This window comes from Cryptosporangium phraense (assembly GCF_006912135.1).
Classification (GTDB): Bacteria; Actinomycetota; Actinomycetes; order Mycobacteriales; family Cryptosporangiaceae; genus Cryptosporangium; species Cryptosporangium phraense.
The window spans coordinates 57672-114806 of the sequence record NZ_VIRS01000016.1; the positions used below are offsets into that span (position 1 = coordinate 57672).

59 protein-coding genes and 1 pseudogene (1 of these 60 cut by a window edge) are annotated in these 57135 nt (G+C 70.4%); 49 read left to right on the plus strand and 11 right to left on the minus strand.

Annotation, left to right across the window (positions count from 1 at the left end; genetic code table 11):
* Positions 1-10: 10 nt before the first annotated feature.
* The 7 genes from FL583_RS22205 to FL583_RS41055 all read left to right on the plus strand — a co-directional run bounded on the left by FL583_RS22205 (position 11) and on the right by FL583_RS41055 (position 5866).
* A complete protein-coding gene (locus tag FL583_RS22205) occupies positions 11-1111 on the plus strand; it encodes a sensor histidine kinase (RefSeq protein WP_142706649.1) in 1101 nt (366 codons plus the stop codon).
* Positions 1112-1271: 160 nt separating this feature from the next.
* A complete protein-coding gene (locus FL583_RS22210) occupies positions 1272-1724 on the plus strand; it encodes a hypothetical protein (protein ID WP_142706650.1) in 453 nt (150 codons plus the stop codon).
* Positions 1715-3289, plus strand: a complete 1575-nt coding sequence (locus FL583_RS42490; protein ID WP_142706651.1) for a C40 family peptidase — start codon at positions 1715-1717, stop codon at positions 3287-3289. Before FL583_RS22210 ends, FL583_RS42490 begins: the two co-directional genes overlap by 10 nt.
* A gap of 125 nt (positions 3290-3414) precedes the next feature.
* A complete protein-coding gene (locus FL583_RS22220; RefSeq protein ID WP_142706652.1) occupies positions 3415-4290 on the plus strand; it encodes a hypothetical protein in 876 nt (291 codons plus the stop codon).
* 39 nt (positions 4291-4329) lie between these two features.
* Positions 4330-4848 (plus strand): hypothetical protein, encoded by a 519-nt coding sequence (locus FL583_RS22225; RefSeq protein WP_142706653.1) that lies wholly within the window; start codon positions 4330-4332, stop codon positions 4846-4848.
* A 32-nt stretch (positions 4849-4880) separates the two neighbouring features.
* The gene (locus FL583_RS22230) at positions 4881-5351 is read left to right on the plus strand and encodes a hypothetical protein (RefSeq protein WP_142706654.1); all 471 of its coding nucleotides are present in this window, start codon (positions 4881-4883) and stop codon (positions 5349-5351) included.
* A 344-nt stretch (positions 5352-5695) separates the two neighbouring features.
* Entirely contained in the window at positions 5696-5866 is a 171-nt protein-coding gene (locus FL583_RS41055; protein ID WP_205752344.1) for a transposase, read from the plus strand.
* A 165-nt stretch (positions 5867-6031) separates the two neighbouring features.
* Here the strand turns inward: FL583_RS41055 and FL583_RS22240 are convergent, their stop codons facing one another.
* The 3 genes from FL583_RS22240 to FL583_RS22250 all read right to left on the minus strand — a co-directional run bounded on the left by FL583_RS22240 (position 6032) and on the right by FL583_RS22250 (position 9289).
* The gene (locus FL583_RS22240; RefSeq protein ID WP_170323808.1) at positions 6032-6559 is read right to left on the minus strand and encodes a GNAT family N-acetyltransferase; all 528 of its coding nucleotides are present in this window, start codon (positions 6557-6559) and stop codon (positions 6032-6034) included.
* Between the two features lie 37 nt (positions 6560-6596).
* On the minus strand, positions 6597-7886 hold the full coding sequence (locus FL583_RS22245) for an MFS transporter (RefSeq protein WP_205752345.1): 1290 nt from the start codon (positions 7884-7886) through the stop codon (positions 6597-6599).
* A gap of 185 nt (positions 7887-8071) precedes the next feature.
* Positions 8072-9289 (minus strand): helix-turn-helix domain-containing protein, encoded by a 1218-nt coding sequence (locus FL583_RS22250; protein ID WP_170323809.1) that lies wholly within the window; start codon positions 9287-9289, stop codon positions 8072-8074.
* Positions 9290-9566: 277 nt separating this feature from the next.
* On the opposite strand from FL583_RS22250, the gene folE reads away from it, so the two are divergent.
* The 13 genes from folE to FL583_RS22315 all read left to right on the plus strand — a co-directional run bounded on the left by folE (position 9567) and on the right by FL583_RS22315 (position 19588).
* Positions 9567-10199: a GTP cyclohydrolase I gene (gene folE / locus FL583_RS22255; RefSeq protein WP_142706657.1), complete on the plus strand. Its 633-nt coding sequence runs from the start codon at positions 9567-9569 to the stop codon at positions 10197-10199.
* A 44-nt stretch (positions 10200-10243) separates the two neighbouring features.
* Positions 10244-10636: a 6-pyruvoyl trahydropterin synthase family protein gene (locus FL583_RS22260; protein WP_142706658.1), complete on the plus strand. Its 393-nt coding sequence runs from the start codon at positions 10244-10246 to the stop codon at positions 10634-10636.
* Complete coding sequence (locus FL583_RS22265; RefSeq protein WP_142706659.1) at positions 10633-11361, plus strand: 7-carboxy-7-deazaguanine synthase QueE; 729 nt, start codon at positions 10633-10635, stop codon at positions 11359-11361. The genes FL583_RS22260 and FL583_RS22265 overlap by 4 nt, the downstream gene beginning before the upstream one ends.
* Positions 11342-11842, plus strand: coding sequence for a phosphoribosyltransferase (locus tag FL583_RS22270; RefSeq protein ID WP_205752346.1), 501 nt, complete (start codon positions 11342-11344; stop codon positions 11840-11842). The genes FL583_RS22265 and FL583_RS22270 overlap by 20 nt, the downstream gene beginning before the upstream one ends.
* Positions 11839-12690 (plus strand): class I SAM-dependent methyltransferase, encoded by an 852-nt coding sequence (locus tag FL583_RS22275; RefSeq protein WP_170323810.1) that lies wholly within the window; start codon positions 11839-11841, stop codon positions 12688-12690. The genes FL583_RS22270 and FL583_RS22275 overlap by 4 nt, the downstream gene beginning before the upstream one ends.
* Positions 12687-13397: a hypothetical protein gene (locus tag FL583_RS22280; protein ID WP_205752347.1), complete on the plus strand. Its 711-nt coding sequence runs from the start codon at positions 12687-12689 to the stop codon at positions 13395-13397. Before FL583_RS22275 ends, FL583_RS22280 begins: the two co-directional genes overlap by 4 nt.
* Position 13398: 1 nt before the next feature.
* Positions 13399-14424 carry a radical SAM protein gene (locus tag FL583_RS22285; protein ID WP_205752348.1) on the plus strand — a complete coding sequence of 342 codons (1026 nt, stop codon included), beginning with the start codon at positions 13399-13401 and terminating at the stop codon, positions 14422-14424.
* Complete coding sequence (locus FL583_RS22290) at positions 14421-15527, plus strand: DegT/DnrJ/EryC1/StrS family aminotransferase (RefSeq protein ID WP_142706662.1); 1107 nt, start codon at positions 14421-14423, stop codon at positions 15525-15527. The genes FL583_RS22285 and FL583_RS22290 overlap by 4 nt, the downstream gene beginning before the upstream one ends.
* Complete coding sequence (locus FL583_RS22295; protein ID WP_142706663.1) at positions 15515-16408, plus strand: nucleoside/nucleotide kinase family protein; 894 nt, start codon at positions 15515-15517, stop codon at positions 16406-16408. The genes FL583_RS22290 and FL583_RS22295 overlap by 13 nt, the downstream gene beginning before the upstream one ends.
* Before the next feature lie 83 nt (positions 16409-16491).
* Positions 16492-17151: an HAD family hydrolase gene (locus FL583_RS22300; protein ID WP_205752349.1), complete on the plus strand. Its 660-nt coding sequence runs from the start codon at positions 16492-16494 to the stop codon at positions 17149-17151.
* 25 nt (positions 17152-17176) lie between these two features.
* Entirely contained in the window at positions 17177-18136 is a 960-nt protein-coding gene (locus FL583_RS22305; RefSeq protein WP_142706665.1) for a phosphoribosylaminoimidazolesuccinocarboxamide synthase, read from the plus strand.
* Complete coding sequence (locus FL583_RS22310) at positions 18137-18913, plus strand: 3'-5' exonuclease (RefSeq protein ID WP_205752350.1); 777 nt, start codon at positions 18137-18139, stop codon at positions 18911-18913. It abuts the gene before it with no gap.
* A 42-nt stretch (positions 18914-18955) separates the two neighbouring features.
* Positions 18956-19588: a mycothiol-dependent nitroreductase Rv2466c family protein gene (locus tag FL583_RS22315; protein WP_142706666.1), complete on the plus strand. Its 633-nt coding sequence runs from the start codon at positions 18956-18958 to the stop codon at positions 19586-19588.
* Between the two features lie 97 nt (positions 19589-19685).
* On the opposite strand, the gene FL583_RS22320 is transcribed toward FL583_RS22315, so the two are convergent.
* Together FL583_RS22320 and FL583_RS22325 are read right to left on the minus strand one after the other, a co-directional pair.
* Positions 19686-20243, minus strand: a complete 558-nt coding sequence (locus tag FL583_RS22320) for an NUDIX hydrolase (RefSeq protein WP_205752351.1) — start codon at positions 20241-20243, stop codon at positions 19686-19688.
* 330 nt (positions 20244-20573) lie between these two features.
* Positions 20574-20885: a 3'-5' exonuclease gene (locus tag FL583_RS22325; RefSeq protein WP_142706667.1), complete on the minus strand. Its 312-nt coding sequence runs from the start codon at positions 20883-20885 to the stop codon at positions 20574-20576.
* A gap of 402 nt (positions 20886-21287) precedes the next feature.
* Between FL583_RS22325 and FL583_RS43025 the strand changes: the two are divergent.
* The 13 genes and pseudogenes from FL583_RS43025 to FL583_RS22375 all read left to right on the plus strand — a co-directional run.
* Positions 21288-21503, plus strand: a pseudogene (locus FL583_RS43025) (helix-turn-helix domain-containing protein); the annotation flags it as partial.
* A gap of 36 nt (positions 21504-21539) precedes the next feature.
* The gene (locus FL583_RS22330; RefSeq protein ID WP_240746761.1) at positions 21540-22508 is read left to right on the plus strand and encodes a tetratricopeptide repeat protein; all 969 of its coding nucleotides are present in this window, start codon (positions 21540-21542) and stop codon (positions 22506-22508) included.
* Positions 22509-22885: 377 nt separating this feature from the next.
* Positions 22886-23371, plus strand: coding sequence for a hypothetical protein (locus FL583_RS22335; protein WP_142706669.1), 486 nt, complete (start codon positions 22886-22888; stop codon positions 23369-23371).
* Positions 23372-23629: 258 nt separating this feature from the next.
* Complete coding sequence (locus tag FL583_RS41060) at positions 23630-23905, plus strand: hypothetical protein (RefSeq protein ID WP_205752352.1); 276 nt, start codon at positions 23630-23632, stop codon at positions 23903-23905.
* Positions 23902-24867 carry a methyltransferase, FxLD system gene (gene fxlM, locus FL583_RS22340; RefSeq protein WP_240746773.1) on the plus strand — a complete coding sequence of 322 codons (966 nt, stop codon included), beginning with the start codon at positions 23902-23904 and terminating at the stop codon, positions 24865-24867. Before FL583_RS41060 ends, fxlM begins: the two co-directional genes overlap by 4 nt.
* 100 nt (positions 24868-24967) lie before the next feature.
* Positions 24968-25462, plus strand: a complete 495-nt coding sequence (locus FL583_RS22345; protein ID WP_170323811.1) for a GOLPH3/VPS74 family protein — start codon at positions 24968-24970, stop codon at positions 25460-25462.
* Complete coding sequence (locus FL583_RS40265) at positions 25456-25623, plus strand: hypothetical protein (protein ID WP_170323812.1); 168 nt, start codon at positions 25456-25458, stop codon at positions 25621-25623. The genes FL583_RS22345 and FL583_RS40265 overlap by 7 nt, the downstream gene beginning before the upstream one ends.
* Before the next feature lie 163 nt (positions 25624-25786).
* A complete protein-coding gene (locus FL583_RS22350) occupies positions 25787-27223 on the plus strand; it encodes an APC family permease (protein WP_170323813.1) in 1437 nt (478 codons plus the stop codon).
* Positions 27220-27993 carry a GNAT family N-acetyltransferase gene (locus tag FL583_RS22355; RefSeq protein WP_142706672.1) on the plus strand — a complete coding sequence of 258 codons (774 nt, stop codon included), beginning with the start codon at positions 27220-27222 and terminating at the stop codon, positions 27991-27993. The genes FL583_RS22350 and FL583_RS22355 overlap by 4 nt, the downstream gene beginning before the upstream one ends.
* A gap of 181 nt (positions 27994-28174) precedes the next feature.
* A complete protein-coding gene (locus FL583_RS22360) occupies positions 28175-28909 on the plus strand; it encodes a GGDEF domain-containing protein (RefSeq protein ID WP_170323814.1) in 735 nt (244 codons plus the stop codon).
* Entirely contained in the window at positions 28906-29238 is a 333-nt protein-coding gene (locus FL583_RS22365) for a hypothetical protein (RefSeq protein ID WP_142706674.1), read from the plus strand. Before FL583_RS22360 ends, FL583_RS22365 begins: the two co-directional genes overlap by 4 nt.
* Positions 29235-30092 (plus strand): SAM-dependent methyltransferase, encoded by an 858-nt coding sequence (locus FL583_RS22370; RefSeq protein WP_205752354.1) that lies wholly within the window; start codon positions 29235-29237, stop codon positions 30090-30092. Before FL583_RS22365 ends, FL583_RS22370 begins: the two co-directional genes overlap by 4 nt.
* Before the next feature lie 214 nt (positions 30093-30306).
* Positions 30307-31110, plus strand: a complete 804-nt coding sequence (locus FL583_RS22375) for a GPP34 family phosphoprotein (protein ID WP_142706675.1) — start codon at positions 30307-30309, stop codon at positions 31108-31110.
* Positions 31111-32870: 1760 nt separating this feature from the next.
* On the opposite strand, the gene FL583_RS40270 is transcribed toward FL583_RS22375, so the two are convergent.
* Positions 32871-33038, minus strand: coding sequence for a hypothetical protein (locus FL583_RS40270; protein WP_170323815.1), 168 nt, complete (start codon positions 33036-33038; stop codon positions 32871-32873).
* Positions 33039-33490: 452 nt separating this feature from the next.
* Between FL583_RS40270 and FL583_RS22380 the strand changes: the two genes are divergently transcribed.
* The 10 genes from FL583_RS22380 to FL583_RS41840 all read left to right on the plus strand — a co-directional run bounded on the left by FL583_RS22380 (position 33491) and on the right by FL583_RS41840 (position 44106).
* Complete coding sequence (locus tag FL583_RS22380; protein WP_170323816.1) at positions 33491-34069, plus strand: SAF domain-containing protein; 579 nt, start codon at positions 33491-33493, stop codon at positions 34067-34069.
* On the plus strand, positions 34069-35184 hold the full coding sequence (locus tag FL583_RS22385; protein WP_142706677.1) for a CpaE/TadZ family protein: 1116 nt from the start codon (positions 34069-34071) through the stop codon (positions 35182-35184). The genes FL583_RS22380 and FL583_RS22385 overlap by 1 nt, the downstream gene beginning before the upstream one ends.
* Positions 35181-36626, plus strand: a complete 1446-nt coding sequence (locus FL583_RS22390; protein WP_142706678.1) for a TadA family conjugal transfer-associated ATPase — start codon at positions 35181-35183, stop codon at positions 36624-36626. Before FL583_RS22385 ends, FL583_RS22390 begins: the two co-directional genes overlap by 4 nt.
* Entirely contained in the window at positions 36623-37597 is a 975-nt protein-coding gene (locus FL583_RS22395) for a type II secretion system F family protein (protein WP_170323817.1), read from the plus strand. The genes FL583_RS22390 and FL583_RS22395 overlap by 4 nt, the downstream gene beginning before the upstream one ends.
* Positions 37594-38523 (plus strand): type II secretion system F family protein, encoded by a 930-nt coding sequence (locus FL583_RS22400; protein ID WP_142706679.1) that lies wholly within the window; start codon positions 37594-37596, stop codon positions 38521-38523. The genes FL583_RS22395 and FL583_RS22400 overlap by 4 nt, the downstream gene beginning before the upstream one ends.
* 15 nt (positions 38524-38538) lie before the next feature.
* Complete coding sequence (locus FL583_RS22405) at positions 38539-38766, plus strand: hypothetical protein (RefSeq protein ID WP_142706680.1); 228 nt, start codon at positions 38539-38541, stop codon at positions 38764-38766.
* Between the two features lie 4 nt (positions 38767-38770).
* Complete coding sequence (locus tag FL583_RS22410) at positions 38771-39280, plus strand: TadE/TadG family type IV pilus assembly protein (protein ID WP_142706681.1); 510 nt, start codon at positions 38771-38773, stop codon at positions 39278-39280.
* Complete coding sequence (locus tag FL583_RS22415; RefSeq protein ID WP_142706682.1) at positions 39277-39756, plus strand: TadE/TadG family type IV pilus assembly protein; 480 nt, start codon at positions 39277-39279, stop codon at positions 39754-39756. Before FL583_RS22410 ends, FL583_RS22415 begins: the two co-directional genes overlap by 4 nt.
* 35 nt (positions 39757-39791) lie before the next feature.
* Positions 39792-40262: a pilus assembly protein TadG-related protein gene (locus FL583_RS22420; protein WP_205752356.1), complete on the plus strand. Its 471-nt coding sequence runs from the start codon at positions 39792-39794 to the stop codon at positions 40260-40262.
* Positions 40263-42537: 2275 nt separating this feature from the next.
* Positions 42538-44106, plus strand: a complete 1569-nt coding sequence (locus tag FL583_RS41840) for a BTAD domain-containing putative transcriptional regulator (RefSeq protein WP_240746763.1) — start codon at positions 42538-42540, stop codon at positions 44104-44106.
* Positions 44107-44256: 150 nt separating this feature from the next.
* Here FL583_RS41840 and FL583_RS22435 read toward each other — a convergent pair whose 3' ends face one another.
* The 5 genes from FL583_RS22435 to FL583_RS22455 all read right to left on the minus strand — a co-directional run bounded on the left by FL583_RS22435 (position 44257) and on the right by FL583_RS22455 (position 49442).
* The gene (locus FL583_RS22435; RefSeq protein ID WP_142706685.1) at positions 44257-45912 is read right to left on the minus strand and encodes a site-specific integrase; all 1656 of its coding nucleotides are present in this window, start codon (positions 45910-45912) and stop codon (positions 44257-44259) included.
* Positions 45913-45925: 13 nt separating this feature from the next.
* A complete protein-coding gene (locus tag FL583_RS41065) occupies positions 45926-46261 on the minus strand; it encodes a hypothetical protein (protein ID WP_205752357.1) in 336 nt (111 codons plus the stop codon).
* A 343-nt stretch (positions 46262-46604) separates the two neighbouring features.
* Positions 46605-47525 carry a TRM11 family SAM-dependent methyltransferase gene (locus FL583_RS22445; RefSeq protein ID WP_142706686.1) on the minus strand — a complete coding sequence of 307 codons (921 nt, stop codon included), beginning with the start codon at positions 47523-47525 and terminating at the stop codon, positions 46605-46607.
* Between the two features lie 110 nt (positions 47526-47635).
* Positions 47636-48727 (minus strand): hypothetical protein, encoded by a 1092-nt coding sequence (locus FL583_RS22450; protein WP_142706687.1) that lies wholly within the window; start codon positions 48725-48727, stop codon positions 47636-47638.
* 229 nt (positions 48728-48956) lie between these two features.
* Positions 48957-49442, minus strand: coding sequence for a hypothetical protein (locus tag FL583_RS22455; protein WP_142706688.1), 486 nt, complete (start codon positions 49440-49442; stop codon positions 48957-48959).
* Positions 49443-49796: 354 nt separating this feature from the next.
* Between FL583_RS22455 and FL583_RS22460 the strand changes: the two genes are divergently transcribed.
* The 6 genes from FL583_RS22460 to FL583_RS22485 all read left to right on the plus strand — a co-directional run.
* Positions 49797-50633, plus strand: coding sequence for a hypothetical protein (locus tag FL583_RS22460; protein ID WP_142706689.1), 837 nt, complete (start codon positions 49797-49799; stop codon positions 50631-50633).
* A 1197-nt stretch (positions 50634-51830) separates the two neighbouring features.
* Entirely contained in the window at positions 51831-52154 is a 324-nt protein-coding gene (locus FL583_RS22465; RefSeq protein WP_142706690.1) for a hypothetical protein, read from the plus strand.
* A 5-nt stretch (positions 52155-52159) separates the two neighbouring features.
* Complete coding sequence (locus FL583_RS22470; RefSeq protein ID WP_142706691.1) at positions 52160-53041, plus strand: TrbL/VirB6 family protein; 882 nt, start codon at positions 52160-52162, stop codon at positions 53039-53041.
* Between the two features lie 74 nt (positions 53042-53115).
* A complete protein-coding gene (locus FL583_RS22475) occupies positions 53116-54114 on the plus strand; it encodes a PrgI family protein (protein ID WP_142706692.1) in 999 nt (332 codons plus the stop codon).
* A gap of 98 nt (positions 54115-54212) precedes the next feature.
* Positions 54213-56177, plus strand: coding sequence for a VirB4 family type IV secretion system protein (locus FL583_RS22480; RefSeq protein WP_142706844.1), 1965 nt, complete (start codon positions 54213-54215; stop codon positions 56175-56177).
* Positions 56174-57135: the 5' portion of a type IV secretion system DNA-binding domain-containing protein gene (locus tag FL583_RS22485; RefSeq protein ID WP_142706693.1), read on the plus strand. 1582 nt of this gene lie beyond the right edge of the window; 962 of the gene's 2544 nt are visible here — the first part of the coding sequence; its start codon is at positions 56174-56176; its stop codon lies off the right edge, out of view. The genes FL583_RS22480 and FL583_RS22485 overlap by 4 nt, the downstream gene beginning before the upstream one ends.

The window sequence follows — 57135 nt, forward strand, 5'->3', positions numbered from 1 at the left end:
TCATGACTGAGTGTCTTTTTCACCGCCGGTTAGCGCCACGCCGACGGTTCAGCCTCTACGGCAGCGGCTGACCAGCGCCTGCGTCATCCTCCTCGTCGCCGCCGTCAGCCTCGACCACCGCCCCATACCGCGCCTCGCCGACACGGCCGTCGCGGTGGCCGGCACCGCGTTGGCCGCGGGGCTGGCGCTGCGCGCCGCCCCACGTACCCGGGTCCTCTATCTGGCTGGCGCGCTGTTCGGGGTAGCGGTCGCGCTCTCCAGCCTGCCGATCCGCGGAGATCTACCGATCGTGGGCTCTGGGCGGGCGTTCTATCTGCCTGCCCTGGTCCTGGTCGCGATCGCCGGGGTGCTGGCCTGGCCGGAACTGCGGGCGGCGCTCAGCCAGGACCGGGAGAAGATCCGCACCGCCGCGGTGGAAAACAGCCGCGCCCACACCAGCAGGGAACTGCACGACGAAACCCTGCAGGCACTCATCCACCTGCGGCGCAGCCTCGAGCACGCCGCCGCCGACCCCGACGTCGACGAGCTGCGACAGGCCGCCAAAGACGGCGCCGCGCTGGCCGCCGAGCAGATCATCGCGCTGCGCGACATCATCGCCGACCTGCACCCCTCCCTGCTCACCGACCTGGGTCTGGACGCCGCCCTCGAAACACTGGCCGATCGCATTGCCCGGCGACACCCCGAACTCTCCGTCGAGTACCGATCCGAGCCGCCGGGGAGCTCGGAGACGGTCGATACCGCGACCGCGTTGGCCATGTACCGGATCGCGCAGGAAGCACTGACCAACGCCGTCAAACACAGCGGCGCCACCCACATCGTCCTCAGCTTCACCCAGCACGGCACCGACCTCACCCTGCAAGTCACCGACAACGGCACCGGCCTCACCCAGCCCACCGGCAGTACTCCGCCGCGGCGCGCGGCGCGGCCCCGCGACGCAGGCGACTCTGGTGGCATTGGTATTGCTGCCTTGCATGCCCGCGCAGCCCTCCATGACGGCCACATCACCATCGACAGTCCCGCATCCGACCGCCCGGGCACCCCAGGGACCATCGTCACCGCGCATCTGCGCAGCGACCCCCACCGAGTCGTTCGCGAGTCAACGGCGGTGTGATCGGCCGGCGCTCCGGCTACGCCTCAATCGGCTGCGGATTTCCCGCAATTCTTCTGCGGGGTTTCCACAGACTTTCCGCGGGTTGCCCGCAAATTCCTGACTCCGATCGCGGCGAAATGCAGGCTGGGGCCGTTCAAGTTCCTGCCTGCCGAGGTGATCCGTGGCCGTTCCCCTTATCGACCAGGACCGGATCCGCCCTTCGGACCCCACGCGCGTACGCCGAAGTAGGAAACCGGCACCGACACGCCACCCGCAATTCTTTCCGGTGCTGGCGATCGTCGCGACCGCAGCGATCATCCTGCTGTCGTTCCTCAGCGCCGCGGAGAACTCCGAGACCACGAGCAACACGCAGGTCTATCGGATCGACTGGAAAAGCCCCGACGGCACCTGGCAAACCTGGACCTGGGGCGTCGCCACCCTGCCGCAGGCCGCCGCGCGCCGGCAGACCGCCAAGCGCACCTGCCAGCGCCAATCCGCTACCCACACCTGCCGGGCCACCACTGTTGCGGAGTTCGACACCGCGCAGGCCGCCCTCGCCTACCGGCAGACCGCCTGCCGCAACCACACCGCCACCACCGGCCGGGCACCGGCAGGCATGGCCACGTGCGACTGAACCCGCTCGCGCCCCGCACCACCGGCCGCCACCGGGCACCCACGCCCACCGGCTGCGCCTACGGATCACCGCACTGCCACCGCAGCAGACACGGTCTCCGCGGCCTCGCCGCCATGCTGCCGCTGCTGCTCGCCGCGACCGGACTGCTCACCGGCGCGGGCATCCTCCCTGCCGGCAACCGCGAGACCCAGGCTCGCCCGATCCTGCCCGAAAGCGCACCAACCGGCGCTCCGATTCCCGACGCTCAGGAGCCCAGCGCGCCAGCGTCAAACGTCCCGTCTCCAGGTCCGACCGGCCCGCTCCCGAACGACGGCGACCAGCCGCCCCCCGCACCCGCCGTACCCACACCACCAGGCACCTCCCCGATCACCGCCCAGGTCCGCCAGCACGAAGCCGCCACCGAAGCGGTCGCGGAACGCCTCGAAGACGCCCGCGTCGATCTGCAAGCCCTGACCAACGAACAGACCGCCGCCGCCACCAGGCTCGCTCAGGCCGCCAGCGACCTCGACACCGCACGCATCGCAGTGGACACGGCATCCCGCGACTCCTACATCACCGCCGCGCGGCGCCCCGCCGGACTACCGGCCGACCCCCGCGACACCATGTTCGGACACGCCGACGCCCGCTCGGACGCCGCCCTCGCCGCCTTACGCGTCGCCGAAACACGCCACCAGCAGGCCACCGCCGAGTCCGACCGTGCCACCGCGGCCACCGTCCACCAGCAGCAGACCGTCACCGACCTGTCCGCGGACCTCACCCACCGCGGCCAGGAACTCGACAAACTCCGCGCGGCCCACCAGCCGATACTCGCCGCCGACCGGCGCCGCCAGGAAGCCACCGACGCCGCGGACGCCGCCCGCTACCTGCACGACGCGGACGGCCGCGCCGCCGACGCTGCGCTCAAGGCCGTCGAGTTCGCGCTGGCCCAACGCGGAAAGCCTTACGAATGGGGCGCTGAAGGCCCCGACCGCTACGACTGCTCCGGCCTCGTCCAAACCGCCTACGCCCACGCCGGTATCCACCTGCCCCGCACCGCCCGGCCCCAATACCGCGCCACCCCCGCCGTCCCCGTCACCGCGTTACTCCCCGGGGACCTGCTGTTCTTCGCCACCGACAAAACCAACTGGAACACCATCCACCACGTGGCCATTTACCTCGGCCACGGCCGCATGCTCCACGCCCCCACCACCGGCGACGTCGTCCGGATCGCACCGGTCTGGTGGGCCGAGTTCTACGCCGCCACCCGCGTCGTCGTTCCCGCTCCCACAACGCCGGCCGCCAGTCCACACCCCGCCCGGACGCCCACACCCTCGCGCCCAGCCACGCCGACCCGCGCCCCGGTGTCCCCAACCGTGTTCCCGACCGGCCCCGCGGCCACCGCGCCTCCCTCACCCGCGCCCACCACGACGACCGCACCCCCGCTCCCCGCCTCGACACCCGCGGCGCCCGACACACCGGCCCCGGCGCCCTCCGAGACACCCGCGCTGCCCAGCCCCGCACCACCCGCCGTCTCCCCGACTGAGTCACCGCTGCCGTCGCCGAGCCCGACAGCCGCCGCTCCATGAGGACGGACCTAAGCAGCTCGAACGCCCAGAGTCATGCCAACAACGCACCCGGATTTCTCCAGCCGACGTGGGGGTCATTGCGCGCGCGATCGAGAACCACCCGCGCGCGACCACGAAGGAGTGGCATGTCGATAGACCTCTACTTCTGGAAGACCGCGCTGCTCGCAGATCCCGACGTCGTCATGGACCGCCTCGCGATGGACGACGCCTCCGTCGTGCTGCCCGACCCTGCGGTCGCCACGTTCCGGGCGCAGCTCCTGACGCGCTGGCCGGAGCTCGACGATCAGCTCTCACCGGCCGACGCCGACCTCGAAGCGCACTTCGTGATCATGCAAGTGACCTACAGCTGGGATCAGGACGCCATCGACGAGGCGGTCGCGCTGTCTCAACGCCTGGGCGTGTGCCACTACGACCCGCAGACCGGAGACTTCCTCGTTCCAGCCGGCCACCAACCCGCCACGGATCACCTGGCCGGGTCAACTGCCCTGTTCCCGTGGGCCGATCCCGAAGGATCCCCCGACCCCGAGTTATCCGGAACGGGGCCGCTTCCAGCGTGGCCGATCTGGGACGTCGCAACCTCACCACGCCTGCGCCCAGCCCGGCTCACCTACGACGGAGAACTCGTCACCGCGCACCGCGGCGAACAGCTCATCACCCGCCGAGCAGCGGTCATCGTCACCGGCGCACCAGGCCACCTCGACCCCCAACGGCTGACCGCAGCGCTACGCAACGAACTCGCGGCCACGCACGCGCAGTTCCTCGGCATCCCACTCGCCGATTCCCAGCGCTACTACGCCGAACACCTCGACGGCGAAGCCGACTACCCCGCCTACATCCTCGTCGGCGGCACCGCGAGCATCCTGTTCCGGCATCACGCGTTCACCGGGCACGACGTCCTCGTGTCCACCGACCCGGCCTACCCCGTGGCCGTCGCCTACTCACGGCTCGACGAATACCCCGACCTCGCCGCCCTGGACCCGACCGTCTGGAACCGGACCTGACCAGGCCGCGGCCTCACGTCTGTTTTCAATCGAGTGTTGATGGCCATCGACCTGCAGCCACCCGAAGGAACCCCACACCCGATACCCGTCACCACGACCTACCAGCTCACACCCCGGCGGGCCGCCCGTGCCTACCGTGCCTCCCACCGGGTCGTCTTCGGCGTGCTCTGGGCCCTGCTCCTCGCCGGGGGTGTCTGGGCGCTGCTGACCGGCGACCTCAGCTTCCTCGTCGCCGGCGCGGCCGGCATGCTGACCATCGAGGCGCTCCTGCGGCTGCAGTTACGCGCCGCCCGCATCACCCACCGGCCGATCACCCTCGCGTTGGCCGCCAGCGGCTACCACCAGACCTACGGCGACCGATCCGCGTCGCTGACCTGGACCTACTTCACCAACATCCAGCGCCGCGGCGACTTCTGGGTCCTCCGCTGCTCACTAATGTCCGCGCTGTCCATCCCCGCCGACGCCCTCAACGGCGCGCGGACCACCGCGTTCCCCGCCTTCGCCGCCGACCGAGGACTCACCTCTCCCCGCGGCCAGCGCAGCAGCATCACCCGCTGACCCGCCAACCCCACATCCGGAGACAACCGACCATGTACCTCACTACATCGTTTCGCCCCACCGTCGGGCTCGCTCTGCGCGCATTCACCGCCGCCCACCCCGTCGTCCTCACTATTTTCGTTCTGTTCCTCCCCGTGACGCTGCCGGAATCGATCGTCATCGGCGACTACACCGTGGCTCTGGCCGGGGCCGCGCCACTGCTGCTCGTCGTGGCGCTCAGCTGGTGGCAAGTACGGCGAATGTCCCAGCAGAAAACGGCCATCCGCATCGAAATGACCGACACCGACTACCGGCTGACCCAGGCTGACAAGTCCGCCTCCATCACCTGGACCAACTTCCGCAGCGCCCGCCGGCGAGCCGGCTGCTGGGTACTACGCTGCTCACCCCTCGTCGCGACCACCTTCCCCACATGCGCCCTCGATCCGGCGCAGACCGCGACGTTCATCGCCTTCCTCCGCGACCGGGGACTGCTCCCGCGGAACACGACCGTTCCCACACCGTGAACCTGACCGAATGCTGGCTGGTCCAGCCGAGGTGATCGCCGACAACTCGGGCACCTCGGCCAGTACCGCCTCGGACAGGTCACCGCCCGGCAGCTCACCGAAGCCTCCGCCGTCCTCGCGCAGCAGCGCAACCGCTACGGCGAACCGCTCGCCGGCTCCACCCTGCACCAAGTGAAGGCCACGCTCCGGGCGGCGTTCAACGCCGCGATCCGCGAAGACCTCATCACCGACAACCCCGCCCGCCGCATCGAACTCGCCCCCGCCCGCCGCCCGCACGCGGTGGTTTGTGCCGAACCCCGCGTCCAGACCTGGCGGCGCACCGGCGAACGCGAACCGGTCACCGTGTGGACCGCTGGCCCGGGCAGAAGCTCTACCTCATCGTGGACGACTTCTCCCCGCACAAGCATCCCGGGGTCACCACCTGGACCGCGGACAACGACGTGGAGCTGGTGTTCCTCCCGACGTATGCGTCCTGGCTGAACTGGATCGAGGCGCACTTCGCCGCGCTGCGCTAATTCGCGCTCAACGGCACCGACCACGCACCGAGCAGGACACCGCGATCGGCGACTACGTCCGCTGGTACAACCGGCGCGCCCGGCCCAAAACCAGATTCGCCATCAACTCACGAATCCGAGAACCCGGTTACGGGGCCAACGTTGCCTGACGCGGCACTAGCGGCGTCATGCATCGCCCCCGCAAGACACGCTGCCTCGTCGGAACTCGTACCGTCGCTGAACCGCGCCGTACTGCTGGAAGGTTCCACTCGACCGACCTCCGGCACGCTCCAGAAGCTGCGCTGAGCGCCGGTTGGCGTCCTGGGTGACCGCGATCAGCAGGTTTTCGTCCGTGGCAGCGAAGAACCATGAGACCAGGGCGGTGAGCATTTCGGACGCCAGCCCGAGGCCCCAGTAAGCACGATCGAACTGGTAGGAGATCTCCCACGGCCCGCGTTTGCGCCGAAGATCTCCGCTGCCGATCACCGCACGCTCGGCCAGGATCTCGACGACAAAGTCGCCCCAGCTGCCATCCGCAACAATTCGAGCAGCGCGCCGCTGGGCGTCGTCCGTGCCGAGTGGACCGCCGACGAACTGCCGTACGTCCTCGTCGGTGAACAGCGCGACGAGCGCGGCCTCGTCGCCGTGCTGCGGGCGGCGGACACGAACCCGGGACGCGGTCAGCGGCGCCGGTAGCCATTCCACGTCGTCCATTCGGCCCTCCTTCGCCGACCTCGGTGCGTGCTTCAGCTCAATTCTCTCCGCCATTCGCGATGGAGTCGGGCTTCGACCGCGCCGCCGTGCCCTGAGCTCTCGTGCCGTCAGTCGTCCACGGGAGGAACAGCACGCTGAGGAGGCACAGCCCCGCGGCGACGCCCAGGGACCAGCGCAGGGAGAGCGAGCCGGCGAGCAGGCCTCCGACCGCGATGCAGATCGGCTGGAACCCGCGGGAGCTGGCCGACCACGCGGTCCCCACGCGCGCCATCAGCTCGTCCGGCGTCACGGTCATCCGGTAGGTGGCGAAGAGCGGGTTGAACGCGCCGGCCGCGACCAGCAGCACGAACTGGGACACGCCCAAGACGTTCAGCGCTCCGGTGCCCTCGCCGAGGAAGGGCAACGGAATTAGCCCGACCGTCCGGCCGGCGCCGAAGATCAGCAGACAGCGCCGCCGCCCGAGCTTCGACGCGATCCGTGGCACGAGCAGCGCCCCGACCAATCCACCGACGCTGGGTATCCCGAGCAGGAGCCCGTACTGGAACGCCGACGCGCTCAGGTCGGACAGGACCAGCACCGCGACGAGCGGCACGGTCCACAGGTACGCGCCGCCGAAGAGCAGCGCGTTGAGATACAGCCGCCGCAAACCCCGGTGCCCCAGGATCAGCCGCCACCCGGCCCACAGCCGCCGATTGAAACCCGCAGAGGGATCGCTGCTCGGTGGAGCGTCCGGCCGTGTCCGCGGAACGCGCCGGAGCAACAGCGCGGAGACCAGGAAGCTGCGCCCATCGGCCAGGAGCGTGACGGTCGGGCCGACGACGCCGATCAGCGCGCCCCCGATCGGTGGACCGACCGCCGACGTCGTCCAGTTCACCGAGTCCAGCCGCGCGTTCGCCACCACCCGCGACTCCGCCACCACCACCGCCTTGACGAACGCCGACCCGGCCGCGGCTGACGCGATCGAGCAAGTAGTCACCGTCGCCGCCACCACGCACAGATGCAGATAGGTGAGCCGGTCGACCACCGCAACGAGCGGCACCGAGAACAAGGCGAGGAACTGCACGACGTCGGCGACGATGAGCGCCCTGCGTTTCTCTCCACGCTCGATCACCGCGCCCAGCGGCAACGAGAGCAGCGCGCTGGCGACCAAACCGACCACCGCCAGCAGCGACACCTGCAGCGGACCGGCTTGCAGCACCACGATCGCGACGAGCGGAAGAGCACCCGCACCAAGCGCTGACCCAGCCGCGCTGACCGTGTAGGAATGCCAGAACCGAGTGAAAGGGCGCCCGAGTTCTCGGCCAGCCACCCCGCTGCCGATCTGCACTCGCAGTTGCGTCCCTTCTCGCTGTCGAACGCATTCACCGAGAAACTCGGCCGCGCCAGCATTGCGTTTCGGCTGCTCGCAGAATTCAACCGCCGCGACCCGCGTGCGCCGGCCTTCGCCAGCTCACCACGCCCATGGGCGCACTCACCTAAGGCTGTGGCGGGGGTGGCTTAGCCGGTGATGCTTCAATCCTCCATGCCGACCCAGGTAGCCATTTCTCGAAGGGTGCCTGATGCGTACCGTTCGGCGTACGCCAGCGCGTGCATGGTTTCGCGCACCATCGGATGATTCCGGGTCTGCTGGGGACTGACCCTGCGCGCGAGCAGGAGTTCCCCCAGCGCCCGAGCCCGGTCACCGTGGTAGACGGCAGCGCGCGCGGCATCGATATGAAAATGACCGATGCGTTCCGGGGCGGTGTAGTCAGCCGGCGGATGTACGTCGTCGGCGGCCGCGAGTGCTGTCGCGCCGTCCTGAAGCTCGACCGCTAGGCCGACGCGCCAGATGGCCACGCTCGTTCGTCCGAACACCAGCCGGTAGTCATCGCGCTCGGGAACGTCGAGCCGACCCACCGCGTCGACGGCTTCGCGATGATGGGTCCACGCGGTGTCCGCGTCTCCACTGCGGGCGGCGATGAGGCCCGCTTTGAGATGCAGGTTTCCCCAGACCGCCCAGACCGCAGGGTCTGCCGTGCTGCCGGTCAGCAGCGTTTCGACGTCGTCGATCGCGGCGTTCACCGTCCGGCGCGCGCCGGTCCATTCCCCGACGGCAGCCAGCTCTCCGGCGAGTTGGTAGTCACCGACGCGTTGGGCGAGCCAGTCGTCGGACTGATCGGCCGCCCACAGATACCGATCGGTGATGCCCTGCGAGAGGTCTCCATGTCCGAGCCGCCAAACCAGTTGGCCGGCAGCGGCGTAGGTCTCGGCGAGCAGCCCGTAGGCGGCGTTTCGATCCGGGCCGGGCGCGAAGTAGTGCGTGGCAGCACGGAGCTCAGCCAGGAGTCCCGGTGCCGTCGCGCCGAGCGTGGTGAGGTCCGATCGGTGCCGCGCGGCGGACAGGGCAGCGACCGACGCGCGCAGTTCGCATAGCGGCCGTGGCCGGGGATCGTCCTCGGCCGGAGGAAGGCGGTAGGCGGCCAGTTCCCGGCGTAGCGGGGCGAGTGAATGACGGCTGATTAGGTCAGCGGCTTCATCTCGGTAGGGCTGGCCGGTCAACCGTGGCTGCGCGACGTCGAGGGCACGCGCCACCGCGGCGATGAAGCCAGGCGAGGCCGGCACCACACCGCGTTCCACCTGCGACACCAAGCTTGTGGATACGCTCGCTCGCTGGGCTAGCGCCTTCTGCGTCATGCCCAGGAGGGTCCGGAGGAGTTTGACCCGCGCGCCCACCCGATCGTCCTCGCGCATCGCCGTCTCCCTGTTCGTTGCCTCCTGCGGACCAGCCTTCAGCGGCTCATCTCCAGCATGGCCGTCCACCGCCCCGTTGGCGACCGTTCCCCCGTCCCAGGGAATTCTTTGCGACTTCTTTGCGACTCGAACGCGTGGTCGCCAGGCCACTGTGGGTGACAGCGCCGGTACCGCACCGGGCCGGCGTCGCCCGCTGCCGCGTGGACCGTGAAGAGGCTGAGCAGCCTCCATGTCCCCGGCCCAAGCGAAACTCCGGCTACCGGAAGGTGACCGATCGATGCTGAACTCCCCGGACGAGGCGAGCGGGATCGTGTCTCGCGGCGCAGCTGGCCGTGTCGCGCTGGTCGGCGAACGGCCACACCACGAAGAGGCCGCGGCCTGTGCCGCCGGCATGCTCACGGCGCTTGACGTGGACCTGGACGACGAGCACCGCCGCGACACGCCGGCCCGCCTGGCCCGCGCATTGGCCGAGATGCTCACGCCGCCGGCGTTCGACCCCACGACCTTTGACAACGCCGATGGCTACGACGAGCTCGTGGTGGTCGAGGCCATCCCGTTCCACAGTCTGTGCGAGCACCATGTGCTGCCGTTCGTCGGCACCGCGACGATCGCCTACCTGCCCGACCAGCACATCGCCGGGCTGTCCAAGTTGGCCTGGGTCGTGCAGCTGTTCGCCCGCTGTCTGCAGGTCCAGGAGCGGATGACCGGTCAGATCGCCGACTGGCTGGTGGAGAACCTCCGGCCGCGGGGCGCGGCGGTGCTGCTGCGCGCCGAGCACCTGTGCATGAGTCTGCGCGGCGCCCGCGCTCTAGGTGCGGTCACCACGACGTCCGCCTGCCGTGGAGCGCTCGCCGAAGACCGCCCGCGCCGGCGCGAGTGGCTGGAGCTGGTCGCCACGCTCCCCCGCTGACCTGGCCCTGACCTCTGCCCGACCACCAGCACGAGGACACCCTCATGAGTCGATACGCCATCGGGAAGTCCTTCGCGTTCAGCGCCAGCCATCAGCTCCCTGGCCTGCCTGAAGGACACCAGTGCGGCCGCCTCCACGGCCACAACTACACCGTCGAGGTAGAGCTGGAGGCCGAGACGCTTGAGTTCCCGGGGTTCGTCACCGACTTCGGGGACCTCGCGCCGTTCAAGGCGTACCTGGACGCGACGTTCGATCACCGTCATCTCAACGATGTTCTCGACGAGCCGCCCACCAGTGAGCGCCTCGCCGCGCATCTCGCGACCTGGCTGGAACGCGAGCTCTTGCCGCAGGTCGGTGGACGGCTGGTGTCCGTTCGTGTGTCGGAGACGCCGACGAGCTGGGCGAAGTTCTCCCCGAGTCCTGGCGGCGGGTCATGACCGCGGCCGCCGCTGCACCGGCGCCGACCAACGCCGAGGTGACGCTGCGGGTCGCCGAGCTGTTCGGTCCGACCCTGCAGGGCGAGGGCCCGTCGGCCGGCCAGCGGGCCGTCTTCGTGCGCCTGTCGGGGTGCAACCTCGACTGCGGCTGGTGCGACACCCCCTACACCTGGGACTGGGCCCGGTTCGACCCCGCGCAAGAGTCGCGGACTCTCCCGGTGCAGGCCGTGCTGGACTGGATCCTCGGCCGCGACACCGATCTCGTCGTGATCACCGGCGGCGAACCGCTCATCCAGCATGCCCGCCTGACCCCTCTCGCCCAGGCGCTGGCCGCGGCCGGGCGGCGCATCGAGATCGAGACCAACGGCACGATCGCGCCCCCCGATCGCCTCATCGAATGCGTGGAGCGGTTCAACGTCTCTCCCAAACTCGGCGGATCCGGTGTCCCGATCGGGCGCCGGATCCGGCCCGCCGCCCTCGAGGCGCTGCGCGGCACCGGTAAAGCGGTGTTCAAGTTCGTCATCGGCGCCCCCGAGGACCTCGCGGAACTCGCCGACTTGCAGGCGCGCTTCGGCCTCGCGCCGGTATGGGTCATGCCGCAAGGTACGCACCCCGCTGACGTCGTGGAGGGCCTTCGCGCGCTCGCCGAGCCGACCTTGGCGCACGGCTGGAACCTCAGCTCCCGCCTGCATGTCCTGGTGTGGGGTGATCAACGTGGCCGGTGACTCTCAACCGCACATGCTGGGCTGGGTCGACTTCGAGCGGGCCGTCGCCGACCTGGCCGATCAGGTCCGCGCCGACGGGGCACCGGAGGTGGTCGTCGGCGTCCTGCGCGGCGGCATGGTGCCCGCCGTCGCACTGGCACACACGCTGGCCATCCGCGCGGTCCGCGCGGTCGAAGTCGTCCACACCGCCACCGACGACACCAATGCCACCAAGTACGACCGGCCCCAGGTGTTCAACCCAGCGAGTCTCGGCAACCTAGCAGGGCTCGACGTACTCGTCGTCGACGACGTTGCCGGGACCGGCGACACCCTTAAGACCGCCGCCGCGCTGGCCATTGACGTCGGCGCCGCCCGGGTCCGGACCAGCGCCTGGATCGTCAACACCGCCAACTGGCGTCTGTCGACAGCGCCGGAGCAGGCGCTGACCTACATCGCCGCCACCGTCGAAGGATGGGTGGTCTTCCCGTGGGAGAAGCAATGAGCGCGACCGCCGCCCGATCCGACACCCCGACCGAGACGGGCGTGGACGATCGCCACCTGACCCGGCCCGGCACCCCCATGATCGGGCCCTATAGCACCAACCAGATGGACGACTTCTACGCCGCGCTCAGCCGCGGTGAGGCCAAGCCGTCGGGCCTGATGAATCTCCTGCAGCACCTCCTCGTCGCCGAGCAGTGCGCGCCAGGTTCCCGGGTACTGGATGTGTGCTGCGGCCGCGGACTGGCGTTACCGCTGCTCTACCGCTACGCCCCGCAGATCGCCGGATACGTCGGACTGGACATCAGCACCGACAACCTCACCGAAGCCCGCGACCGGATCGACGCTCTGCGCACCGCGTACGGCGACCTCTTCCCGGTGAATTTGCTGGAGTGCGACGTGGCCGAGCCCTGGCCGGCGTTGCCCTCGTTCACCGTCGCCCTCTACACCTCCGCCCTGGAGCACCTGCCGTTCGAACTCGGCGCGCAGAGCCTGCGCAACACCGCCGCGGCGCTCGCGCCCGGCGGCGTGCTCTACCTCTCCACCCCCGCGGCCGTCGGTCCCCCGCCCCGTCCGCTGCAGTACCGGGTCCACGTCTACGAGTGGTCCCGCGACGAGGTCGAGCAGGTGGTCAGCGACGCCGGCCTGATCGTCGAGGACGTGATCGGCCTGCTGCCACCCGAACGCGACGTGGTGGAGGGTGCGCTCGCCGGTCGGTACGGCGACGCCGCGGCCGACTGGTATCGCGATCTGGCCGACCGTGTGCCCGCTGCGCTGTTGGATGCAGTCTCGGCCGTCGCCGTGCCTGACGTGGCTACGGAGCTGCTGTTCGTCTGTCGGAGGCCGGCATGACGCGCGGCGCAGCGCTGAGCGCCATGTTCCCGGGCAGCGGGCGGCTGTGGGTGAGCATCGAGGGAATCAACGGGGTCGGGAAGACCAGCGCGGCCCGCGCGGCCGCCGTTGCACTCGGGGCGCGGTGCCTGCTGCTCGACGAGCTCACCGACTCCGCCGGCAACACGCTGCCCGCCCAGGTCATCGCCGCCCTCGGCCAGGAGAACGACCCGTTCCTGCGCGCCGGCCACCCGGTCGTGGAGACCCTCGCGCTGCTCGCACTGCAGGTCCGTAAGGCCGAACGACTAGCAGTACAGGACCTGACCGGGGTCGAGGTGATCCTCGAGGACCGCGGCGTGGACTCCATCGCCGTCTACCAGGCTGCGATCCTCTGCGCCCAGGACCCCGGAGCGTCTCCCGAGCCCGTCCTCCGCCACCTGCTCTCCAGCGGCCGGCGCTGGCGGCCGCTGCCGGACGCGACCCTCCTGCTACTCGGCGACACCGCGGTCTGCGCGCTGCGGTTCGCCGACCGGATCGGGCATCCGCTGGCGACCGCGGACCTGCGGCTGCTCGAACAGATCGACGCGCTATATCGGACAATCGCCGCGGCCGATCCCGGCCGCTACGTCCTCGTCGAGGTGACCGGCCTGTCGCGGGAGCAGACGGCCGCAGCCGTCCAGGAGACTGTGGCGGCCCTGCTGGATCGGCGGGCCGCGCATGCCTCGTGACGTGACCCTGCTGTGGGGCCTGCGCTCTCCGTGCGCGTTCGGCTGCCCGCACTGCTACTTCGGCACCATCGAGGAGCACAAAGACAACCCGCCGGGGCAGCTGGGTGTGCTGTCGCACCTGTCTCGCTCCGACCTGCCCGGCGAGGCGTTGACGGCCTTCGCGCGCACGCTGGCCGGCTCGGACGTCGAGCGGGTGGTCATCGCCGGCGGCGAGCCGCTGGACTGGCCCGGCGCGCTAGAGCTCATCGCTCTGATCAAGGAGGCGGGCTGCCAGGTCGTCGTCGCCACCAACGCCATCCCGCTCACCCGCCCGCACGTCGCCGAGCGCCTCGTCGCGCTCGGCGTCGACGGCGTGTCCGTGTCCCTCGACAGCGCGGACGCGGACGCCAACGACCGGATGCGGCCGTCGCGGTCGGGCCGTCTCGGCTACCACGACGTCCTCCACGGCATCCGTGCCCTGCTGCAGGCGCGCGCCGGAGGGCCCGCGCCCAGGGTCGGGGTTTACACCGTGGTCATCCGATCCCGGCCTCAGGAAATCACCGGCATGGCGCGGCTGGCCGCCGACCTCGGCGTGGACTATTACGTGCCGCAGCCGATCTCCCTCGCACCCGACCACACGCTCTTCTCCCAGATGGCCCACACCCCTGCCGACGTCGATGATGTCGCCGAGCAGCTCGACGGCCTTTACCGCGATCCCCACGGGCTGGTCCTGCCCGACCCCTCCTACGTCCAGCGGTTCCTCGCTGCGATCTCCACCCACGACAGCGGGCACGTACCCGACTGCTTCGGCGGCGCGCGTCTGTTCTTCATCCAGCCCGACGGCCTGGTCTGGGATTGCCCGTCCGACCGCCGCATCGCGGCCACGTCACCCGAGCATCGACGTAGCATCCGCGGCGCCGACGCCCGCACGCTGTTCGCCGCCCGGCCGGCATGCACGAACTGCGCGCTGTTCAGCCGGGACTGCGTGAACATGTGGCCGCTCGTGCTCGACATGCCGCGGCTGCTCAACGCGGAGGTTCCGCGATGACGCTCCCCCCGATCCCCAACACGCGACAGCCACTCGCCGACCAGCTCACCGCTCTCCTCGAGCAACTGCCCGACCCGAGCGGCGGGCCGAACACCGGGCAGCTGGAGCAGGAGCTGGCCGAGGCCTTCGACGTTCCGCACGCCGTGGCGGTCGCCTCCGGCACCGCGGCGCTACACGTCGCGCTGGCGGCCTGCGGCATCGGGCCCGGCGACGAAGTCCTCGTCCCGGCGCTGACCGTCGTCATGACCGTCGCGCCGCTGGCCGCCCTCGGGGCAACCCCGGTGTTCATCGACAGCGACCCGGACACTCTGGACCTGGACTTCGACGACGCCGTCCGCAAGCTCACCGCGCGGACCCGCGCGATCGTTCCGGTGCACCTCTGGGGCCGGATGGGCGACCCCGCCGCTCTCACGGCATTCGCCCAAGAACACGGCCTGGCCGTCATCGAAGACGCCGCGCAGGCCGCCGGCAGCGCCCGCAGCGGACAGCGCGCCGGAACGCTCGGGGCCGTCGGCTGCTTCAGCATGAAAGACGGCAAGATCCTGTGGAGCGGCGAGGGCGGCTTCCTGCTCACCGCTCGCCCCCAAGTCGCCGAGCACGCGGCGGCGTTCCGTAGCCACTGGCAACCGGCGCCCCCCGGCCAGGCACCGCTCAGTCGCCTGGCCACCAACGCCCGCCTCGCCGCTCCCCTCGCCGTGATCGCCCAGGCCAACCTCCGTCGCCTGCCGAGCCTGCTCGCGCGACGCCGCGCCCAGACTCAGCACCTGATCGGCGCGTTGCAGCAGGCACCCGGCCTGAGCCCGCTCGCGCCGGCCCCGGGCGAGGAGTGGAACGGCTTCGCCCCGCTGGCGCACATCGACCTGCCCCGCCCGCGGGCGTTCGCCCAGCACCTCGCCCAGCAAGGAGTGCCCAACTCCACGGGCAGCTTCCGCCTCGTCCCCTGCGACACCCGGCCCATGTTCACCAGCACCAATCCGTGCCGCGGCGCCGCCCACGTCCTCGACCACACGCTCGCCGTGGTCCTCACCGAACACGACACCGAGACCACCCTCGACCGCCACGCCGCGGTCATCCTCCGGGAGGCCGACGCATGGACTGGGTGACCACGAGCCTGCCCGCCGACCCGGATCGCGCCGCACCGATCCCACCGGAGCCGCCGGGCACAGTCCTGCCGGACGTCGGCCCGGCACCGTACCGCTCCAGCCCTTTTCTCGGGCCATCGGCACCGATACGCCCCGACTGCGCCCGCGGTCCGCTGATCTCGATCGACGGCATCACCGGAGTCGGCAAGACCTACCTGACCCACCGGGTCCTCGCGCTCCTCGAAGAACCACCGCTGCTGCTCGACGGATTTTCCCAGCGCGAGGACGGGCGCCCTGGACTGGGCGAAGCTCTGCTCCGCGCCCTCTACCAGGCCAGCGCCGGAGATCCGTTCCTGCGCGGCGGCACGCCCCTAGCCGAGACACTGCTGTTGCTGGCGATCAAGCGCCACGACTTCGACACCGTCCTGCCCGGGCTCTCGCGCGGGTGTGCCGTCCTCGAAGGTCGCAGCGTCGACTCCACCGCCGTCTGCCAGGCGCTGCTGCTCGACCCCGATGACGCGGACGCCGCCTTGGACACGGCGATCGATTTGCTGGAGCTGGCCGCGTCCTACCGGCCGCTGCCCGACCTCACGATCCTCGTCACCGACGACGCCGATCAGGCTGTCGAGCGCGCACAGCGGCGCGACCAGCGCGTTTTCACCAGCGAACAGGGCACGTTCATGCGACGGGCGGGCGCGCTCTTCGAGCAGGTCGCCGCCGCGGACCCGGCTCGCTACCGGGTGGTGGACCGGCGCCATGTCGGCGAACAGGTGGCGACTGAGCTGATCAGGCATTGGATTCTCGGCGCCGGAACCAACCTGGCCTGTGTTCGTGAGTCGTGGCAGGACCTGGCAGTCCGGTGCATCTTCTGCGGCCGACGCACCGGCTCGGTGACGTCGTGAACGAAGCAGTTCGGCCGTCGACCTCGTCTGGACCTGCCGCACCGTGCAGTTGCGTACCGGCGATCCCTGCTGGCGTTGACGCGGTGGTGTTCGACTTCGATGGCACCCTCGCCGACACCACCTCCCTCCACGAACAGGCGCTACGCGCAGCGCTCGAGCCCTACGGCCTCGGCCTCGACCCTGACTGGTATCGCCGCCACGTCGGCCTCTCGATCCATGACCTGCTCACCGCTTTGTCTGGTAGCGCGCAGCTGCCGCACCAGGACATCGTCCAAGACAGCCGCGCCCACCTGCTGGCCGAGCTGCACCGCATCACCCCCATCCCGTGCGTCGGGTCGCTCCTGCGCACCGCCCGCCAGGCCGGACTTCCCTGCGCCGTTGCCTCGGGCGCCAGCAGGCTGCTCGTCCATCCCGGGATCGACGAGCTCGGTCTGCGGCATGAGTTTACGGCCGTCGTCGCACGCGAAGACGTTCCCCGCGGCAAACCGGCCCCCGACCTGTATCTCGCGGCGGTCCGGCGCCTGGGAGTCCCGCCGGAGCGCTGTCTCGCCGTCGACGACGCCCGCGACGGCGTCGCCTCCGCCCGCGCGGCCGGCCTACCCGTCCTCACGCTGGCCGACGGCCACCTGACCGACGCCGCCGAAGCATTCGGTCGGGCCGAACCGATCACCACGGCAGCCGACGATGTCTCGCCGGATCGCGCGGCGCCCCGCTCAGCAGATCCCACAGACCGACAGCCCTGATGCCGCCATCCCAGAGGGGAGCAGGATGCCCGTCCTCCACTCGACCAAGAACCTCACGATCGTCGATCCGCCGACGGCGACGAAGGAAGGTGTCGGGATCTTTGAATACACCGACCACTACACGGTGTTCCATTACGGCCGAATGCCCGACCTGATCCCCGGGAAAGGCGAGGCCACCTGCCGGATGGCCGTCTTCAACTTCGCGATGTTGGAGGCGGCGGGTGTGCGCACCCATTTCCGCCGGTTCCTCGCCCCCAACCGGATCGAAGTCGACCTCGCGTTGGTTCCACCGCCCGCACCGCAGGCACCGGTTGCGGGAAGCCGCCTGATTCCGCTACTCGTCCTTGTTCGCAACGCTCTTCCTCAGGGGAGCTCCGTGCACAGGAGGCTCGCGGCCGGCACGCTGAGGCTTGCCGATGCCGGGCTGAGCAGCATCCCGGCGGTCGGCGAGCAGTTGCAACGTCCGCTTATCGAGTACGCGACGATGCGCGAAGACGTCAATCGGATCATCGGCGAGCCCGAGGCGCGGCGTCTGGCCGCTCTCACCGACGACCAGCTCCAGGAGATGCGCGACACGACCCTCATGGTCAACGAGGTGCTGACTGCACACGCCCGCCAGCTCGGACTGAGCCACTCCGACGGCAAACTCGAGTACCTGCTCACCGGCGACGAGCGCCTCGTACTGGCCGACAGCCCGGGAACGCCCGACGAGAGCCGCCTGTTGTTCAACGGCGTTCACTGCGGCAAGCAGGTGCTGCGCAACTGGTACGTCAACAACGGGCTCGAAGTCCCCGTCGACCAGCTAATCGCCGACGGCGTGCCGCGCAGCCAGTGGCCGACTCCGGCGTCGCTGCCGCCGGAGTTCGTGGCGGTGATGTCGGACCTGTACCGCTCGCTGAGCGAAACCTGGACCGGGCTGCGCCTCTGGAACATACCGGACCTGCACGCCGCCACGAAGGCCGTCGTAGAGGTCATCGGGCAGTGAGTGCCTCGCCGCCTGCACGGATATCGCAGCGCCGACGGCTGGGGCATCCTTCCCCCATGCCAGAACAGCAGCAGCCACCTCACGAATGACGAGGACGACATGGGCGGATTGACAGAAGATCCCGCGTTCCTCGCGAGAACGTTCGTGGTCATCGACTTCGAGGCGACAACGCCCACCGGTCGCCCGGCGCAACCTATCGAGGTCGCAGCTCTCGCTCTCCGATACGAGCAAGGCGCGTGGCAGCCGGTCGGCCGCAGCACCTCCTTGATCCGACCGCCCACGTTCGCCGGCCTCACACCCGCCGACACTGCCCAGACCGGCATCACCGCCGAGCAGCTAGCCCATGCGCCCAGCCCTGCCGAGGCGCTCGGGGCACTGGATCGGCGATTCACCGGCAGCGGCCGGTATTTGCTGGTCGCTCAACACGCCGCGACCGAGGCGGGCATCATCTACAACCAGCGCGAGCACTGCCCGGCACTGGCCCGGGTGGATCTGCTCGACACGATCCCGCTCGCCAAACACGTCGTGCCCGGCCTGCCGACCTACCAGCTCGACATGCTGCTGGCGCACTACTCCATCACGCGGCCGCCGGATCGCCACCGCGCCTACGCCGACGTCGATGTCACCGCCCAAGTGTTCTTCCGGCTCGTCGAAGCCGCGGACGAGGACGGTTCGATCACTGACCTCGCGGGGCTGGTGAAGATCGCCGGCCGCACCGCCAAGTGCAATGTCCCCGTCCAAGCCGAATTGTTCGACGTCGATGCTCGGACGGACTGAACCCATGCTCGAAGCGATCCGAGGAAGGGCGGTACCTACCTGATGATCATGGGCGAAGCCGACCGTGTCGAAGTTCCGTTCTGGTTCGATCCGCTGTGCCCCTGGGCGTGGATTACCTCCCGGTGGCTGCTCGAAGTCGAGCAGGTTCGGCCAGTACGCGCCGACTGGCGGATCATGTCGCTGGCCTACCTCAACCTCGTCCAACGCGAGGGCAAAGGACTCGGCGAGGACTACCTCGAGCTGATGAAAAAGGCCTGGGGTCCCGTCCGAGTCTGCGCAGCAGCCGCCGAACACGCCGGCCCGAGTGTTCTCGGGCCGCTCTACACCGCGATCGGCACCCGGCTCCACAACCAACGACGGCGCGATGATTCCACCGTCATCACCGAAGCCCTCGCCGCGGCGGACCTGCCGGTCTCGTTGGCCACCGCCGCCGCCAGCACGGGGCTCGACGAATTGATTATCGCCTCGCACCACAAGGCGTTCGACGACGTCGGCCTCGATGTCGGGACCCCGATCCTGCGCGTCAGCGACACCACGCTCTTCGGCCCTGTAATCACGCCGGCACCGCGGGGAGAAGCCGCCGGACGACTCTGGGACGGCCTCGTCGCGGTGGCCGCCACGGACGGCTTCTTCGAGCTGAAACGGACCCGGAGCCGCAAGCCGTCCTTCGACTGAACCACCCTGGCCCCCGTGCGAACGGCGCGAATTGCACCCACTCAGAGACTGCCGACCATCGCGATGCGTCATCCGCTAGACGGACCCCCACGATCGGTTAACCGATCGTGGGGGTGCTGACTGCTCGTGCGATACGAGGCCCGACCACCTGCTCGGCTGCAGCGAGCGGGTACCAGGCCGCACCTGTCACCTCCGCCTCCTGGAGGAGACCTATGTCCCCGTCAGCGGTGGTGAAAGCGAAGCCGATGTCCAGGTGGTAGTGCTCCGGCTCGTCCTTCTGCGGGCGCGCAGGGACCCTCCCGTACTCGACGTAGACCGGTGTCTGCGACGTCGGCACGACGGTGTCGGCCTTGATCCCGGTCTCCTCGATCAGCTCACGCTTTGCCGCCTCGATCAACGATGCGTCGGTCGGCTCCAGATGACCGCCAGGCTGAAGGGGAATTCCATAGGAACGATGGTCTACGAGCAGCACCGTCGCGGAGTCCCGAACCAGCAGCGCGCCGGCGGTGACGTGCATCCGAAAGTTTCGCCGCGACGCGAAGTCGCCTCCTTGAGCCAGTAGTTGCATCGGCTCCGACAGCAGCTCAGCTTCTTCCGGATAGCGCTCGAGGTAGCTGGACAGTGCGCCCAAGATGTCTGTGTCACTGACTGCCACGGGCCGCCTCCGCGTCCGCCTTGAAGCCAAAACCGAGCAGCATCTTCGCCGGTGTAGGAGCAACGTAAGGCGACACAGGCGACTCCATTGAAGGCGCGTCACATGAGGAGGCAATTAGCTTACAAAATCTCACTACTTACCAGCAGTCCACAGCGCCCGACGCGGCTGCCCGCCAGGCGCCGCGTCCCGGACTGCCTGGCTCAGGCTGAGCTCGTCGATGATGTGCTCCAACCCCCAGCGGTCCGTGCAGGCCCGCGCGGCGCGCGAGAGGCGCAAGGTGTCGATCAGGCCGGCAGCCCGCAGACCCGGGATGCGCCGCGAGGGCAGTCTCTAGTCGACGCCGACGTTGTGCCCGACGATCCATCGGCCGTCGAGCATGCCGGCAACGACGCCGGCGGTCGAGCTCCAGCGGGGCGCGGCCGCCAGCGTGGTATCGGTGAGCCCTGGCGAGATCCAGGGACGTCGGGGCACCGACCGATCCGGGTTGACCAAGGTGCTGAAGGCCGCGGCCAGGTTCGGCGCCGGACCGCCAAAGGGAATGGCGGCGATCTCCAAGATCGCCTCGCTCGTCCCGTCCTGGGCTCCGGTCCCCTCGAGATCGACGGCGGCCAGCGGTTCGGCATGCCAGGGCAGGTACTCCACCAGATTCCTCGCCCGAGTCGATCAGTCCGTCGTCGTGTCAGCGCTCGAACGCAGCCCGGAACGGGCCGGTTGTATACACGGCGCCCGGAGGTCGTTCCAGCTACCACGTGACAGCGAGCACCGCATGGCCCTCTCGATGCGGTGTTCGCCCGCACGCAGAGGCAGTGCATCTGCGTGCGGGCCAGCGGGGACCAGGTCGCATCTGTACCGTTCGGCTTCGACCGTGATGGGTTGGTCACGGAGGCCACTCGCACGGTTCGACGACTATGCTCGCGATGTGCCAATGGGAACAGACCAGCACCTGTATCTCGGACTGCAGCGCCGGGCTGGCCCTACCCGGCGAGGGTTACCGTAAGCAGGTCCGATCTATTGAACGCGTCCGACGCACTGGGAGGTCGGGACATGGACTCTGACCGGCAGCCCCCACAGCTACCCGAACTGCCACCTGACGCCAGTATTCCCGAGCGAGTCCGCTGGGCCCGTCAGTACGCCGGACTGACGCAGCAAGAACTCGCAGGGCGCCTGAATTACTCGCCTTCCTGGGTCCGCCACCTAGAAGCCGGACGCGGACGCGACCCCCAGCCAGCCGTACTTCAGCGCATCGCCGAAGTCTGCAAAGTCGACCCCGGGCGTCTACTCGGACGTCGCACTACCGTGAGCACGGCACCCGACCCGAGCCACGAGCACCCATTGATCGCCCCGATACGACGCGCGATGGTCGGTCGCCCGACCGGCGACGCCTGGGAGGTCGAGCGACTCGACCGTGTAGTGGGCGACCTGTTCAACACCTGGCAATCTCGCAGCGCGACGCGCATGGTCGATGTCGCCCGCGAGCTTCCCACGGTCGTGACTCAGCTCCGACTACATGACGGGAACCAGGAAGCAGCTGGCCCAGTTACGGCCGGATGGCACCTGGTGCGAGCCGCCGGCAAGAAACTCCACGGCCTGGACCTAACCCACGTCGCAGCCGACCGGGCGGCGCGCGTCTCGCTCAACTCCGGCGACCTCGGGCTGGAAATGCTCGCAAGCTGGAACGCCGGCCAGGCGACCTCGCACGCCGGATGGACGGAAGAGGCCCTATTCATCGTCTCCGAGGCGATCGAGGCAGGGCGTCCGTACATCGCCGACGGCCCAACATCACTCCGCGCGATCTGGGGAAACCTCCACCTCAGCGCGGCAGTCCTTCGCGGCCGAATGGACGACTTTGACCGCGCAGACGAACTCCTGACCGAAGCAGACCGGATCGCAGCCACGACCGGCGAACACAACGCCTACCGAGCTGCATTCGGTCCGAGCAATGTCGGCATCCACGCGCTCACGATGTGGATGGAAGCAGGCCGATACGACCGGGCGCGAAAGATCGCCGATCAAGTCGATGCCACCCGTAACCCCAGCATCGAGCGACAATTCGCATACGCCCTGCACTCGGCAGCGATTTATGTCGGTCTCAAGCAGGACGTGGCGGCGCTCGCGATGCTCCAGCGCGCCTGGGCAGCCACCCCGGAAGAGACCACCCTGAACCCGCTCGCGCGTCAACTGGTTGGCGGACTGCTGCGACGAGAAACACCTGCGGTGAAAGAAGATCTTCGTCCGCTCGCCCTCGGGATGCGCCTCATCGCGTGAACCGCGCGACCGTCAGCGGTACCGCCACTGACGCTTTTTGACGCTGACCATGACCGAGTACGCGCCTACTGTCACGACAACGTCACAGAGCGCGGGAGGTCGGCATGGATCGCGAACAGGTTCAGCGCTCCACACTCGCGACACCGGTCCCTCATCGACGGCGCTCCCCCATCGCCCCCGGCGAGGGTAGCTCCTGCTTCCCCCGCCGAGGCGCGGCGACCGAGAGGGCGGGTCAACCCGGCCCCGCTGTTCCGCATCCCAGCCCGGATGCGGACAGTAGCGACTCGCCCTCTCGGTCTCTCCAGCAACTGGCACCAGACGGTTTGCCCGTCCCCGACCTAGACGGCGATGGCCCCTGGTCGAAAGACGAAGTAGCGGTGGCCTGGTCATACGCCATGACCCACCGGCTACGCCCCCAGGCCGGCGAGTGCATCTCGACCAACCACCAGAACACCACACCAGAGGGCCGCCAGTGGGTCTGCGCTGAGTACCGCTGGGCACTCCGCGTCATGTCGTCGGAAGGTGCGGTCATAGTCGCCGACGACCAGGACATGACCTCGGCCTCAGACTCGGTCCCGACGCTTCCGGAATTCGGAAAGGTTGACCCAAGTAATATCCGTCGGGCCATGGCACCCCGCTTGAAATGGCCCCAAGGCGTGGTCGAAGAGTGCGAACGCGTCGAGCGCCTTAGGCCGGACTGGTCGGTTTTCTACATCACGACGAATTTCGGCCTGGCCGGTGCGCCGGTCGGCTACCGGGCGACGCTGAACGGAACCAGCCACCGATCCGACGCCCGCTTCGTAAGTGCCGAGACGCCGGACGAACTGCTCGCGGCCATAGACGCCGTAGAGCGCGAGTGCTGACCGCGCTCGAGATGCCTGAACAAAGAGTTCTGCGCTGGTAATTCGCAGCGACCTGCCACCGTGCGACGGGGACGCGATCCATATCGCCTACCGCGCCTTCTGTGAACGAAGTCAGGCCTCGAATCGCCTTTCAGACCAGGAGAGAAACCACCCCCGTTGGGCGCCCAAGCATCACTCACTGGGGCGCAAAGAGCAGAAAGGCGCCCCGCCATGCAGCACGGCGCGCCCTAGCCACCCGACTCCGACGAGAAGGACTCCATGAGCACCCCAGCCCCGACTACCGTGCCCGCGTCCCCGGACGAGCTGCGCGCCCGCCTCGTCGATTCGCTCCTCAGCAAAGACGACGGATGGGCGGGGCTGACCGCCGCCGCCCGGGTCGAACAGGCGCTGCGCGAGGTTCTCCGTCACGCCTTCGTGCTGGAGGCGTCGCTCGAGGAGGCGTACGCCGACGACACGGTGATCACCAAGCGCGCGGCCGACGGGACGCCGCTCTCGTGTGCGTCGGCGCCGTACATCGTGACATCGTGGCGATGATGCTCGTCGGGCTGGAGGTCCGCCGCGGTGACAACGTCCTGGAGGCCGGCTCTGGCACCGGGTACAACGCGGCGCTGCTCGCGCACCTGACCGGCCCGACCGGTGTGGTTACCACCGTCGACATCGACGAGAAGATCACCGCCGGCGCCCGCGCGGGTCTCGCGCGCACCGGCTACGACCACGTACACGTGGTCGCCGGCGACGGGCTGCTCGGCTACCGCAAGGACGGCCCGTACGACCGGATGATCATCACCGCCGGCGCCACCGACATCGCACCGGCCTGGTGGCGGCAACTCGCCCAAGACGCGCGGATGGTGGTGCCGCTGCGCTGGCGCGGTCTGACCCGCGCGGTCGCGTTCACCTTCACCGGCGGTGTGTTGCGCTCGGACCGGGTGAAGATGTGCGGGTTCGTGCCGCTCATCGGCCAGGACGACGCGCGGGAGGGCGCAATCGACGCCGACGGGCACGTCCGCCTGGAATGGGACGCCGACCAGCCGATCGAGCCCCACCGGCTCCGCGAATCCCTCGCCTGCGAGCCGGTGCACCACTGGACCGGCGTCACCGTGCGCCGCGACAACGAGTCGTTCGACGGGGTGTGGCTGCGCCTGACCGCGACCGAGCCCGGCACCTGCCGCATCACCGCCGACTCCACCGCGATCGAGACCGGCCTCTGCGACCCCGGAGTGCGGTCGGGCCCGGCGATCGTCGAGGGCGCCTCGTTCGCGTACTTCACCTACCGCCTCACCGATCAGCGCGCCGAGCTGGGCGCTGTCGGCCACGGCCCGCACGGCCCGGATTTCGCCGAGCGGTTGGCGGCGCAGATCCACGCGTGGGACCAGGACCGCACGCTAGTCCCGACGATCACCGCCTACCCGGCCGGCACTCTCGACCACCAGCTCGCGGACGGGACGGTGCTCAACAAGCCAGCCACCCGGCTGGTGATCACCTACCCGATGGCCTGACGCGGCTCGCTGCGGTGCGGAGTTCCGGATGATTACTCAAGGAAGCACGGAGTCTGTGGTGGATCGGGCCGAGCCAGCGCCGTGGAGGCCAGCAGCACCGATGCCGGCGCAGTCGAACGATCAGCTGTATCTGGCCGACGACCTGTGGCTGATCGCCCACGACCGGCCCGGCCACAAGTCCTGGTTATCCGAGCGGGCCCTGAGCGTCGGGCTGGCCGGCGCACTGCTGGCCGAACTCGTGCTGGCCGAACGCCTCACCGTGAAGGCCGGCCGGCTGAAGGTCACCAGCCGCACTCCGACACCGGACTCCCTGATGCACGACGTGATGGCCGCAGTGCTGTCTGAGCCGGACGGGCAGGACGTCCGGACCTGGCTGGAGGCTCTGGCCGGCCGCGGCTCGGAGGAAGTACCGCTGCGCACCGCGGTGCCCGCCCGCCTCGTCCGCGCCGGGGTGCTCCAGCGGGAAGAGCACCGGGGCTGCTGCGAACCACGGTGCACTATCTACCGGCGGACGGCCGGGCGGGCTGGCCGGGTGTCCGGTTACGCAGCCAGGCCCGCGACAAGACCCCTATCCCGCTGCCGGACCTCATGCTGATCGGGCTGATCGACGCGACCGAACTGACCCGCCGCGTGTTCAAGATTCGCCGCGTCGAGGACTACGTCTGGTGGTGCACCGGGATGTTGTCCCCGTCGCTGCAGACCATCGTCGACGAAGTCCGTGCCGCGACGGGTCGAGCCGCCGCCACCCCGCTGTAATCCCAGGCTTCCTGCCGCTGCGGTTCCTACGGCGGCTTACCGAGGCCCGTTCTATTCCCCGTTAATCCACTATGGACGGAGACTATTCGTGTCGACCGCGTTGTCTCAGCGGCGCAGCCTGATGGCTGCCTCGATCGCTCGTAACCGGTTAAGCGCTCCGCGCGTGACCTCCTTCGCCCTCTCGGCGGTCGCGCCGCTGACGGTGTCGGCCGGCGTGGTGCCCACCGCGATCGCGACCACCGGGCTGGTCGGTCTGGCGGTGATGTTCCCCGCGGTGGCTGCCGTGCTGGCGGTCTTCGCCGTCGGCTACGTCGCGATGGTGCAGCGCATTCCGAACGGTGGCGCGTTCTACGCCCTGATCACCCACGGGCTGGGGCGCGAAGCCGGTGTCGCCGCAGCGTTCACCGCCTGGTTCGGCTACAGCTGCTTCGCGATCCCCCTACTCGGCGCGATCGGCGCCGGCACCGGGCGCCTGACCCAGCAGTGGGCCGGTATCTCCGCGCCGTGGTGGGTATGGGCGCTGGCCGCCGCGGCGCTCGCCGGGGTGCTCGGCCTGCTGCGACTCAAGAGCGTCACCACAGTCCTCGGGGTGCTGCTGATCGCCGAATGCCTCGTCACCCTGATCTACGCCGTGGTGTTCCTCGTCCACCCGGCCGAGGGACAAGGCAGCGCGGCGCTGGCCACGCTGTCGCCGGCCAAGCTGATCGCCCCCGGCATGGGTGCCGCGATCGCGATCGCCGTCCTGAGTTACGTCGGGTTCGAGAACCCCGCCGCTTACTCCGAGAACGTCAGAGACCCGCGTTCGGTCTGGCGCGCGATCGTGGTCTCTCTGTTCACCGCGGCAGGCATCTACCTGCTCGTCGCCTTCGCCCTCGTCGTCACCGTCGGCCCCGACAAGATCGTCGCGGTCAGCGCCGAGAGCGGCGTCGACACCGTGTTCAGCCTCGCCGCGCTGCACGTGCCGACATTCTTGGTCGACGCCGGGCTTCTGCTGCTGATCACCTCGATGTTCGCCGCACACGTGTCCTTCCGGTCGATCTGCGACCGGTACCAGTTCAGCATGGCTCGCGAGGGCGTCATGCCGGCCGCGTTCGCCCGCGTCAGCACCCGCACCGGCGCCCCGGTCACCGCGTCCCTCACGACGACCGCGCTCGGCGTCGCGGTGATCGCCCTCTGCGCACTCACCCGCGCCGACCCCGAGCTGACGCTCTTCTACCGCGGGGTCGGACTCGGCGGCTTCGTCATCCTGACCCTGTTGCTGGGCACCTCGATCGCGATTCCCGCCTATTTCTCCCGGCACCCCGACCAGGCCGCGCAGGTCACCCGCTGGCAGGCAACGACCGCTCCCTGCCTGGCCCTCTTCGGCCTCGGCTACATGACCGTCGAAGTGCTCGGCAACTTCGACGTCGTGGTCGTCGTCCCCGGCGACTCGCCGCTGCGCTGGATCCTCCCGGCCACCGTCCTGATCCCCATAGTCCTCGGCGCCCTCTGGGCCCGGATCCTGCGCGCCCGCCGCCCGGCCGTCTACCAGGCCATCGGCCTCGGCGCCGACGCCGTCACCGCCCGCACCCCCACCGACCCCACAAAGGAGACAGTGTGATCGCCTCGAGCACCACCTCGACCCGAGACAACAACGGCACCCCCGTCGACGGCACCCCTGTCGATGGCGCTCCCAGTAACGGCAGTCCGAGTAACGGCAGCCCGGACAGCGCCAGTCCCGCCGATGCTCCCACGATCTACCGCGCCGGCCCGGCACACTACGGTGACCTCCGCCAGCTCGGTGCCTTGATCTCTGACGCGTTCCTCGGCCTGTCCGCGGTTCGCTGGCTCACCAAAGACGACCGGCCCAACGCACCGCACGTGTTCGCCCGCTGGTCTGAGCTTCACATCGCCGACGCCCTCCAGCGCGGACACGTCGACCTCCTCACCAGCAACGACAGCGAGGACGATCCGGAGCCCCTGGCCGCAGCGGTCTGGTTCACCAATCCGCACGCCGAGCCGCCACGCGACTACGACCAGCAGCTCTTGCGTGCCGTCGGCCGCCGCAGCATCGACCGGTTCCGCACCCTGGACACCGTCATGGCCGACGCACACCCCGGCGGCCAGCACCACCACCATCTGCTGCTGATCGCGGTGCGCCCCGGCCTCCAAGGCGGCGGCTACGGCTCCGCGCTGCTCGCCCACCACCACCGACTCCTCGATGACGCCGGCACCCCGGCCTACCTGGAGGCCGCCTCCGCCGACAGCGCACGCCTCTACCTGCGCCACGGCTACACCCACATCGGCGAGCCACTCACTTTGCCCGGCAACGACAGCCCGGGCCTGTGGCCGATGTGGCGCGAACCGAAAACGCTGCCGACCGCGTCCTGACGCCTGCACTCGCTGAGCCCGCCCGGTGGTCGCCTGGGGCGATGGCTACACGGGCCTCATGAGAAGGCGACCAGGCGACCGGAAGTCTCGGCCTTGCCCGGCGCGCCGGTGCGGGATCCCCGCACCGGCGCGCCCAGACCCCCGCTTCGTTTCGTCCGTCCCTCGACTCCAGGACCCCTCCGTGACCACACTCGGCCCAGCGGCCGATCCGCTGCTGACAGCGGCGCTCGCCGCCACCCTCCTCCTTCTTCTTCTCGCGCTTGTCGTGGCCTACCGCCGCGGCCACCGCAACGCCGCGGCGCAACTGCAACACGAGCTCGACGCGTTGCGCCGACAGACACTGACCGACCCGCTCACCGGAATCCCCAACCGCAGGGCCGGCGAGCGGCTCCTGAACCAAGCGGCCGAAACCGGTGCTGACCTCTGGGTGGCAATCGTCGACCTCGACGACTTCAAACCCGTCAACGACATCCACGGGCACGCCGCCGGCGACCACCTTCTGCAGACAGTGGCCACCATCCTGTTCACCGTCGCCGCAGACATCACCGCTGAGGTGACCACCGACGCACCCCCCGCCAGCCAGGCCGGCCAGGCCGCCCGCGTCGGAGGCGACGAATTCGCGCTCTACGTCCCGGCGACCGCCGACCCCGACCTCGTCGCCGATCGCATCGACGCCGCCATCACCGCACAGACGCACCGGCAGCGCGGCCTGCCGCCGGTGCGGCTCAGTATTGGCTGGGCCAGCACCCGGCGGGTGCCGATTGACCAGGTGGTTCGGGCCGCCGACGCCGCCCTGGCATGCGCCAAGCACGCGCCCCGGCGAGGGTCAGCCGTACGCAGCGCCCGTCATCACAGTGCCCGGCAGGAATCGCCTAACACTGTCTCTGTTGTCACCGCCTCGGAGGCCCACCGATGACGCTGCTGCAACTAGCCGACCTGACTGCTAGGGCCGTTGGACCGCTGTCGGCTCTCGTCTTGCTTGGCAAGCTCACCGACGCATCCTGGTCACGACGGGCCGTACTGGTCTGCGTTCTCTTCTGGGCTGTTACAACGCTCGCCTCGCTCGCCGTCGGAGACACCCAGTACCTCACCGAGAAGACGCTGGGCACCGGAATCTGGGCGCTCGCCTGGTGGATGGGCGGCGGTGGCGACGAATTCCGCCGCGGATGCCGCCGCGCGCAGCAGATCATCCGTGACGCCAGCGGGAAGCTGACCGTGGTTGCGGCCCCGGCAGGTAGCGCGTGACCCCCCGCGTCAGCCGCGAAGACTACGCGGACATCGATAAGACGACCGCGCGCGGCGAAGAGATCGATACTTCCGTAGCGCACCCGGCTCGGCGGTACGACTACTGGCTGGGCGGCAAGGACAACTTCGCCGTCGACCGGGCGTCCGGCGAGGCCGTCGCCCGGGAATTCCCGACCATCAGTACGGCTGCTCGGGCGAACCGCGCGTTCCTCGGCCGCGCAGTCACCTACCTGGCATCGCAGGCCGGGGTCCGCCAGTTCCTCGATATCGGCACCGGCCTGCCGACCGCGAACAACACCCACGAAGTCGCCCAAGCCGTTGCGCCTGACGCCCGGATTGCCTATGTCGACAACGACCCCATGGTTATGGTCCATGCCCGGGCCCTGCTGACCAGCACCCCGCAAGGCCGCACCGGCTACTTCCAGGCTGACCTCCGCGATCCCGACGCCATCCTGAGCAACCCGGGCTTGCGCGAGGTTCTCGACCTCGATCAGCCCGTCGCGCTGCTGCTCGTCGCGATCCTCCACTTCATCGCCGACAGCGACGACCCGATCGGGCTCGTCCGCCACTACCTCGACGCCCTCCCCGCCGGCAGCTACCTCGTCGTCTCCCACGCCACCGGTGATCACATGGACCCCGACCAAGCGGACAAAATCACCGATGCCCTAACCCGCGGCGGCGGATCCTTCCAGCTGCGCAGCCACGACGACGTCGCCCGCTTCTTCACCGGCTTGGAGCTCGTGCCCCCGGGCCTGGTCTCCGTCGTCGAATGGCATCCGGCTGCGGACGCGCCGGAGGGCCAGCTAACCGTCAAGGAGGTCTCCATGTGGGCCGGCATCGCACGCCATTCCTGAATGAGCCCCACCGGCGCGAATCGGGCCGCCTCGACGGGCCCCCGCGCGGGCCCATGGAACCCAGCTCCGTAGTGAGGCGAACCCGGTCGCCGGAGCTGCCAACGCAGTCGCCGGTCGAGTCTCTGTAAGCAGCGCGCGAGCGGTCCGGCGTCTCCCTGCCCATCGCCGCAGTTCTTCCGACAACTGACTGCATCTACTTCTCGAGGAACACGACATGACCGGCAACGAGCAGACCACCACGTCGGGCACTGGCGGTGGAGAACCTCGCACCCGGCTCGACCGGATGCCCTCTGCCTCGAGCCGGACGGAAAGCCCCACCGTGATCACCGGCGTCGGCGTCACGGGCGACACAACATCCAACGACGCCGCCACTCGGACGCCGACCCGGGCAGCACGAATCGCCGATGACGTCTACCTGAGCGTCCATGACTTCGACGCAGACCGCTCTCGCCTTCGCCTGCCGATCCTTGAGGTGGTCGTGACCGGCGGCCTGCTCGCCGAACTCGTCTTGGCCGGAAAGGCGACGGTCGGCGGCGGACGCCTGATGATTACCGATGCGCACCCTTCCGCTGATCCGCTGATCCACCGCACGCTCGCCGCGATCCTGTCCGCGGCGTCCGACGAACGAGACCTTGCCTTCTGGCTGGACGTCCTCGGCCCGCAATCGGTCGGCTGGATCGCCGCCCGCCTGGTCCGTACGGGCGTCCTCGTGCCGACCTCCGTGCGTCGCAGGCTCTCGGATGTCGGCTTGGGACATGCCCCCGCGCGCCACGGCGCCGGCAGCTCGCCTGCCGCTCGTCTCGCGCAGACGATCGCCGAAGGCACAGACTTGGACGAACACGAGCGGTGTCTAGCCGCACTCCTGTACGCCGCAGGCCTCACTGCACTCATAGCTACCGGAGCTGACGACAGTCGAGGTGCCGCCCTCATTGAGCGCGAGATCGGCTTGCTACCTGATGCGTTAGGCGTGATCACGCGGGAAGTCAGGACGGCGGTCACCGGGTCGGCAGGCGTGTGATCCCTGTCCCCCGAAGACGCGTCGCAGCATGAGCAAGGCTGGCGCCGACCCGTTACATCACGTATTCATGAGTCCCGCGATTCAGACCACGATCCGTAGTTGCGAAATCAGCTTCATCCCTGTTAGTCAACTATCACGGCAACTCCTCCCACATCCGTTGGCAACAGTTGTCCCCAACAACCCTATGAATGGCCTCTTTATCCCGACGAGGGCGATCGCTCCTTCCCGCGTAGATGCTCACGGGCTGTGAAGAGGCGACGGTAACCCATCGTTATTTCTTGACGTTCGCCCAACGCCGAGCTGCCGCCGGATCCGATTTTGTGTCCATCCAGCTCCATCGATAGGCCCAGAGAGAGTTCGCTCCAGGGCCCCGCTAGCAGCCACGACACAGACGTGACCCTCGTCCGAAAGAGGACTTCCACACCAGGACAGGTCGACCGAGCTCCAAACAGGACAATAATTTGAGAGCCCGGCCCTCACTTGCCCCACTAGTTGGATCCGCTTCTAGGCGATTCGTAGCGGTCGCATTCTTTTCCTATCGATGGAGAACCGTTCGCTGCTGCCGTGCGTGTACTTCATGTCGCTCTCGTCAACTGACGCGGACTGCGCCCGTGACGTGCTTGACGAAAGTGCATCGCATTCTGTGGAGCCCGCACCGGGCGGCGCTCCGGGTAGGCAGGCAAGGGGCAGTAGCGTGAACGTGCGAGCGATCCAGCAGGCGAGTGCTCATCTCCGCTCTCAATCCGACCGCAGATCGACCGCCGACCACGTCCGGCCCTTCCCTCTCCTCGGTTCATTGCGATACGCCGGCCTCCACGCATCAACGCGCACTCGGGCCCGCGCCGCGGCAGCCCTCCTGGTCGTCACCGTGGCGGCCATCTCTGCCTGCGCAGGTCAGGCGGATAGTTCGAACACGACCTCTTCCTCACCGTCAAGGTCACCTTCTGCATCCGCCACTGATGAGAACGCCGCGCGAACTGCGGCGCTCACCGCCTACACCGGCATGTGGACCGCCTTCGCACAAGCAGGCGAGACTGCTGATTTCAAATCACCATCACTGCCGCGCTACGCGACGGGCGAGGCTCTCCAGACGCTGGTTGACGGCCTGAAGAGCAACAAGCAGCACGGTTATGTCTACCGTGGTCGCCCCACGCTCAGCCCTCGAGTCACCACGCTAAGCCTGACCTCCGAGCCGTATACGGCGTCCATCGTTGACTGCGCCGACACAACGAATTGGAGAACTTACGACAAGGCAGGCCAGCCCAACCACACCGAAGCAGGCAGACGGCACATCACGGCGACTGTCACCCAGCAAAACGGAGGGTGGAAGGTATCCACCTTCGCTGTGCAAGTGGCTGACACATGCTGACACGAGCGCGGTTCACCAGGCTGATCGCGATAGTTGCCACCGTCGTTGTCCTCGGCGTCGACGCCGGTCGTGCTTTCGCCGAGGAACCCCCTCCCAATCCCTTCGCCCCCGTCGACTGCGGAACCGCCACCCCACGTCCTAGCTGCAGAGTCGAAGCCAGGACGCCGGGTTCTCGTCGCGAAAACCCAAGGCGATCGCGAGACCGAGGGCGCCCCGCCGCTGCTCCGAACCCTCGCTGCTTCTTCCCGGAGACTGGCGACGTCTGCGGCGCGGCAGGTGGTCTCGCGGTCGGCGCGGCTCCGGAGACGCCCGCGGAGGCCGGGGCGGTAGCGGTGTCGCGGCTGAACTTGCCTGCTCCGCCGGTGGCGTCGAGTCCGTCGCCGGAGGTCACTCAGCTGGTGGGGCTTCCCGCGTGGTTTTGGGTGCCGGCCGAGTGGTGGACGGCGCGATCGGCCAGCGCGGCCGTGCCCGGGTTGACCGTGACCGCGACCGCGGTGCCCGAGCAGACCGTGTGGGAAACCGGGGACGGCAGCCGGGTGGTGTGCCAGGGACCGGGCACACCCTGGCACCCGGACCAGGACGCCTCGAAACCATCCCCGGACTGCGGACACACCTACGCCAGACCGTCGACGAACGAGCCGGACGGCGTGTTCCGGCTCACCGTCACGGTGCAGTGGCGCGTGAGCTGGGCCGGCGGCGGTCAAACGGGAACCGTCCCGGCCCTGGGGACCTCCTCCGCGACGACCCTGCGTGTCGGGGAGTCCCAGGCCCTAATCACCCCGCGACGCTGACCGATTCCGGCCAGCACCAGCAGTCCTTTTCTCCTCGTTCGGCCGATCCAGAGGCGCATCTCCGACGAGCCGGCACGACTTCCGGAAGACGATGAAGGCGGTAGGGGCATCGATGGCAACGACAGCAGTGAGTCCGGCAGGTCCAGGCGTCTCCCCACGGGCACCAGTAAGCGCTCCTGGTCCGCGACGGCGGCGGCGCGCGTGGGTAGTCGGTGGCGCAGTGCTGGTGCTGGTATGTGCGCTGGGCTCGGCCTACTGGTGGTCCCAGACCTCCGGACGCGTCGCGGTACTCGCCGTCGCGACGGACGTGCCAGCCGGGCGAGTGCTGACCGACCGGGATGTCCGGACCGTGCAGGTCGCCGCGGACGCCACGGTTCCGCTCGTGGCCGCCGGGCAGCGTCAGGAGATCGTCGGTCGGACGGCTGCGGTGCCCCTCGCCGCCGGAACGCTGCTCAGCCCGCAGATGCTGGGTACGCCCGTGCCACCGGAGGCGGGTCAAGCGGTGGTCGCGGTGTCAGTGGACCCTGGCCGGTTCCCGCCGTCGCTGACCGCAGGCTCGACGGTGACCGTCGTGGCGACCGGAGCGACCGGCGCAGGGGCGCCAACTACGGGCCCGACGACGACGTCGCAGCCGGGCGAGCCAGGACAGCGCTGGCCGGGCATTGTGCTGGCGAGCGCGCCGGCTGCTGACGGGCGCGGCGGGGCGGTCGTGACGTTGCGGATGGCGGCCGCGGACGCCACGGATGTCGCGGCGGCCGGGCCGGTGGCGTTGGTCGAGCGGCATCCCGGGGAGAACTGATGCCGCTGATCGTGTGGGCGTCGGCAGCCGGAGCCCCGGGTGTCACCACCACGGCCCTGGCCGTCGCCGCAGCCTGGCCGGCGGCGGCGACACAGCCGACAGGGTTGTCACCGGCCGCCGCCGGGACGGGAGCCGCGACAGCGGTGCTGGTGGAGGCCGATAGCCACGGCGGAGACCTCGCCGCCCGCTACCGGGTGGCCGAGGAGCCGGGCCTTGCCGGGCTCGCGGCAGCGGCGCGATCTCCGCGAGGCTCGGACGAGATGGCCGCGATGCTCCAGGGCTATGCCCGGGCACTGGGTGGCGCGCGCGCAGTGACCGCGCCGGTCGGGTCGGGTCAGACCGCCGCGGCGCTCGGAATCCTCGCCGCTGGTGGTGGGCCGCTCGCGGTGGCGGGAATGTCCCCGGTCCCCGTGCTGGTGGACGCCGGACGGCTGTCGCCGGTCTCTGCGGTGGTGCCGCTGCTGGCCGCCGCGGACCTCATCGTGCTGGTCGCCCGAGCCGACCTGGCAGATCTGGCCCATACCCGGGAGTTGGCCGCTCACCTCGCCGGTCTCAATCCCCGTCGAGTGGCGCTGCTGCGCGGACCAAATCCCTACCACCCGGTCGAGGTGGCGGCGCAGCTCGGTATACCGCTGCTGGGCAGTGTGCCCGACGATCGGCGCGCGGCCACCAGCGTGGCGGTGCGCCGATCGTGGCGGCATGGGGCCTGGGCGCGCGCAATCGCCGGGGTGGCTGCCCGGCTAGCCGAACAGACCGGTGGAGCAGCAGGACGATCGGCGTTGCGGGCCGGGCCGCCCGATCAGCGCCCGGCTTCCGCGCCCCTTCGCCCTCCGCTGGATCAGGCCGGTTCGACGGCCGGCACCAGCCCGGCGAACGGCGGCCTGCCGGCAGGGGGAGCCGGCGCAGGGGCGGACGAGAGCCGGCGAGGGGGACACGCCCCGGCCGGTGAGACAGCGCCCAGGATGACGACGTCCCGGTGGCCTGTTCCCGAACAGCGCCCCGCTGAGGGCACTGCGAAGCCGCGCAGGTCAGCCACCATTCCCGACGCTGATCCGGCGCCCACCGCCCGTCTGGACCGGACCGCGCCAGGAGCCTCGACGGGGAGGTCGTCATGACCGCCGGACCACCCGCGAACAGCGGACCGCCCGCCGACAGCCCGCTGCACCGCTGGGCACCGGTCAACGGGACGCGCCCCGGTATACACGCTGCGCCGCGCCCGTCTCTGAGTGGACCAGCGGCCGTAGGCCCACCCTCGGACGAGGTGACGGCGTTGCGGCAGCAAGTTGCCGAGCGGCTGTCCGCCCGCAGCCGCGCCGCGGACGCGGCCGGCGAACCGCCGTGGACACCCGAGCGACGCCGTCGCGAAGCCGAGGCGCTGCTCGGACAGTTGTTGCAGGAGCAGGCCACCGCGGCGATCGGCGCGGGCCGCGCCCCGCGGAATCCGGCCGCCGACCAGGCGCTGAGCGTACGGGTGCTGGATGCATTGTTCGGGCTGGGCGGGTTGCAGCCGCTGCTGGCCGATCCGCAGATCGAGAACATCAACGTCAACGGCGCCGACGTCGTGCACGTCCGCTACGCCGACGGGCGCCGGGCCCGGGTCGCACCAGTCGCGGGCAGCGACGCGGAATTGGTGGATCTGATCCGGGCGATCGCCGCCCGCGCCGGTGTCGAGGAGCGCCGCTTCGACCGTGGCGCGCCCACTCTGTCCGTCCAGTTACCGGACGGGTCCCGGTTGTTCGCGGTCATGGCCGTCACCGCCCGCCCGTCCATCGCGATCCGCCGCCACCGCCACCCCACCGCCACCCTGCGCGACCTGACCCGGCTCGGCACCATCGACCTCGGCCTGGAAGCCTTCCTGGCCGCGGCGGTGCGGGCACGGCGCAACATCATCGTCTCCGGCGGCATGGCCGCCGGAAAAACCACGGTGCTGCGCGCGCTGGCCAGCGCCATCGACCCGGCAGAACGACTCGTCACCGTCGAAGACGCACTCGAACTCGGCCTGGACACCGACACCCGGGCACATCCCGACGTCGTGGCGATGCAGGCCCGCGACGCCAACATCGAAGGCGAAGGGCAAATCACCACCGCCGACCTGGTCCGGGCGGCGCTGCGCATGTCCGCCGACCGGGTCATCGTCGGTGAAGTCCGCGGCGCAGAAGTGATCCCCATGTGCCTGGCTATGTCCCAAGGCAACGACGGATCCATGGCCACCCTGCACGCCTCCTCCAGCGCACAGGTGTTCCTGAAACTCGCCGCGTACGCGGTGCAGTCCGCCGAGCGGCTCCCGCTGGAGGCCACCGGCTTGCTCGTCGCCTCCGCCGTCCACCTCGTCGTGCACCTAGACACCACCCCCGACGGGCGGCGCGTGGTCGCCAGCATCCGCGAAGTCGTCGGCGCCGACGGCGCGCAGGTGACGTCTAACGAGCTCTACCGGCCCAGCGGCGACAAACGCGCCCGGCCCCACGTCCCGCCGAGCGACGACCTGCTCACCGCATTGACCGCGACCGGTTTCGACCCGAAGTGGCTCCACAACCCCGACGGCTGGTGGCCCACATGAACGTCACCCTGGATACCTCGACTGCGCTGGCCGGTCTGCTCGGTGCCGGTATCGGCTTGGGCATCGTGCTCGTCGCCGCGGGACTCACCGTCCCTCCCGCCACCGAATACGGGAGAGCGCGTCGGCAAGAGCGAGACGCCAACGGCGGGTTACTGTCACCGTCGGAACGGGCTAGCCAGTGGCGGCGCGCCGCGGTGGTCTTTACCGGTGGGCTGCTGGCTGCGCTGCTGACGCGGTGGCCGGTCGCCGGACTGCTCGCCGGAACGGCGATCTGGTTCGCGCCGGCCGTGCTCGGGCCCGACCGGGCCACGACCCGTGCCGTCGCGCGCGCCGAGGCCATCGCCACCTGGGCCGAAATGCTCCGCGACACCCTGCTGGCCGCCGCCGGTCTCGAGCAGGCGCTCCTGGCGACCGCCCCGGCCGTGCCCGCGCCCATCCATACCGAAGTCGCCGCGCTGGCCGCCCGGATCCGCGCCGGTCAGCGTCTTCCCGACGCGTTGCGGGCCGCCGCCGACGACTTCGCCGACCCCGCCGCGGATCTGGTGCTCGCCGCGTTGCTGCTGGCCGCCGAGCACCAGGCCCGCCAGCTCGGGCCGCTGCTGTCGGACCTGGCCGAGGCCACCCGCCAGCAAGCCACCGTGCAGCTGCGGCAGGCCGCCGAACGCGCCCGGACCCGCACCTCCGTGCGGGTCATCACCGCCACCACCCTGGCCATGGCCGCCGGGCTCGTCGTGCTCAACCGCACCTATCTGCAGCCCTACGACACCGCCTCGGGCCAGCTCGTCCTGGCCGCGGTCGGCGGCCTGTTCGCGGCCGGATTCTGGTGGCTGACCCGCCTTGCCCACCCCCCGGCACCGACCAGGCACCTCGCTCTCAGTCCGGAGGACCCTCCTCCCGGTCAGACTGCCGGTGAGGTCTCAGCGGCCCGCACGTCCGGCCCGACACCAGCGCGCGGAGGTGCTCGGCGATGATCGTGCCCCTGCTGCTCGGCGCCGGACTGGCCGCCGGTGTGCTGCTGATCGCCGCCGGGCTGTGGCCGCCCAAGCCCTCCCTGGCCGACGAGCTCGCCGCGCTCCACGCCCCACCACCGGCGTCGGCGGGATCAGCGTCGACAGGCACGGTGTCAGCCGGTTCGGTTACTTCGGATTCGGGTGGGTGGGCCGCGCGGATGGCCGCGCCCACGGTGCCGGTGCTGGCCGGACTCGGACTGCCGCGCCGCTCCGTACGCGCGGACCTCGCAGTCCTCGGCCGCCCAGCCACGCTGCACCTGGCCGAACAAGCCGCCACCGCCCTGGCCGGACTCTTTCTTCCCCCACTCGTGGCCGGGTCGCTCGCGCTGGCCGGCGTGAGCGTCGGATGGGTCCTGCCGCTCTGGGTCGCCCTCGCCCTCGCGATCGGCGGATTCCTCCTCCCGGATCTGGCCATCCACGCCGACGCCGACCGCCGCCGCGCCGAGTTTCGGCACGCCCTGTCCTCCTACCTCGACCTCGTCGTCGTCTCCCTCGCGGGCGGCGCCGGGGTCCAGGCCGCCCTGCACACCAGCGCGCAGGTCGGCACCGGCTGGGCCAACGCCCGGATCCGCGACGCCCTGCAGGAGGCCGCGCTCACCCCCCAGCTGACCCCCTGGCAGGCCCTCGGCCGGCTCGGCACCGAACTCGGCATCACCGACCTGACCGAACTGGCCGCCACCGTCTCCCTCGCCGGCACCGAAGGCGCCAAAATCCGCACCTCCCTGAGGGCTCGCGCTACCGCCCTCCGCGGGCACCTGCTCGCCGACCTCGACGCCGCCGGGGCCTCGGCCACCGAGCGGATGAGCATCGGCGTCGTCGCGCTCTTCGCCGCGTTCCTCCTTTTTCTTGCGTATCCGGCAGTCAGTCATGTCCTCACTGGGCTCTAGAAAGGACGCTCGCCCGTGCATCGGCACGCTCTGCACCCGAATCTCGCTCGCTTCACCAACCCCGGCCGCCGCCTCGCGCGCCGTCTCCACACGCGTCTGCACGACCGCCTTCCCCGCGGCGACGGTGGCTACAGCACCGAAACCGTCCTGGTCACCGCGCTGCTCGTCGCGCTCGCGATCGCCGTCCTGGGCATCATCGCCGCCAAGGTGCTGGCCAAAGCCAACTCCATCAACCTCGGCTAACCCGATGCCCACCCTTCCGCGGGCCCCGCTGTGCGGGCGCTTGCTGCGCCTCCTCGCCCCCACGCCACACCCACGGGCCCACGGGCCGGCCCGCCGCCGCGCCCGGGTCCGGGTCCGAGTTCGGGTCCGGTTCAGAGACAGCGATCGGGGTGCGGTCTCCGCCGAGCTCGCGCTCGCCACACCGCTGCTGCTCCTGCTGTTGATGCTCGTCGTCCAAGCCGCCCTGGGCTGGCACGCCGTCCACGTCGCGGACGCCACCGTCACCCGCGCCGCCGACGCCGCGCGCCTGGCCGGCGCCACCGACGCCGACGGCCAGACCACCGCCGACACGCTCACCGCGCAACTGGGCTCTGGGCTGCTCACCGACACGCAGGTCGCGGTCAGCCGCAGCGGCGGACAGGTCACCGTCGAACTCACCGCCCACGCGCCCACCGTCGTCCCCGGCCTCACCTGGACCGTCCATCGCCGCGCCACCGCACCGATCGAACAGACCACCCTCGGCGGCGCGCCATGACCCGGCCACGGTTCAGGGCGCACCCGATACGGAAGTCCGGTAGGCAAGGGCGCCGGTGGGCTGGGCGTCCGACGGGTCAGGACGCGGGTTCCGTCACCGTCGAGCTCACCCTCCTGACCCCTCTCCTGCTGCTGATCGTGCTATTCGTCGTGGCCGCCGGGCGGCTCGCCGACGCTCAAGCCCGCCTCGACCAGGCCACCTACACCGCCGCTCGCGCTGCCTCTCTCAGCCGTGACTCCGCCATTGCGGTCAGCGCCGCACAGGCCAGCGCGGACAGCGCGCTACAAGATCCGTCGGCGTGCGCAGTGCTCAGCACCGTGGTCGACACGACCGCCTATCAACCGGGCGGCGTGGTCACGGTCCGCACCACCTGCGTCGTGGACATGGCCGACCTGACCGGACTCGGCATCCCCGGTCGCAAAACGCTTACCAGCGCCTCCAGCTCACCCCTCGATCGCTTCCGAGCGACCTCATGACCCGACGATCGAGCAGCCGAGACCACCGACACCGCGTGCTGCCACGACACCCGTGTACCGGGCAACGAGTCGCTTCTCAGCGATGGGCCGGGCACCGGCTCCCGACCGGGGAGTCCGGTCAGGCCACCGCTTTCCTCGCCGTCCTCGTCGTCGCGCTTCTGCTCCTGGCCGGTCTTGTCCTCGACGGCGGCACCGCCCTGGCCGCGCGCACGCGAGCGCTGGATGCCGCGCAGTCCGCGGCGCGGGCCGGCGCCCAGCAGCTCGACCTGCCGCTCTACCGAGCGACCGGCCAGGTGCGTCTGGACCCCTACCGAGCAGAACGCGCTGCGCAGAACTTCCTCGCCGCCGCCGGTATCCCCGGACAGGTCACCACCACTACCGGCGCGGTCACGGTCACCACCCGCACCGATCGGCCGACTCAGCTGCTGCAACTGGTGGGTGTGGACAGCCTGCACGCCACCGGGACGGCCACTGCCATCCCCACGACCCCTGGCGAACAGCCATGAGACGAATCCCCACCCGAGACACCAGCGCCGCTCGGGCGCTCGCCCACGATTCGGCCGCGTCGCAGGCCCATCCTCCGGCCACCGCTGAGCCAGGGCGCCACCGCCCCGCGCACCCGGCGGCCGAGCCGGCGTACCGACCGCCGCGAAGGAGAATCTGATGCGCATCGCCTTCACCGTTGTCGGACGCGTTGTGCGGGCGCTCGGGGCCCTGGTGCTGCTGGTCGGTTCCGTCGGCGGGGTGCCGTGGCTGCTGATCGTCGCGGTCGGCTGGCCGCTCCCGCGGCACGTTCCCGCCCCCGACGAGGTGATCGCCTGGCTGACCTCGCCGCTGGATGACGGCGGCGTGTTCCAGGTCATCGCCTGCCTTACCTGGGTGCTGTGGGCGATCTGGATCGGCTCCCTGCTGCTCGAGGCGTTCGACCGCATTCGCTACGCTGGGCTCCCTCGGCCGGCACCCACCGGCCTCCAAGCCTTGGCTGCGGCGCTGCTCACCGCGGTCACCCTCAACCTGTTCGGCGCGGCCTCCTACGCCCAGCCCCCGCTGATGCCCTCGACCGTCGCCGCTGAGCTGCTGCCACCGAGCACCGGCGCTCCGCTGAGTCTCGCCCTCGACCACAACAGTCCGGACCAGGTGCGGCCGAGTAGCGACTTACCGGTCGCGAACGGTTCCGTCTTCGGAACCGCCAGCTCTGCACACGGTCCTGACGCCATCCCCACGCGAGCGGGGAGCAGCGCACCGCAGCGCACCGCAGACACCGCAGACAGCGCAGCGGGGGTACGGCGCTGCGTCGTCCAGGAGGACGACACCTTGTGGGATCTGGCCGACACCTATCTCGGCGACGCCGCCCGGTGGGAGGAGATCTACGCCCTTAACCGCGGTCTCGTCCAAGCCGACGGCCAGGCGCTGACCGAGCCCGAGCTGATCCTTCCCGGCTGGGTTCTGGCCCTGCCTAACGCCGGGACCGCTCCCACACCTGCGCCGACCCCGCCGCCGTCGTCCGCACCGGACACCCCCCGTTCTCCCGACGCCCCCCACGCCCCCGACGATCCGAGTACTCCCGACGATGGGGCTCAGCAGCAGCCACCCGCCCCCGCTCCGTCGGCGCCGGAGTCCAGCCGGCCCTCCCATTCCCCACCGGGATCTGCACCCAGCGCCTCACCGACATCGCCCCGCCCCAGTCCGCCCTCCTCGCCGGAGGGCTCCGCGCAACCGCCGCCCGCTGCAGGCTCATCCGGGCCCGGGTCATCCCCGCCTGAATCATCCCCGCCTGAATCATCCGAGGCGCCCTCCTCTCGGGCGCCGTCGTCTGAGCCTGCAGCACCGGCGCCTTCATCACCGCATCCCGGCGACGTGCTCCCGATCCCCTCAGGTCAGGCACGCCCGAGCACCAGTCCGGTGTCTCCTGTTCCGGCTCCCACCCGCGAAGCACCCGTCGCTGTGGAGCTTCCCGGCAACGGCTGGGTCGACGCCGGCATGGTCGCCGGACTGCTGGCCGCGGTCGATCTCGTCTGGCGACATCGGCAACGCCGCTACCGCAGCCGCCCCGCCGCGTCGCGCCTTCGTCTGGACGACGCCGACCTCGAGCCGCCCACGGCCAACATCAGCCACCTCCAGCGCCCGACCAGAAGTCCGCAGGCCACGCCCCGGCCCAGCGCTGCCCGGCTTCCGGATGCGGAACGACCCGAGGACCAGATTGAGCCGTCGGGTCCTCCCGCTACGCCGGCGCGGCCACCGGTAGGGCCCACACCGTTGGAGCCCGCCGACGCCTCCCGGCGGAACGCAACCGGCGCGCATCCGGCGCTGCGCGGACGCACCGCTGCCGACGACGCGTCGACCGGGCGGTCGCCCACCTCCCGACCCACCATGCCAGCCGCCCCATCCGGGTCCACCGCTCCCGACCCCGGCCTGCCGGATGCCCGTGCAAGCCGATCAGGGCAGGACGAACTCGCGCTCCCGGCCGACGACCAGGCATCGGCCGAGCCGATCACGCACCAGCCGGTACCGGGAGCTCCCGGCCTCGAGGGCCCTCTGGCCGCGATCTGGCCGGCTGGAGGCCTCGGACTCGTCGGTCCCGGCGCTGACGGCGTGGCCCGGGGACTGATCGCCGCCGCCCTCACCGCCGGCAGCCCTGGGGATCCTCACACCCAGGTCACGGTGGTGATACCGACATCGGCGCTACTGGCGCTCCTGGGCCAGAAACAATCGCCAGCGATGCGACGCCTGATCGTCACACCGGACCTCTCCGCCGCGCTAAACCGGCTTGAAGAACAAATCTTGAGCCGGACCCGCGTCCTGGCCGACTACGACCTCGACAGCCCGGTCCAACTCCGCGAGGCGGACACCCTCGCCGACCCGCTGACACCGATGCTCGTCGTCGGCGGTGCGCTGACCGCGCCCGAGCGCACCCACGCCGTACTCACCGCCGGCGCCCGCGTCGACATCCACGGTCTGCTGCTCGGCGCCTGGCCCCCCAGCCGCACCCTGCGCGTCGCCGACGACGGAACGACCACCGACCCACCCGGCAACGCGGCCCGACCCGACCGGCCCGCCCCGGTCAGCGACTTCGGCCGGCTCTCCACCCTCACCGCCGAGCAATTCCTCGACGTGCTCACCACTCTGGCCGAAGCCCACAGCGGCGAACCCCCCGAAGCCCCCCGCTCAGTCGACTCCACGTCCGGGCCGGTCACCGCCGACCGCGGCACTACCCCCATAGCCATCTCCCACGACGGCATCCACGTGGTCGCCGACCCCACCGACGAGAGCGACGGCGCCGCCCCTGGGATCGGCGCGGCGCCGGTGACTCCATCGGAGCCGGTTCCCGTACCGGTCACCCACGGCGACGGGGCCAGCATCTCGTCACGCCGGCCGAGCCCGGCCGACGCGAGCACCTCAGTCACCAGCACCGCGGTCACCTCGCCCGCCGGGCCGGAGTCCGAACAGCCGAACAGCGCCACAGACGACGAACAGCACACCGACGAACAACACGACGAGGAGCCGCACCCCGCGCCGCTTCCTTCGTCAGACCGCGGTGAGGCACCCGGCCACCATCCACCGGACTCCACGCTCCCGCTGCCCATCACTGTCCTCGGCGGCCTGCAGATCGGGCCACCCGGGACCGAGATCCGCGGGCCGATCCGCAGCAACAGCCTGCAAGCCCTCGTCTACCTCGTCGTCCACGACGGACACGCCAGCCTTGACGCGCTCCGCGCCGACATCGCCTCCGACGCCGCGCTCTCGCAATCCGGGCAGCACATCTACAGCGCCGTCAGCGACCTGCGCGGCATGCTCGACCAGGCCGGCGGCCCCGCCGAACGCATCCCGCCGCGCCGCCGCCGCTACGAACTCAAACGCAGCACCGTGACCGTCGACCTGTGGGAGATGCAGGCCGCGCTCACCGATGCCACCGCCGCCGAAACGACCGACACGCGGATCGCCGCGCTGCGCCGGGCGGTCGCCTACTACACCGGGCCGCTGGTCGACGGTCACGAGTGGGAATGGATCGAGCCCTACCGCGAAGCCGTCCGCCGGCAAGCCATCGACGCCTACGTCGCGCTCGCCGAAACCCTGACCGACGGCGATCCCCGCGAAGCGTTGACCGTGCTGCTCACCGCGATCACCCACGCCCCCTACAACGAGGAGCTCTATCGACGCGCGATGACCCTCTACGCCCAGCTGGGTAACGCCCCGGCGATCCGTGATCTGCGGCGCGTGCTGACCCGGCAGCTGCACGACCTGGACGCCGCGCCCAGCAACCAGACCAGTGAACTGGCCGATCGGCTGCTGGCCCAGTTGCGGCCACGTCCGGCACGGCCCTCCCGGCCGACCGGCACCCGGCGCAAATAATGCGGTTGCACCTCGAGGGCGACCCGGCCCGGCGTAGCGGCGCGCACTCCGCGTCGTACGCCGGGCCAAGCGCGACGATTGCTCGGCGCGCCTTTGGCGCGGCCGGTCGTCGCGCGCCTTGGGGGCTGCCGCGGGTGGCGCCCCCAAAGATCAGGACGCGCGAGCCTGCGGCGATACCCCCTCCTCGTCGGCCCCACCCTCGGCGACCCCGCCCTCGGCGACCCCGCCCTCGGCGACCCCGGGCCCGCCAGGGGTCCCGCTCCCCGTGGGGCCGGTATCGGGTGGCCCACCGATGCGACCGATGCTGCGACCCCCTGCTGGCGCGGTACCGGTGGGTCCGTTCGCGGCGCGAGCGCGGGGAATGAGCGCGGCGGCGGCGTCGGCTTTGGCCATCTCGGTTTCCAGTTCGAAGATCACCGAGGTGTAGGTATCGCCGGTGATCGCGATCCCGGAGTGACCCAGGACTTCCTGAATGTCTTTGAGGTCCGAGCCGGCGGCCTTCATGTAGGTCGCGGCGCAGTGCCGCAGATCGTGAAACCGGATCGGCGGCAGGCCCGCGCGAGCGACCAGCTTCTCGAACCGTTCGGAGACCAGTTCCGGGTGCCAGGGGCGCCCATCCGGGCGGACGAACACCAGCCCGGTGTCCGGCCAATCCGGGCCCGCGGCGAGTTTCCACTCCGCGCGCCGGGCGAAGTACCGGCGCAGCGCGCCCACCGACACCTGATCCAGCGGCACGGGCCGGTCACCGGCCTGCGACTTCACCGCGTCGGTGATCGTGGTGTAGCCGTCCACCAGGATCGCGGTGGAGATCATCATCAGCCGAGCGTCGAGGTCCAGCTGGCTCTCGGGCAGGCCGACGACTTCCCCCCGCCGCGGGCCGCGGTGCAGCGTCAGCGTGTACAGCGCGACCAGGTCGGGATCATGTTCCTCGGCGAAGTCGAGGAACCGACCGGCCTGCGCGGGTGTCCACACCATCACCGGGCTCGGCCGCGCACCCGTCGCCAGCCAAGCAGCCACCGCCGGTGCGGTCCAGACCCGTGCCTTCGGGCGCCGCCCGGGCGGCAGTTCCAGGTGGGCGGCGGGGTTGAACTCGATCAGTCGGTGGACCCGGATAGCGTCGTTGAGTGCCTTACGCAGGGTGGCGCGGATGCGGTGCAGCGTCGCCGGCCCGGTGGTCGGGACGCCCTTCACGCTGGCACGGACCTCGGGATCGTCGCTCTGGCGGGCGATCTCGATTCCGGTGGTGCGGTCCTCGATGGCCGCGACCATCGCCTGCAGATGTTCGACCCGCAGCTTGTCCACCGGGATGTGCCCGAGATGCGGAATCAGGTGATTGCGGATGTGCCCGGCGTACGAGCGCAGCGTCAGGGTCTTCAGCTTCCGCGTCGCCAACCAGTCGGTGAGGTACTGGCCGGTGCTGATCTCGACGGCCGGGGCGACCCCGGCGCGGATCCGGCGGGCGACCACATCCCGGTCGGGCATCGGCTGGTCCCGGGGCACCGCCAGCAGCAGCGTGGCGATCTGCGCGCCGAGACCCGGGTCACCGGCGGCAAGCGCCAGCAGGGCGTTGACGCGCTGGAGTTCGTCGGCGGCATCCTGCCGTTCGGCGAACGTGCGGTTGCGCAGCTGACGGCGGCCGGGACGGTCCGGGTCGGCGGGCAGTTCCCGCTGGTAAGACCAGCGGCCGTGAGTGGGGCTCCAAGTGCCGCCGGCGCGGCGCAGTTTCGGGCAGCGGGTGCCGAGTTTGCGGCCGTCCGGACCGCGGCACGAGCACTGCTTGGACAGGGTTCCACTCGTCGTGGACATCAGCGAAATCTTCCTACTCAGGGTCGAGCGGGTACCGCGGATTGCGGCCGGGTTGATCGACGCGTGACTGCGGGCGGCGCAGCAAGTCGGTGGATCCAGACGGGTCGGCCGGGTTGGCCGGGTTGGCCGGGCTCAGCGCGGAGGCCGGGTCGGTGCCGGTGCCGATGTCGGGAGTGCTCGCGCCGAGCGCGGCGAGGATTGCCGGGACCGGTACGCGGTAGACACGTCCGTACTGCAGGACCCGCACCGGGAATCGGTTGCCGCCGTCGGCCAGGTCAGCGCGGATCTTCGGGTAGGCGCCGGACGGCGCGATCCGGAAAATCTCGCACGCGACCGGCACGCTGGTCACCGCGCCCAGGGCACGGATCCGATCTTCGGTCCACTCCACAGCGTCGCCGGGCCGCGCACGTCCACTCAGGTTCGCGGAGCGGTCTGCGGCCTCCCAGGGAACGGGCTGGAACGGGGCGGAAGTGGATGCCGCGCCGCGGCGGTGGCGTGGCCGTCGGGTAGTCATCAATTTTCTCCTTGGTAACCAGCAGACAAGTCGGGCGAGAAACGAAAGGAACATCGGCCCGGGTCGGTGTGGAAGTGCGGCCGGTGTGAGCGCCTGGCCGGGAGGTTGCTGCCCGGCGCTGCCGTCGTTGTGCGCCAATGAGGAATCGCAGGCAGGCAGCGAGCGGGGAACGGCCGGATCAGCGTCCGGTCCGGGAGGCCGGGGCGGGTTCACGAGGACCACCTGCAGTTACGTCCGAGTTTGTCCCGTTCGGCCGAGTGAACACCAGGACGTCTTCGTGGGATATCAGGTGTAGTGGGGTCCCTGCCGCGCGGGCTTTGCGGACGGACTGGAGTTGGAAGAACGAGGGACGCGCGACCAGGCGGCCGTCGCGGACGGCGGCCAGCAGCGCCACGCAGCGCTCGGTCGGCACGAGTCCGGCCCGGACGCCGGCGGCCAGGACCGCGGAGGGCAGATCGACCAGGGTGCCGTTCTTGCGCCACGGCCGAGCGGTGACCACGACGGTGCCGCCCGGGCGCAGCAGGGTGGCGCAGCCGGTCAGGATGTCGCTGAACCCGTCGGCCAGGCCGCCAAGGCTGCGCTGGTGGGCGAGGTTTCCTTTGTCGGTGCCGTCGTTATAGGTGTTGTCGTGTTTGGCGACGCCCGCGCCGGGCTCGGGTCGGACCAGGCCATGTACGGTCGGCCCGTAGGGCGGTGAGGTGATGACGAGGCTGACCTGCCCGGCCAGCACTGAGGGCACGAGCGACAGGAGACGGGTGGCGTCACCGCGGATGACCGCACCGTGCCCGGTCGCGCCCTGGCTGTGGGCGCGAGCGAGGTTGCGGTCGGCGATGTCGCTCCAGCGGCTCTCGTACTCCACCCCGACCGCGTCCCTCCCGGCGTGGACGGCTTCCACCAGCGTGGTGCCGATTCCGGCCATCGGATCGAGGACCAGGTCGCCGGGCTGGGAGTAGGCCTGGACGGCGTGCGCGGCGATCGCCGGCAGCATCCGCGCCGGATGGCGCACCGATTCCTTGACGTACCGGCCCCGGCGCTGGACCGGCCCGGTGGCCTGGGCGGTCGCCCACACCGACAGGTACGCCGATCCGGCTGAAGCCATCGTGTCGGCCCTATCCCCACCGGCTGTACCCTGAGCCGCCGTCTCGCCGGCCGGTCGCAAAAACGCTCGCCGGGCCGCCGGGACGGGCGGCTCACTCACTGGCCGCGCCGTCACGACGTGCTCCGGCGGGTCGGACGTCGCGTTGCCGCCCGGGCAGAAGATCGGGCGTCCGGGCTCCTGCTGAAGACAAGAAGGTCCGCATGGATTCGGGTATGTGCTCCCGGCCGGGGGCGGCCATCGGCATCCGTGTGAGCGAGGGCGAGGAGCTCGTCGTCCGGCGACACGTGATACACGAATGCATCGCCGTCAGTATCGGCCTCCACGGCCGCGAGGTGCTGCAGATACCGCAGTCCTGCCGCACTCGCGGCAGCGATCAGCGGGCCGAAGTCCTCCGGCGGCCGGCTAGCCCCGGTGATCGAGTCGACGATCAAGACCAGGCAGCCGGCCGGCTCCAGCAGCTGGCCGCAGCCGGCCAGCAGCCTCGCCAGCCGCGCACGGCTAGTTTCCTCCACCGCGTTCAGCGGCCACGGTGCCGCGATCAGGGTGGTCGCTCCCGTCAGCATGCCGTCTGCTGATCCCTGCGAGCTCGGGTCGTCGAGGGGAGCCAAATCCGGGTCGGTGAGGTCATCGCCGAACCAGCCACTCATCGCCGGTGGCTCACCGGCCGCGGCGCTGCGGAGCTCGGGTGAACCGTCGGAGGCCGCAGATCGGTCCGCTGGGCTGGCCGGTCCGATGATCAGGCTCGCAGCCGGGGTGAACCATGCCGGATGATGCCGGCGTCCGCCCTCCGCGCACACCGCGGTCAGGACATGACCTGCGGTCAGATCAATTACTGCTTGGCCCGGCGCGCTGTAGGCGGCCACCAGCCGATAGGCCAGGCGCGCCGGGACACCCGCCGAGGGTTCGCCGCGACGGGCGGTGCGCCATACGGTCAGCGGCACCGGCGGAGTACCCGGCACCAGATCGGTGGACAGCGCTCCACCGGGGAACTGCGCCTCCCGGCCGTCGGCGCCCGACGACATGAGCTCGGGGTGTTCGGACGAGGCCGCAATGGCGGTGGGGGTGTCGGACACCGGCGGAGTTGACGACGTCGCGGCCGGGAAGCCGACTTCAGCGCTGGAGTTGTTTGCGGACGCGGGGTCGGTTACGGAAGCGGGGTCGGTTACGGAATTGGGGTCGGACGAAGAAGAGCGATCGTTCATGCGGGTTCGGCTCCGCGCCGCGCCCGGAATACGCTGACCCCTCAGAACCGGCGGTTGTGAGCCCCAGCGAACGCGCCCCCATCTCACAGTGGCTTACAGAGTTCTCACAGTGTCCGCGACGCTGGTGAATGTCCTCCTCAGCTTCACCGGCTCCCCGGGCCTGTTTGGAATCCAGGAACCTCTATCGGGTGGCCCCACAAGCGCCGGGGCGTGCGTCCATCCGGCCCGGCTACTGCCCGAGCGCGCCGTCGAGGATGTCGTCCAGCAGATCACGAGCGGACATACCGCGCCGTCGTGCCTCCTCGTGCAGCCGCCGCTCCTGGGCGGGTGACGGGCAGCTCGCTTGCGCCGTAGGTGGGGCTGACCCGTCCATTCCTGCCGCAAACCATTCCTTCAAGCGTTGCTGACGAGGGACGACCTCCTGGGGGTCCTCCGGCACTCCGAGCGCATAGCGCAGAAAGAACTCGGTGGCGAGGAGACCGGTCTTGGCGCCTTCGATCTCCGCGCGAGCGAGAACGAACCTCAAGAGCAGTGGCGAGATGCGCATCATGACCGTGACGTCGCGCGAGTCTGACGAGGGCAGTTCAACGGGCTCCAGCGCCGCCGCACCGACACGACCCGCGAGTTGGGCCTCGCGGTGACGGCGGATCGATGAGCCCAGAGCTTCGGCGGCCGCGATCGGATCCGTGCGCCCCGGTTCGTAGGCCAGCGGCACGCGGGAGCCGGGAAGCGATGCTGGAGGTCCGGGCGGTGATGACCTCCCGATGTCCCGTGCCCACGGGTTAGCGAACCCGCCGCCGGCCGGCGGCTGCTGGGGCGACTCGCTCGACCGATCTGTCACTTCACATTACTCCACACAGGATTCAACGGCGGCGCGTTCACTCCTCAGTGGATACAACACCTCGCCCTCGATGAGGTGAGAGATCGTGTGAGAAGCCGCGCAGAACCAGATGTGAGAACGCAGTGAGCGGCTGTGAGGGGTCTGTCAGCACCAGCTGACTGAATCGAGGTCGTCCGCCTGGCGCTATCCGGCGGATCCTGCGTCCCTCGCCTCTAGGAGCATTTCGCGATGAGCACCCCGTGGCCGAGCTCGGCCCTGGCCGCCGCTGATCAGGCATTCACCGCCCTGACGACCGATCCCGATCCTCTCCTGCTCGATCTCGACCAGTTCTCACCGGCGGCTGGATTGCCCAGCGGATCGATGCCTCTCCGGACGCTGCGTAACTGGCTGCTCGAGCACCCTGGTGCGCACAACGCACAGGACGCCGTCTGGACCGAACTGATCCAGCGAGCCCGGACGGGCGAGCCGCAGTGGGTGATCACCGCGGTCGGCATGGCGATGCCCTCGCTGCTGCGCTCAGCGGTCGAGCTGCGCGCCGGCTATCCCGACGATCCTGACGACATCGACTCCGAACTGCTCACCGGCTTTCTCTCCGCTCTCCGCGACACTCGCGTACCGGCCGCGGAGCTCACCTGCGCCCGCCTGTGCTGGGCCGCCTGGCGAGCCGGGCACCACCTGCTGCGTCAAGCCCGCGAACAGGTTCCCGTCGATGATCTCGAGCATGCTCTGGCCTCCCGGCCACCCCGAATTCCCTACGGACATCCCGACGTTCTGGTCGCCCGTGCCGTCGCGTTGGAACTGGTCGACGAGGGCGACGCCGAGGCCTGGATCGATACGCGGCTGGCGTTGCGGGACCCCGTCCCGCTCGCCGCCGCGCGTCGTATCACCGTCGACGCGCTGCGGATGCGGTTGAACCGCGTGGATCAGCGCCTGGCCGCCGCGCTGGCCGACGGCCTGCTCACCGGCGTGGCCTCCGCCGAAGCCCGCGCCCAGCTGAAGAAGGCCGCCGCGCACCGCACCGCCACCCGCGCTACTCGGCCCCGCGGGCGCATCCACGCCGCCTGACCGATCCCGCTGTTCGATGCCATGGTCGCAGCGACCGATCAATGCCTCGCCAGCATCCTGACCAAAACCGTTTTCGTCGACGTAGTCCGTCCCGACGGCATCCTCCAGCCAACCTAGAGTGCGTTGCACGCTGCCGGCCGACTGGGGCGGCGAGGATGTTCTCGGCGACACCGGCCGCACGCGAGCACTCCCTCACGGGGTCAGCGACGCGTCACAGCTTGGCTCACCCTCAGCCGGTTTAATTTTTGGCACCAACTCCCGTTCGGACGGGGATTCGAACCAACCAACTTTGCTGTCGCTCGACGTGCGATCTGCCTCTCCGCAGCACGCAGGAGACCAACGAGGAGCGCCGGCCGCGATCGGTAGATCGCGGCCGGCGCTCTTCGTGTTTTCGAAACTCCGGCCGGTTTCGGGTCCCGGAGCTCAGGCCGTTTGTCGTCTCCGGACCTGTCGCCGACGGACACATTCCTTCGCGGTCTACTCGGCCGCGCGACACGAAATCTTGATGACTGACTCTCTGTTTCCGAAGCGGCCGGGCCCCTATTCACGCGGCGTTGGCACTCACATGCCGCCGTGCAGCGCGTGTGTCCTTTGTCCACAGGTCACGCGTGGCTGACCTGCGGCTCAGCGGGTTGTCCACAGAGCCGGACACGATCTGTGCACTGGGTCGTGCAGGAATGTGAGCAGCGCCAAGGAGAGGCGGCACGGTGCTGTGAGGTCCCTGTAAGGCCGTGTGAGATGCGGGGGCGTTCGCCAGGGCTCACAGACGACGGTTCTGAAGGTGCGGATCGCTTCTCGCTGCGCACAGCGCGGCGCTGGGGCGCCGTCCGCCGCCGAGCCCAGCACGGACGCATGGTGCGGCGAGTCAGGGTCGATCCGGGTGCTGCGCACGGAATGCGCTGACACACATTCCCTCCTCGCGTACCCGAATGGGAGGACGAGCTCCTCCCGGAACGCATCCCTGCTCGCTCGCCTCCGCTTCGGTGCTCGGGGCTCGGCGGCGGTCCCATGACCGCCTTTTCGAGCATTCGCCCGGCGCCGCGCGTCCTTCGCGTGGCGCCGGGCCGGAGGTGACCCCCCCCAATGTCTGGCTCTCCGGCGTGCCCGCGCGCCGCCAGGTCTTGTTGTCCGGCGCGCTCGCGCCGCGCCCGTTTCCTCTCGCCCCCCACCGGACGGCCTCGGCGAGCACTCAGCCGAGTGCCGCGCGCAGCGCTGACCGGCGCCTTTCTTTCCTTGTCGTGGCTTCCGGATGCTGCCGTGGCCGCGCCCGCTCCCGGCGTTCCGACACCGAAGTCATTGCCGGAGGTGATCAGCAGCCTGCAGCTCTGGGTGCTGGGAATCATCGGCTCGATCGCGACCCTGTACGCGGTCCTGGCCGCGGTATACCTGACCACCGCCGGCGGCAGCCCCGAGCAGGAAATCAAGGGCAAAACCGCGCTGCGCAACGCGCTGGTCGGCTACGCCCTGGCCATCCTCGCGCCGGTGCTGCTGCAGATCGCCAAGAGCATCGTCGCGGTCTGATCGTCATGAGCGGCTTCGTCCTCAATCAGATCCTGTCGTGGCTCTTCGACGCCGTACTCGCCGCGCTGGACGCGGTGATCGAGTTGATCAGCGACGCGCTGCTGGTCACCCCGGAACTCACCAGCCTGCCGCAGGTGCAGGCCTTGACCGGCCGATCCGTGACCGTCGTCGACACCGTCTTCGTCCTCGTGTTCCTCGCCGCCGGGGTGCTGACCATGATCGCTGGCGGCGAAGAGACCACCCAGTACACGGTCAAAGATCTCGTTCCCCGCGCCGTGGTCGGTTTCCTCGCCGCGCACTTCTCGCAGCTGCTCTGTGGACGGGCCATCACGCTGGCCAACGCGGTGTGCGGAGCGCTCAGCGACCAGAACGTCGACCGGTCGTTCGGCGTCGCCGCGCTGCGCCAGCACCTGCGCGCCGGCAACAACCCCGGCGTCATGCTGCTGCTGCTCGTGATCGTCGTGCTGGTCATCGTGCTCGTGGTCAGCATCGCCTTTGGCCTGATCACCCGCTTCGGTGTCCTGTTCATCTTGACCGCCGCTGCTCCGCTCGCGCTGGCCTGCCACGCCCTGCCGCACACCGACCCGGTCGCCCGGCTGTGGTGGCGGTCCTATCTCGGGGTCCTGGCCGTCCCCGTGCTGCAGGCCTTCACCCTCGCCGCCGGACAGTGGATGCTCACCGACATCCGGCACATCTTGCCCGACCTCCCCTGGTCCGGCGGTTCCGCGACGATCCTCAATCTGCTGGTCGTGCTGGTGCTCCTGTGGACCACGCAGCGCATCCCGAGCCTGGTGCGCCGCTACGTCTCGGCCGGCGGCCGGCCACCGAACGCGTGGGGGACCGTCGTGCGGGTCCTGGCCGTGCGCCGTGTGGCGGGGATGCTGTGATGCGCGCACACACCACCCCGAGTCCGCCGGGACAGTCAACCCGCGCCGGCCGCGACGAGCCGCTGCGAGCGCGCATGCCGGCCGACGTCGACGCACCGGACACCGCCGCCTACGGCCTGACCTTCCGGCAGCTGGCCATCCTGGCCGTCGCGGCGCTTCTCGCCTACACCGGCTGGAGCGCGCTGCGCGCAGTTCTGCCGGTTCCGCTGCTGGCCGCCGGTTGCGGTGTCGTGGCCGTCGTCGCGGTGGTCCTGGCGCTGGGCCGCCGCGACGGCCTGCCGATGGACCAATGGTTACGCGCCGCGATCCGCCACGGACGCGCCCCGCACGCGCTCTCGACCCTCGAGCAGGCACAGCCCGCGCCGCCGTGGGTGCAGACGCTGCCCCGGCCGCGGATTCCGCTGCCCGCTCCGCTGCGCCTACCGGCGACCGCTATCGACGCGGACGGACAGATCCACCTCACCGCCGGGCTCGACGCGGCGATCGTCGCCGCGACCACCGTCAACCTCGCCCTGCGCACCCCCGACGAGCAGACCGCGCTGATCGAGGGCTGGGGACGGTGGCTGAACTCCCTGGCCGCGCCCGCGCAGGTCGTCGTGACCGCCCAGCCGGTCGACCTGCGCTCCCACGCCCGGCACCTCGAGGACACCGCAGATCGCCTGGACGACCCGGTGCTCGCCGACGCGTGCGCCGATCACGCCGCCTTCCTCCACGAGCTGGCCGATCGGCGCGATCCGCTCCGCCGCCAAGTCCTGCTCGTCACCCCCGCCCCCACCTCCGCCGGCGTCAGCCGCGTTCCGCGCAACCGGCGTTCGTCCCGCCCGTCGCGCTCCACCACGGCGCCCGGCGCCCACGACCGCGTCCCCGGGACGCGTGCGGCACGACGCCGCGCCGAGGACACCGCCCGGGCTCTGTCCGGGCTCGGCGTCACCGCCCGCGTGCTCGACGGGGATGCCGCCACCGAGGCCCTCGCCGCCTCCGCCGACCCCTACCGGCCGCCTCGCGCGCGCGGCATCGCCGCGCCGGACGCCCTCACCACCGGCCCACCTATGCGAAGGACACGATCGCGTTGATCCGACCATCCCGACCCCGAACCCGCACCCACCCCCACGCCACCGAGGACCTCACGGAGTACGCCGCGTCCGGCGCGGAATCCGACGCGTCGACGCCGCTGGCCGCCGGCGTCGCCCCCACGGGAGTGGAAGTCACCGCCCGGCATCTGCGGGCCGGCGACGGCTACGCCGCGACTCTGGTCGTCACCGGCTACCCCGCCGAGGTCGGCCCGGCCTGGCTCGAGCCCCTGCTGTCCTGGCCCGGCCGCCTCGACCTCGCTCTGCACATCGATCCGCTTCCTGCGCCGGTCGCGGCTGCCCGGCTGCGCACCCAGCGCGCCCGCTACCACTCCACCCTGCGCGTGGATGCCGCCCGCGGCCGGCTCCCCGATCCGTCGCTCGAGGCGTCCGCGGAAGCCGCCACCGATCTGGCCGAACGCCTCGCGCGCGGCGAGGCGAAACTGTTCCGCGTCGGCCTGTACCTCACCGTCCACGCCCGCACCGAACCGGAACTGGCCGACGCGTGCGCGCAGGTCCGCGCCGCCGCCGCATCCGTGCTCCTCGACGTCCAACCGGCCACCTGGCGGCACCTGGCCGGGTGGACCACCACCCTGCCACTGGGCGTCGACCTGCTCCGCGCCCACCGCACCATGGACACCCAAGCCCTCGCGGCCGCGTTCCCGCTCGCCTCCCCCGACCTGCCCGCCCCGCTGCCCGGAGACCCACCCACCAGCGGCGGTGTGCTGTACGGGATCAATCCCGACTCCGGTGGCATCGTGTGGTGGGACCGGTGGGCGCAGGAGAACCACAACGCGATCGTGCTGGCCCGCTCCGGCGCCGGAAAGTCCTACTTCGTCAAACTCGACATCGCCCGCAACCTCTACCACGGGGTGCAGGTCGCGGTGATCGACCCCGAAGACGAATACCGGCACCTTGCCGCGACCGTGGGCGGCACCGTCGTGCAGCTGGGCGCCCCCGGTGTCCGGATCAACCCCTTCGACCTCTCACCCGGACCGGCACGCGCCGACGCAGTCACCCGGCGCGGACTGTTCATCCACACCCTCATCGGCGTCCTGCTCGGTGCGGCACCGGCCACCGACGAACGGGCCGCCCTCGACCGGGCGATCCTGGCCGCCTACCGCGAAGCCGGCATCACCGCCGATCCGGCCACCCACAGGCGACCCGCCCCGCAGATGGGAACCCTGGTCGCGGCGTTGTGCGCCGACCGCGACCCCGCCGGGGGCGCCTTGGCCGGACGCCTCACGCCCTGGGTCGAGGGCAACTACGCGACCCTGCTCAACGGACCGACCACCACCGCCCCGTCCGGGCAGCTGGTCGTGTGGTCCTTGCGGCAACTGCCCGATGAACTACGCGCGGCGGGCACCCTGCTGGCCCTCGACGCGATCTGGCAGAGCATCGACAACCCCACTCACAGCGGCACCGGCGCGTACGACACCAGCACGGTCGACACACGCACGCACACGGCCGAGGGCGGACGGCCGGTCCGGCGGATGGTCGTCGTCGACGAGGCATGGCTGCTGCTCCGCGACGGCGAAGGCGCCAAGTTCTTGTTCCGGCTGGCCAAGGCCGCCCGCAAACGCAACGCCGGGCTCACCGTCGCCACCCAGGACGTCGCCGACATCCTGAGCACCGATCTCGGGCAGGCCGTCGCGGCCAACTCGGCCACCCAGATCCTGCTCAAGCAGGCCCCGCAGGCCATCGACGCGATCGGTGCGGCCTTTGGGCTCACCGCCGGCGAACGCCGGGCCCTGCTGGCCGCCCGGACCGGCACCGGGCTCCTGCTGTCCGGGACTTACAGGGTCGGCCTGGAGGTCGTCGCGTCGCCCGCCGAGCATCGGATGGCCACCACCACTCCCGCCGAACTCGCCGAGCTTCACCACAACGAACTGTTCGACGGAGAGCTCGACGACACCGACCTCCCCGACACCGACCTTCCGGACACCGGCCTTCCCCGCACTGGCCGTGCCAGCACTGAGCGCGGCGACACCGCTGATTCGGTATTTTCTGGTTCGCCGCGGCTGCGCGCCGACGCGTCGGCCGGGGCGCGGAGGTGGCCGCGATGATCGGTCACCAGAGACTGCACCCAGCGCTGGCGTCGTTCATCGCCACGTCGCCCGGTCCTTCTGGACCGGGCGACGTCGTTCCCGGGGTCCCGGGGCCGAGCCGATGGGTGCTGGAGGCGATCGGCTGGGCGATGCACCGGCCATGGCTGCTCGCGGTCGCCGCCGGCGTGCTGGTGATCCACGCGCTCGCCCGGATCGCCCTCGCCCGATGGCGGCACACCCGCCACGCGACGGGTGCGCGGGTGGTGACGATCGCGCCGCCGCCCGAGGTCGAGGAACACGCCGCCGAAGCCTTGTGGGCCAACCTCGCCGGGACCCTGCTGCCGTCGAGGCGACGCCGCTGGCTGACCGGCGCGCCCCACGTCGTGTGGGAATACCTGTGGACCGGACGGCGACTGCAGATCCGGATCTGGGTGCCCGGCACCGTGCCGCCCGGCGCGGTCGAAGCCGCCGTCCGCGCCGCGTGGCCCAGTAGCGCCGTCGCCACCGAACCAGCCGGCCCGCCGCTGCCGCTGGACGCACCAGCCGCCGTGGGGGGACTGCTGCTGCCGACCGCGTCCGACCGGCTGCCCTTCGACGCCGACCAGCCCGCTGATCCGCTTCGCGCACTGATCGCCGCCGGGTCGCAGCTACGGCCGGGGGAGCAGGCCTGCGTGCAAGTCCTCGCCCGGCCCGCCACGCCCCGGCAGACCACGCGGGCACGCGCGACCGCGCGCCGCATGCGCCAGGGACAGACCACGGGTCTGGCGGTCAATCCCGCCGCGCCGCTGCTGTGGTTGGTCGAACTGTTCCTGCCCAGTGCGCCGCGCCGGAGCACGACCGGCGCTCGGCCCACCTCGGCGGCGGGCCGTGACCCGGGCATCGAACGCGACGTCCGCGCGGTGCTGGACAAGACCGCGGGGGTGCTGTGGGTCACCAGCGTCCGGTACGCCCTGACCGCCAGCAGCGCCCGCGCCGG

Excerpts from the sequence above, each read along its gene's own strand:
- FL583_RS22250 (WP_170323809.1), bottom strand. The coding sequence starts at position 9,289 with ATGCGCGAGGACGATCGGGTGGGCGCGCGGGTCAAACTCCTCCGGACC.
- FL583_RS41060 (WP_205752352.1), top strand. The coding sequence starts at position 23,630 with ATGAGCACCCCAGCCCCGACTACCGTGCCCGCGTCCCCGGACGAGCTG.
- FL583_RS22220 (WP_142706652.1), top strand. The coding sequence starts at position 3,415 with ATGTCGATAGACCTCTACTTCTGGAAGACCGCGCTGCTCGCAGATCCC.
- FL583_RS22475 (WP_142706692.1), top strand. The coding sequence starts at position 53,116 with ATGCCGGCCGACGTCGACGCACCGGACACCGCCGCCTACGGCCTGACC.
- FL583_RS22230 (WP_142706654.1), top strand. The coding sequence starts at position 4,881 with ATGTACCTCACTACATCGTTTCGCCCCACCGTCGGGCTCGCTCTGCGC.
- FL583_RS22280 (WP_205752347.1), top strand. The coding sequence starts at position 12,687 with ATGACGCGCGGCGCAGCGCTGAGCGCCATGTTCCCGGGCAGCGGGCGG.
- FL583_RS22315 (WP_142706666.1), top strand. The coding sequence starts at position 18,956 with ATGATCATGGGCGAAGCCGACCGTGTCGAAGTTCCGTTCTGGTTCGAT.
- FL583_RS22260 (WP_142706658.1), top strand. The coding sequence starts at position 10,244 with ATGAGTCGATACGCCATCGGGAAGTCCTTCGCGTTCAGCGCCAGCCAT.
- FL583_RS22375 (WP_142706675.1), top strand. The coding sequence starts at position 30,307 with ATGACCGGCAACGAGCAGACCACCACGTCGGGCACTGGCGGTGGAGAA.
- FL583_RS22365 (WP_142706674.1), top strand. The coding sequence starts at position 28,906 with ATGACGCTGCTGCAACTAGCCGACCTGACTGCTAGGGCCGTTGGACCG.
- FL583_RS22395 (WP_170323817.1), top strand. The coding sequence starts at position 36,623 with ATGAACGTCACCCTGGATACCTCGACTGCGCTGGCCGGTCTGCTCGGT.
- FL583_RS22275 (WP_170323810.1), top strand. The coding sequence starts at position 11,839 with ATGAGCGCGACCGCCGCCCGATCCGACACCCCGACCGAGACGGGCGTG.
- folE (WP_142706657.1), top strand. The coding sequence starts at position 9,567 with ATGCTGAACTCCCCGGACGAGGCGAGCGGGATCGTGTCTCGCGGCGCA.
- FL583_RS22305 (WP_142706665.1), top strand. The coding sequence starts at position 17,177 with ATGCCCGTCCTCCACTCGACCAAGAACCTCACGATCGTCGATCCGCCG.
- FL583_RS22345 (WP_170323811.1), top strand. The coding sequence starts at position 24,968 with ATGCCGGCGCAGTCGAACGATCAGCTGTATCTGGCCGACGACCTGTGG.
- FL583_RS22435 (WP_142706685.1), bottom strand. The coding sequence starts at position 45,912 with ATGTCCACGACGAGTGGAACCCTGTCCAAGCAGTGCTCGTGCCGCGGT.
- FL583_RS22290 (WP_142706662.1), top strand. The coding sequence starts at position 14,421 with ATGACGCTCCCCCCGATCCCCAACACGCGACAGCCACTCGCCGACCAG.
- FL583_RS22460 (WP_142706689.1), top strand. The coding sequence starts at position 49,797 with ATGAGCACCCCGTGGCCGAGCTCGGCCCTGGCCGCCGCTGATCAGGCA.
- FL583_RS22240 (WP_170323808.1), bottom strand. The coding sequence starts at position 6,559 with ATGGACGACGTGGAATGGCTACCGGCGCCGCTGACCGCGTCCCGGGTT.
- FL583_RS22265 (WP_142706659.1), top strand. The coding sequence starts at position 10,633 with ATGACCGCGGCCGCCGCTGCACCGGCGCCGACCAACGCCGAGGTGACG.
- FL583_RS22390 (WP_142706678.1), top strand. The coding sequence starts at position 35,181 with ATGACCGCCGGACCACCCGCGAACAGCGGACCGCCCGCCGACAGCCCG.
- FL583_RS22450 (WP_142706687.1), bottom strand. The coding sequence starts at position 48,727 with ATGAACGATCGCTCTTCTTCGTCCGACCCCAATTCCGTAACCGACCCC.
- FL583_RS22470 (WP_142706691.1), top strand. The coding sequence starts at position 52,160 with ATGAGCGGCTTCGTCCTCAATCAGATCCTGTCGTGGCTCTTCGACGCC.
- FL583_RS22415 (WP_142706682.1), top strand. The coding sequence starts at position 39,277 with ATGACCCGGCCACGGTTCAGGGCGCACCCGATACGGAAGTCCGGTAGG.
- FL583_RS22295 (WP_142706663.1), top strand. The coding sequence starts at position 15,515 with ATGGACTGGGTGACCACGAGCCTGCCCGCCGACCCGGATCGCGCCGCA.
- FL583_RS22225 (WP_142706653.1), top strand. The coding sequence starts at position 4,330 with ATGGCCATCGACCTGCAGCCACCCGAAGGAACCCCACACCCGATACCC.
- FL583_RS22445 (WP_142706686.1), bottom strand. The coding sequence starts at position 47,525 with ATGGCTTCAGCCGGATCGGCGTACCTGTCGGTGTGGGCGACCGCCCAG.
- fxlM (WP_240746773.1), top strand. The coding sequence starts at position 23,902 with ATGATGCTCGTCGGGCTGGAGGTCCGCCGCGGTGACAACGTCCTGGAG.
- FL583_RS22385 (WP_142706677.1), top strand. The coding sequence starts at position 34,069 with ATGCCGCTGATCGTGTGGGCGTCGGCAGCCGGAGCCCCGGGTGTCACC.
- FL583_RS22400 (WP_142706679.1), top strand. The coding sequence starts at position 37,594 with ATGATCGTGCCCCTGCTGCTCGGCGCCGGACTGGCCGCCGGTGTGCTG.
- FL583_RS40265 (WP_170323812.1), top strand. The coding sequence starts at position 25,456 with ATGCTGATCGGGCTGATCGACGCGACCGAACTGACCCGCCGCGTGTTC.
- FL583_RS22410 (WP_142706681.1), top strand. The coding sequence starts at position 38,771 with ATGCCCACCCTTCCGCGGGCCCCGCTGTGCGGGCGCTTGCTGCGCCTC.